A 57671-nucleotide genomic window follows, 5' to 3' on the forward strand; every position below is an offset into this window, starting at 1 on the left:
TATTATTGTGTTTTCACTATGGATAATTATGTGGATAAGATGAGTCTATCCACATTTTGTGGATAGATTGTGGATAGTTTTTTTCACAGCGCGTTAATAATGTTACCCACAGATGGTGGATTTTGTCGAAAAGCTTCTTTATTTCCTTAATATGCTTTTTCTACAAACTTATTTTTTTAAACAAACGATCATCCTCTGACTTAAGGGAGGGGCAACGGGTGGAAAATATCCATGATTTATGGGATCGCGTGCTCGCGGAGATTGAACAAAAAATCAGCAAGCCGAGCTTTGAAACTTGGCTCAAGTCAACAAAAGCCCACTCTTTACGAGGTGACACGCTCGTCATCGTAGCCCCGAACGAGTTTGCTAGAGATTGGCTTGATTCTCGCTACTCTCATTTGATTGCGGAAACGATCTACACCATCACGGGCGAAGAATTGGCCGTCAAGTTTATCATTCCGCCAAATCAGGATGATGAAGAACTAGAGTTCCAGTCATCGAAGAAAAAGCAACGGAAACCGTATGAAGAGACAAACGATTTCCCACAAAGCATGTTAAATCCGAAATACACGTTCGATACGTTTGTCATCGGATCCGGCAACCGGTTCGCCCATGCCGCTTCACTGGCGGTCGCTGAGGCTCCGGCCAAAGCATACAACCCCTTGTTTATCTATGGCGGCGTCGGACTTGGAAAAACACACTTAATGCACGCGATCGGCCATTACGTGATTGAACATAACCCATCGGCGAAAGTGGTCTATTTATCTTCAGAGAAGTTTACGAATGAGTTTATTAACGCCATCCGAGACAACCGCCCTGACGACTTTCGCAACAAGTACCGGAACGTTGACGTCCTACTGATCGATGATATTCAGTTTTTGGCCGGAAAAGAACAAACGCAAGAAGAATTTTTCCATACGTTTAATACGCTGCACGAGGAGAGCAAGCAAATCGTCATCTCAAGCGATCGACCGCCGAAAGAAATCCCAACACTCGAAGACCGCTTGCGTTCGCGCTTTGAGTGGGGGCTCATCACCGACATTACGCCGCCTGATTTGGAGACGCGGATCGCTATCCTCCGCAAAAAGGCGAAGGCGGAGGGGTTTGACATTCCAAACGAGGTAATGCTTTATATCGCCAATCAAATTGACTCGAACATCCGCGAGCTTGAGGGCGCTCTCATTCGCGTCGTCGCTTATTCGTCGCTCATCAACAAAGAGATCACCGCTGACTTGGCAGCAGAGGCATTGAAAGACATCATCCCGAGCGCAAAGCCGAAGGTAATCACGATTCAAGACATTCAGCGCGTTGTTGGACAGCATTTCAACATCAAGATGGAAGATTTTAAAGCGAAAAAGCGAACAAAATCGGTCGCGTTCCCTCGGCAAATTGCCATGTATCTCTCCCGCGAACTGACCGACTGTTCGTTGCCGAAAATCGGCGATGAATTTGGGGGACGCGATCATACAACCGTCATCCACGCCCATGAAAAAATATCAAAGCTTTTGCAAACCGATACGCAGCTGCAAAGGCATATACAAGAGATTCAAGAAAAGCTGAAGCAACTGTGAACAACTGTCTCGGTTTTATGCACAGCTTATCCACATGTGGACAGGCTGTGCTTGCTTCGCTTTTTTTGTTTATCCACATACTAACAAGCCATACGACTAGTACTACGGTTTTTGTTTTTATATTTTCATAATTTATTTCCGACGATCTAAAGAAACGGGGAGGAACAGCAACGTGAACATTTCCATTGACCGCGAAGCGTTGGCCAAGAGCGTCCAAGACGTGATGAAAGCCGTATCGACAAGAACGACGATTCCGATTTTGACCGGAATCAAACTAACAGCAACCGCCTTGGGAGTAACGCTGACCGGAAGCGATTCCGACATTTCAATTGAATCGTTTATTCCGCTTGAAAAAGAAGGCAAGTTGCTCGTTGATGTGAAAAGACCGGGGAGCATCGTACTGCAGGCGCGCTTTTTCTCTGAAATCGTGAAAAAACTGCCGCAACAAACGGTGGAAATCGAAACGGAAGACAACTTTTTGACGATCATCCGCTCGGGGCACTCAGAATTCCGCCTCAATGGGCTAAACGCCGACGAATATCCGCGCCTGCCGCAAATTGAAGAAGAAAACGTGTTTCAAATCCCGGCTGATTTATTGAAAACCGTGATTCGGCAAACGGTGTTCGCCGTTTCTACATCGGAAACGCGCCCAATCTTGACAGGTGTCAACTGGAAAGTTGAACATGGCGAGCTTGTCTGCACAGCGACCGACAGTCATCGCTTAGCCATGCGCAAAGTGAAAATTGAGTCGGAAAATGAAGTATCATACAACGTCGTCATCCCTGGAAAAAGTCTTAATGAGCTCAGCAAAATTTTGGATGACGGCAACCACCCGGTGGACATCGTCATGACAGCCAATCAAGTGCTATTTAAGGCCGAGCACCTTCTCTTCTTTTCCCGGCTGCTTGACGGCAACTATCCGGAGACGGCCCGCTTGATTCCAACAGAAAGCAAAACGACCATGATCGTCAATGCAAAAGAGTTTCTGCAGGCAATCGACCGAGCATCCTTGCTTGCTCGAGAAGGAAGGAACAACGTTGTGAAACTGACGACGCTTCCTGGAGGAATGCTCGAAATTTCTTCGATTTCTCCGGAGATCGGGAAAGTGACGGAGCAGCTGCAAACGGAGTCTCTTGAAGGGGAAGAGTTGAACATTTCGTTCAGCGCGAAATATATGATGGACGCGTTGCGGGCGCTTGATGGAACAGACATTCAAATCAGCTTCACTGGGGCCATGCGGCCGTTCCTGTTGCGCCCGCTTCATACCGATTCGATGCTTCAGCTCATTTTGCCGGTGAGAACATATTGACCCACCGCCCTCCTATTGGCGAAAACCATTCAGCTTCAAGGGCAAAAGCCGCCCGACAACGCTGCTTTTTCTCAAGTCCGATGAGAAGGCGGGCAACATCTATGCCCATCCTTCCCATCGGCTTTCTTTGCGAGTGGGCGGATTTTCCGGTAAAATAAAAGAATAGGCAGTTTGAAGGAAAGCGAGCGATGACACGGATGGAACAACGGGTGACGATTACAACGGAAACGATTACGCTGGGGCAGCTTTTGAAACTTGTGCGATTGATCGATACTGGCGGTGCGGCCAAATGGTTTTTGCAGGAACATCACGTGCTTGTCAATGGAGAACGGGAAAACCGGCGCGGGCGAAAGCTGAGAGACGGCGACCGGATCGACATTGAACCGTTTGGTACGTTCGTCGTCGTAAAAGCGGAGTAGGTGAAGGTTCGGTGTTTTTGACCAACTTAACGTTGACGAATTACCGGAATTATGAGTATGAAACGCTGAATTTCGGCGAGGGCGTGAACGTCATCTTAGGAGAAAATGCCCAAGGAAAGACGAACATGATGGAGGCCATTTATGTTTTGGCTATGGCGAAGTCGCACCGCACGTCCAACGATAAAGACCTTATCCGTTGGAATGAAGAGTATGCTAAAATAGAAGGAAGAGCGGAAAAACGAAGCGGGTCGTTAACGCTTGAGTTGCTTATTTCAAAAAAAGGAAAAAAAGCAAGATGTAACCATATTGAACAGCAACGGCTCAGCCAATACGTCGGCCATTTGAATGTCGTCATGTTCGCTCCCGAAGACTTGAATTTAGTCAAGGGAAGTCCGCAAGTGCGGCGCCGATTTGTCGATATGGAAATCGGGCAAGTGTCGCCTGTGTATATACATGATTTGAGCCAATACCAAAAGCTGCTGCAACAACGCAATCATTACTTAAAAATGATGCAGGCGCGCGAGCGGAGCGATGAGGCGGTTCTTGATGTGTTAACTGAGCAGCTTGTATTGCTGGCGGCCAAAATTACGCTGCGGCGCCGCCAGTTTTTGTCGCTGCTTGAGCAATGGGCGATGCCAATCCACTATGAAATCAGCCGCGGCGCCGAACAGCTTTGCATCCGATACGAACCGTCGGTCGACGTATCAGAAAAGGCGGAATTGTCGAGAATAGTAGAAGCATACAGTGAAACGTTCGCCGCCATGAGGGAACGGGAAGTTCTGCGGGGAACAACGTTGGTCGGCCCGCATCGCGATGACATCGCGTTTTTCGTGAATGGAAAAAACGTGCAAACTTTCGGTTCCCAGGGGCAACAACGTACAACCGCGCTAGCGGTCAAGCTGGCAGAACTTGAGCTCATCTTTTCCGAGTTAGGCGATTACCCCATTTTATTGCTGGATGATGTGTTATCAGAACTTGATGACTTTCGGCAAACCCACCTCCTTGATGCCATCCGGAAAAAAGTGCAAACTTTTGTCACAACAACAAGCATTGACGGCATTAAGCACGATATCATTCAAGAAGCGGCCATTTATCGAGTTCATTCTGGCTCGGTAACCGCTCCTTCTTGACCGCGAGACCGTTGAACGTTTGCAAAGAAAGCGTAGGTGATCAGGCATGACAATGGAACAACGGGTTGAGCAGACGTACGATGCAAGCCAAATCCAAGTGCTTGAAGGCCTTGAAGCGGTCCGCAAGCGCCCGGGGATGTACATCGGCTCGACGGGGCCGAAAGGACTGCACCATCTCGTTTGGGAAATCGTCGACAACAGCATCGACGAGGCGTTGGCGGGCTATTGCACAAACATCGATGTGACGATCGGCAAAGACAACAGCATCACCGTCGCCGACAACGGGCGTGGCATTCCGGTTGACATTCACGAGGCGACCGGGCGTCCCGCCGTCGAAGTCATTATGACCGTCCTTCATGCCGGTGGGAAATTTGGCGGAGGGGGCTATAAAGTGTCCGGCGGCTTGCACGGCGTTGGCGCTTCGGTCGTCAACGCCTTATCGGAATGGCTCGAAGTGTACGTCTATCGGGATGGAAAAATCCATTACCAGCGGTACGAGCGCGGAGAACCGTGCACCGACTTGCAAGTCATCGGCGAGACAGACCGGACCGGAACGACGACCCGTTTTAAGCCGGACCCGGAAATTTTCACTGAGACGACCGAATTTGACTATGAAACGCTGGCCACTCGGTTGCGTGAGCTCGCCTTTCTAAATCGCGGCTTAAAAATCACGCTGACGGACGAACGGGTTGACAGCCGAAAAAACGAATATGTTTACGAAGGCGGCATTCGTTCATACGTCCGTCATTTGAACCGAACACGAGAAGTGCTGCACGAAGAGCCAATTTATATCGCTGGCGAGCGTGACGGCATTGCCGTAGAAATCGCCTTGCAGTACAACGACGGCTATACGAGCAATATTTATTCGTTTGTCAACAACATTCATACGCATGAAGGCGGCACACATGAATCTGGCTTTAAAATGGCGCTGACGCGCATTATCAATGATTACGCTCGCAAGCAGCAAATTTTTAAAGAAAACGACGCGAATTTGACTGGCGAAGATGTGCGCGAAGGGCTGACGGCCATCGTGTCGATCAAGCATCCATCGCCGCAGTTTGAAGGGCAAACGAAAACGAAGCTCGGCAACAGCGATGCGCGCACGGTGACCGACGCTGTCTTTTCCGAACAATTTGAAACGTTTTTGCTTGAAAATCCGACGATTGCCCGAAAAATCGTCGAAAAAGGAATGATGGCGGCGCGGGCGCGGCTGGCGGCGAAAAAAGCGCGCGAACTGACGCGGCGCAAAAGTGCGCTTGAAATTTCCAATTTGCCGGGCAAACTGGCTGACTGTTCGTCAAGAGACCCGTCGATCAGCGAGCTGTACGTCGTCGAGGGCGATTCGGCCGGCGGCTCCGCGAAACAAGGGCGCGACCGCCATTTCCAAGCGATTTTGCCGCTGCGCGGGAAAATCCTTAACGTGGAAAAAGCGCGCTTGGACAAAATTTTGTCGAACAATGAGGTGCGGGCGATTATTACCGCCCTTGGCACGGGCATTGGCGAAGAGTTTGACATCTCAAAGGCGCGTTACCATAAGGTCATCATCATGACCGACGCCGATGTTGACGGGGCCCATATTCGTACGCTTCTTTTAACATTTTTTTACCGTTATATGCGGGAATTGATTGAACACGGCTACATTTATATCGCTCAGCCGCCGCTGTATAAAATCGAGCAGGGAAAACAGGTGCGTTATGCTTACAACGACCGCCAGCTTGAGAAAATCCTTGCTGAGCTGCCGGACCAGCCAAAACCGACGATTCAACGCTATAAAGGACTGGGCGAAATGAATCCGGAGCAACTTTGGGAAACGACGATGAATCCGGAAACGAGAACGTTGCTGCAAGTGAGCTTGCAAGACGCCATTGACGCAGATGAAACGTTTGAAATTTTAATGGGCGATAAAGTTGAGCCGCGCCGCCAGTTCATCGAAGAAAATGCCCGTTATGTGAAAAACTTGGACATTTAGGATAAAAAAAGAGGGAATCAGCCGCCCTCCTCGCTTCACCTTGCCGACGGGGACACCCGGCGCGCGAGCGAAGCGGCGCCCGCCGTCCGTCCGCGTCCGCCTGGCCGGGCGGTCCGGACTGGAGGAGGTTTCAAAGGGAGGTTTGAACGAATGGCAGAACACGAACAACCGCGCATCCGCGAAGTGAACATCAGCCAGGAAATGCGTTCTTCGTTTCTTGACTATGCGATGAGCGTCATCGTTTCGCGCGCCCTGCCGGACGTGCGCGACGGGCTGAAGCCGGTGCATCGCCGCATTTTATATGCCATGCACGACCTCGGCATGACTGCCGATAAACCGTATAAAAAGTCGGCTCGCATCGTCGGCGAAGTGATCGGGAAATATCATCCGCACGGGGATGCCGCCGTGTATGACACGATGGTGCGCATGGCGCAAGATTTCAACTACCGCTACATGCTTGTCGACGGACATGGCAACTTCGGATCGATTGACGGCGACGCGGCAGCAGCGATGCGCTACACGGAAGCGCGCATGTCGAAAATCGCCATGGAGCTTTTGCGCGATATCAACAAAGACACGATTGACTATCAAGACAACTATGACGGTTCGGAAAAAGAACCGGTCGTGCTGCCGTCCCGGTTTCCTAATTTGCTTGTCAACGGTTCATCCGGCATCGCTGTCGGAATGGCGACGAACATTCCGCCGCACCAGCTTGGCGAAGTGATTGATGCCTTGTTGGCATTAAGCCAAAATCCGGAGATGACGGTTGCCGATTTGATGGAATACATCCCAGGACCTGACTTTCCAACCGCTGGACAAATTATCGGCCGCAGCGGCATCCGCAAGGCGTACGAAACGGGTCGCGGCTCCATTACATTGCGCGCCAAGGCCGAAATCGAGCAGCAGCCAAACGGCAAGGAAACGATCATTGTGACCGAGCTCCCTTACCAAGTAAACAAGGCGAAACTGATCGAGCGGATCGCCGAACTTGTGCGCGACAAAAAAATTGACGGCATCACCGACTTGCGCGACGAGTCGGATCGGAGCGGCATGCGCATCGTTATCGAAGTGCGGCGCGATGCCAACGCGAAGGTTGTGTTGAACAATTTGTACAAACATACGGCATTGCAAACGAGTTTTGGCATCAACATGCTTGCTTTGGTAAACGGCGAGCCGAAAGTGCTGAACTTAAAAGAGTGTTTGGAGCATTATTTAAACCATCAAAAAACCGTCATCCGCCGGCGGACGGCGTTTGAGCTGAAAAAAGCCGAGGCGCGTGCTCACATTCTGGAAGGGTTGCGCATCGCCCTTGACCATTTGGATGAAGTGATCGACCTCATCCGCCGCTCACAGACAACGGAGGCGGCGCGCGAAGGGCTGATGGCGCGGTTCTCACTCAGTGAACGGCAAGCGCAGGCGATTTTGGATATGCGCCTGCAACGGTTAACCGGCCTTGAGCGGGAAAAAATCGAACAAGAATACCAAGACCTTGTCCGTCTGATCGCAGAACTGAGAGGCGTATTGGCCGACGAAGAGAAAGTATTGCAAATCATTCGCGATGAACTGAGCGAAATTAAGGAGCGGTTCAACGATGAGCGGCGCACGGAAATCGTTTCAGGAGCCGTTGAGCAGTTCGATGACGAGGATTTAATTCCACAAGAGCATGTCGTCATCACGCTTACTCATAAAGGCTACATCAAGCGCTTGCCTTTATCGACGTACCGGAGCCAAAAACGCGGCGGACGGGGCGTGCAAGGCATGCATACGGCGGAAGACGATTTTGTCGAACATTTGCTCATTACGTCGACTCATGACACCGTGCTGTTTTTCACGAATAAAGGGAAAGTATATCAGGCAAAAGGCTACGAGATTCCGGAATTCGGCCGCACAGCCAAAGGGCTGCCGATCATCAACTTGCTTGAGCTCGATAAAGATGAGTGGATCAACGCCATGATTCCGATTGAAAGCGAGTTTAGCGATGAACGCTACCTCGTGTTTGCGACAAAGCAAGGAATTGCCAAACGTTCCCCGCTTTCAGCGTTCGCCCATATTCGCAACAACGGGCTTATCGCCATCCATTTGCGCGAAGGGGATGAACTGATTTCTGTCCGGCTGACGGATGGCAAAAAGCATTTGATCATCGGTACGAAAAACGGCATGCTCATCCGTTTTCCGGAAACCGACGTGCGGGCGATGGGCCGCAGCGCGACTGGAGTCAAAGCGATCACGCTTGATGACGGGGATGAAGTAGTTGGCATGGAAATTTTAGAAGACCATCATGATGTGCTTGTCGTCACGAAAAAAGGGTTCGGCAAGCGCACTCCGGCCTCGGAATACCGCGTGCAAAGCCGCGGGGGCAAAGGATTGAAAACGTGCAACGTCACGGATAAAAACGGTCCTGTCGTTGCGGTGACAACCGTCGTCGGCAATGAAGACGTCATGGTGATCACGACCGGCGGCGTGCTCATTCGCATTGCCGTCAGCGATATTTCTCGGACGGGAAGAATCGCCCAAGGCGTTAAGCTCATTCGCCTCTCTGGCGAAGATGGGCATGAGTGCGTCGCTACGGTGGCGAAAGTGCCTGAGGAAGAAAGGGACGAGGAATAAAGAAGAAGATCATTCAGCCTAACGGAAACGGCGCTTCGCCTATAGGCGCGGGGCGTCGTTTTTCTGTTTCAAAAGCCTGCCATCGCGGCCAAAATCATGTTACGATAGAAATACAGAGAAAAAAAAAGACAAAGGGGGCACTAATCGATGGTCCGTGTGAAACGCTCCCAGCTTCGCGAAGGATGCGTGCTCGCTGAAGATGTGCTCGGCAAGACGAAACGTCCAATTATACCGAAAAACACCGTGATCACGAAACCGTTGCTACTCGTACTTGAAAAATTCCTCGTTGAGGAAGTGGACGTTGAACCATTGCTTGCTAACGGTGAACCATTTCCCAACGTCGATTCCGCATCAACGGCGGCTGCCAAACAGCCGATGGCCTTCTACTTAGAGGCGGTCCAACGATACAAAACATGGTTTCAATCGTGGCAAGCCGGTTTGCCGGTTGATATCGGCGAAATCAGAGGGGTCATCATTTCGCTTTTTGAACGAATGGCGGGCCAAAAACGGGAGTTGCTTATGTTGCATCATTACGCAACAAAGGACGAATATTTGCACCATCATGCCGTCAGCGTCGGGCTGCTCGCGGGCTTTTTGGCCATGCAGCTTGGATACAGCGAAGGGGAATGCCACCAAATCGCCCTTGCCGGTGTGCTAGCAGACTGTGGCATGGCGAAAGTAAGTAAGAGAATTTTGACAAATCCCTCAGCGCTCACTGAAGCCGAGTTCAATGAAGTAAAGCAACACCCTGTCTTCAGCTACCGCATGGTGCAAAAAATCCCTGCGCTAAACCATGGGGCAAAACTTGCCGTGTTGCAGCATCATGAACGAAATGACGGCAGCGGCTACCCGCTCGGAGTAAAAGCAGAAAGAATTCACCCTTACAGCCAGATCGTTGCCGTCGCTGATGTCTACCATGCCATGACTTCAGAACGGTTATACCGTCGCAAACAGTCGCCGTTTCGGGCCATTGAAACGATGCAAAGGGAGCAGTTCGGCAAACTGAGTACAGAAGCTGTCGCCGCGCTGGTGAACAATCTCATCGGCCTACAAACAGGAGCTGTCGTCAAACTCTCCAACGGCGAAATGGCTGAAGTGATGTTTATTCCTTCGGACGAGCCAGCCCGGCCGATCGTCAAGATCATCGAAACTGGACAGTTGCTGTCACTAAGCGTTCAGCGGGACATATATATCGAGGAAATGGTGCAAGGTTGATCAGTGTCAGTTTCAAAAAAATACTATTGTCTAAACAACATCCACATGATACAATCAACATTGCTTGTGACGGTAAAGAAATAAAAAAGTTGTTGACTTTTCGTTGTCCATGGGTTATTATTTAATAGCTGTCATCATTAAGGGACAGCGGAAAAGCTCCTTGAAAACTAAACAAAACGCAAGCGTCATAAGAAAAGCGGAGGCCGCTTGCCTATCGGCGAAACGCGCTGAGAGGCCCGCGAGGAGGCTGTCGCCGCCGCAGCGGGACACGAAGCGTCGCGAGCCGATAGCGGCCGAAGCTAGACAGCATGAAAAGCGGAGGCCGCTTTGGCCGAAGCTGGACAATCCGAAAAGCCAATCAACTTTCTTTGGAGAGTTTGATCCTGGCTCAGGACGAACGCTGGCGGCGTGCCTAATACATGCAAGTCGAGCGGACCGGATCGGAGCTTGCTCTGGTTTGGTCAGCGGCGGACGGGTGAGTAACACGTGGGCAACCTGCCCGCAAGACCGGGATAACTCCGGGAAACCGGAGCTAATACCGGATAACACCGAAGACCGCATGGTCTTTGGTTGAAAGGCGGCCTTTGGCTGTCACTTGCGGATGGGCCCGCGGCGCATTAGCTAGTTGGTGAGGTAACGGCTCACCAAGGCGACGATGCGTAGCCGGCCTGAGAGGGTGACCGGCCACACTGGGACTGAGACACGGCCCAGACTCCTACGGGAGGCAGCAGTAGGGAATCTTCCGCAATGGGCGAAAGCCTGACGGAGCGACGCCGCGTGAGCGAAGAAGGCCTTCGGGTCGTAAAGCTCTGTTGTGAGGGACGAAGGGGCGCCGTTCGAAGAGGGCGGCGCGGTGACGGTACCTCACGAGGAAGCCCCGGCTAACTACGTGCCAGCAGCCGCGGTAATACGTAGGGGGCGAGCGTTGTCCGGAATTATTGGGCGTAAAGCGCGCGCAGGCGGTCCCTTAAGTCTGATGTGAAAGCCCACGGCTCAACCGTGGAGGGTCATTGGAAACTGGGGGGCTTGAGTGCAGGAGAGGAGAGCGGAATTCCACGTGTAGCGGTGAAATGCGTAGAGATGTGGAGGAACACCAGTGGCGAAGGCGGCTCTCTGGCCTGCAACTGACGCTGAGGCGCGAAAGCGTGGGGAGCAAACAGGATTAGATACCCTGGTAGTCCACGCCGTAAACGATGAGTGCTAAGTGTTAGAGGGGTCACACCCTTTAGTGCTGCAGCTAACGCGATAAGCACTCCGCCTGGGGAGTACGGCCGCAAGGCTGAAACTCAAAGGAATTGACGGGGGCCCGCACAAGCGGTGGAGCATGTGGTTTAATTCGAAGCAACGCGAAGAACCTTACCAGGTCTTGACATCCCCTGACAACCCAAGAGATTGGGCGTTCCCCCTTCGGGGGGACAGGGTGACAGGTGGTGCATGGTTGTCGTCAGCTCGTGTCGTGAGATGTTGGGTTAAGTCCCGCAACGAGCGCAACCCTCGCCTCTAGTTGCCAGCATTCAGTTGGGCACTCTAGAGGGACTGCCGGCGACAAGTCGGAGGAAGGTGGGGATGACGTCAAATCATCATGCCCCTTATGACCTGGGCTACACACGTGCTACAATGGGCGGTACAAAGGGTTGCGAACCCGCGAGGGGGAGCGAATCCCAAAAAGCCGCTCTCAGTTCGGATTGCAGGCTGCAACTCGCCTGCATGAAGCCGGAATCGCTAGTAATCGCGGATCAGCATGCCGCGGTGAATACGTTCCCGGGCCTTGTACACACCGCCCGTCACACCACGAGAGCTTGCAACACCCGAAGTCGGTGAGGCAACCCGCAAGGGAGCCAGCCGCCGAAGGTGGGGCAAGTGATTGGGGTGAAGTCGTAACAAGGTAGCCGTACCGGAAGGTGCGGCTGGATCACCTCCTTTCTAAGGATGAAAAGCGGAGGCCGCCCGCCTATCGGCGAGGTGCGCTGGAGGGCCTGCGAGCGGGCTTAGCCCGCCGCAGCAGGACCGAAGCGTCGCGAGCCGATGGCGGCCGGAGCTAGACAATTCGAAAAGCGGAGGCGAGCGTTTCGCCGCGATGGGCAAATGTTCTTCGCCTGGAGGGATTTACAATCCCGAAGGCGAAGGTTATTTGACCCCGAGCGGCGGCGAGCCGGAGCTAGACAGAATTTCTTGACAAAACCTATCAGTTTGATTATAATGACGCTTGCTGTTTTGTTTAGTTTTGAGGGAACTTATTGTTCCTTGCAATGTGTATATGGGCCTATAGCTCAGCTGGTCAGAGCGCACGCCTGATAAGCGTGAGGTCGGTGGTTCAAGTCCACTTAGGCCCATTGGATGGGGCCTTAGCTCAGCTGGGAGAGCGCCTGCTTTGCAAGCAGGAGGTCATCGGTTCGATCCCGATAGGCTCCACCATATCAAGTTTTGCGTCTGTGCCTGTGTCTGCTAGCGGGTTCAGGGAAGCAAGATTCCTCGGCACAAGACTGCAGAGAAGTGCATTCAATGAAGTAGTCTCGTTTGCGTCTGCGTCTACAAGCGGATTCGGAGAAGCCGAATTCCTCGACGCAAACCAGCGAAGAAGCGAATTCAAAGGAGCTACTTTGCGTCTGTGCCTGCGTCTGCTAGCGGGTTCAGGGAAGCAAGATTCCTCGGCACAAGACTGCAGAGAAGTGAATTCAATGAAGTAGTCTCGTTCCTTGAAAACTAGATAACCGGAAAAGCGGAGGCGAGCGTTTCGCCGCGATGGGCAAATGTTCTTCGCCTGGAGGGATTTACAATCCCGAAGGCGAAGGTTATTTGACCCCGAGCGGCGGCGAGCCGAAGCTAGACAATTGGAAAAGCGGAGGCGCCGCGATCGGCTCTCGAAGCCAAATGTTCTTCACCCGCAGGGGTGCTTGCACCCCGAGGGGGAAGGTTATTTGGCAGAAGAGAGCCAGGCGCCGACGCTAGACATGAAGGAAGAAGCCGAGAGCGCAATAGGTTAAGCTGGAAAGGGCGCACGGTGGATGCCTTGGCACTAGGAGCCGATGAAGGACGGGGCAAACGCCGAAACGCTTCGGGGAGCTGTAAGCAAGCGTTGATCCGGAGATGTCCGAATGGGGGAACCCACTGTCCGTAATGGGGCAGTATCCATGCCTGAATCCATAGGGCATGGAGGGCACACCCGGGGAACTGAAACATCTTAGTACCCGGAGGAGAAGAAAGCAACCGCGATTCCCTGAGTAGCGGCGAGCGAAACGGGAACAGCCCAAACCAAGAGGCATGTCCTCTTGGGGTTGTAGGACCGCTCACGATGGGAGTGAGAAAGGAACGGGGTAGACGAACCGGTCTGGAACGGCCGGCCAGAGAAGGTGAGAGCCCTGTAGTCGAAACTTCGTTCCCTCCCGAGCGGATCCTGAGTACGGCGGGACACGAGGAATCCCGTCGGAAGCAGGGAGGACCATCTCCCAAGGCTAAATACTCCCTAGTGACCGATAGTGCACCAGTACCGTGAGGGAAAGGTGAAAAGCACCCCGGGAGGGGAGTGAAAGAGAACCTGAAACCGTGTGCCTACAAGTAGTCAGAGCCCGTTGATGGGTGATGGCGTGCCTTTTGTAGAATGAACCGGCGAGTGACGATGGCGTGCGAGGTTAAGCCGAAGAGGCGGAGCCGCAGCGAAAGCGAGTCTGAACAGGGCGTCAAGTACGTCGTCGTCGACCCGAAACCAGGTGATCTACCCATGTCCAGGGTGAAGGCCGGGTAACACCGGCTGGAGGCCCGAACCCACGCACGTTGAAAAGTGCGGGGATGAGGTGTGGGTAGGGGTGAAATGCCAATCGAACTTGGAGATAGCTGGTTCTCCCCGAAATAGCTTTAGGGCTAGCCTCGGGTTTAGGAGTCTTGGAGGTAGAGCACTGATTGGGCTAGGGGCCCAAAACGGGTTACCGAACCCAGTCAAACTCCGAATGCCAATGACTTATGCCCGGGAGTCAGACCGCGAGTGATAAGATCCGTGGTCGAGAGGGGAACAGCCCAGACCGCCAGCTAAGGCCCCGAAGTGCACGTTCAGTGGAAAAGGATGTGGAGTTGCCGAGACAACCAGGATGTTGGCTTAGAAGCAGCCACCATTTAAAGAGTGCGTAATAGCTCACTGGTCGAGTGACTCTGCGCCGAAAATGTACCGGGGCTAAACGTGCCGCCGAAGCTGCGGGATGACCGTTGGTCATCGGTAGGGGAGCGTTCTAAGGGCAGAGAAGCCAGACCGGAAGGACTGGTGGAGCGCTTAGAAGTGAGAATGCCGGTATGAGTAGCGAAAACAGAGGTGAGAATCCTCTGCGCCGAAAGCCTAAGGGTTCCTGAGGAAGGTTCGTCCGCTCAGGGTTAGTCGGGACCTAAGCCGAGGCCGAAAGGCGTAGGTGATGGACAACAGGTGGAGATTCCTGTACCACCTTCTTCCCGTTTGAGCGATGGGGGGACGCAGGAGGATAGGGCGAGCAGGCGGCTGGAAGAGCCTGTCCAAGCCGCAAGGCTGATCCGCAGGCAAATCCGCGGATCATAAGGCCAAGCGGTGACGGCGACGGATGGATCCGGAAGTCCCCGATTTCACACTGCCAAGAAAAGCCTCTAGCGAGGGAAGAGGTGCCCGTACCGCAAACCGACACAGGTAGGCGAGGAGAGAATCCTAAGGCGCGCGGGAGAACTCTCGTTAAGGAACTCGGCAAAATGACCCCGTAACTTCGGGAGAAGGGGTGCTCTTTGGGGTGAAGAGCCCTGAAGAGCCGCAGTGAAAAGGCCCAAGCGACTGTTTATCAAAAACACAGGTCTCTGCGAAGCCGAAAGGCGACGTATAGGGGCTGACACCTGCCCGGTGCTGGAAGGTTAAGGGGAGCGCTTAGCGGAAGCGAAGGTGCGAACCGAAGCCCCAGTAAACGGCGGCCGTAACTATAACGGTCCTAAGGTAGCGAAATTCCTTGTCGGGTAAGTTCCGACCCGCACGAAAGGTGTAACGACTTGGGCGCTGTCTCAACGAGAGACCCGGTGAAATTATACTACCTGTGAAGATGCAGGTTACCCGCGACAGGACGGAAAGACCCCGTGGAGCTTTACTGCAGCCTGATATGGAATTTTGGTATCGCTTGTACAGGATAGGTGGGAGCCTGGGAAGCCGGAGCGCCAGCTTCGGTGGAGGCGGCGGTGGGATACCACCCTGGCGGTATTGAAATTCTAACCCGCACCCCTTAGCGGGGTGGGAGACAGTGTCAGGTGGGCAGTTTGACTGGGGCGGTCGCCTCCCAAAAGGTAACGGAGGCGCCCAAAGGTTCCCTCAGAATGGTTGGAAATCATTCGGAGAGTGCAAAGGCACAAGGGAGCTTGACTGCGAGACGGACAGGTCGAGCAGGGACGAAAGTCGGGCTTAGTGATCCGGTGGTTCCGCATGGAAGGGCCATCGCTCAACGGATAAAAGCTACCCCGGGGATAACAGGCTGATCTCCCCCAAGAGTCCACATCGACGGGGAGGTTTGGCACCTCGATGTCGGCTCATCGCATCCTGGGGCTGTAGTCGGTCCCAAGGGTTGGGCTGTTCGCCCATTAAAGCGGTACGCGAGCTGGGTTCAGAACGTCGTGAGACAGTTCGGTCCCTATCCGTCGCGGGCGGAGGAAATTTGAGAGGAGCTGTCCTTAGTACGAGAGGACCGGGATGGACGCACCGCTGGTGTACCAGTTGTCCCGCCAGGGGCACCGCTGGGTAGCTATGTGCGGACGGGATAAGCGCTGAAAGCATCTAAGCGTGAAGCCCCCCTCAAGATGAGATTTCCCACCGCGTTAGGCGGGTAAGATCCCTCGAAGATGACGAGGTCGATAGGTCCGAGGTGGAAGCGTGGCGACACGTGGAGCTGACGGATACTAATCGATCGAGGGCTTGACCTAGCAAGAAAAGTGGAGGCCGCCCGCTTATCGGCGAGGTGCGCTGGAGGGCCTGCGAGGAGGCTCGAACCAAGCAAAGCTTGGTTCTGCGTGGGTGGTATCACAGGAGCGTAAGCAATGTGTCGCCGCCGCAGCAGGACCGAAGCGTCGCGAGCCGATGGCGGCCGGAACTAGACAGCGAAAAGCGCAGGCGAGCGGCTTCTTCCGACGGTTATCTAGTTTTGAAGGAATGAACATCCTGTTGACAAATCCAACAGGATGGATATAATAATTACTGTCCAAGATGATAACCATTGCCTAGTGGCTATGGCGGAGGGGAAACACCCGTTCCCATCCCGAACACGGAAGTTAAGCCCTCCAGCGCCGATGGTAGTTGGGGCCAGCGCCCCTGCAAGAGTAGGTCGCTGCTAGGCGAAAATCCCCTGCTGTATATACAGCAGGGGATTTTTGATTTGATTCAACCCAAAAATTTCCGCATTAAGTATTCATGAAGCAGCAACGGCACTTTTTCCGCCGACACGGAGAGAAACTCAAGAATAAAAGTGTATGCCTTGCTTGGGTAAGAATGGAGAAGCTCGCTCCACCATTCCGTCTCATAGCGCGAAATCATGCTCAAGTTATACAGCAACAAGTAATGGGCGTGTATTTCTGGAAGCGAGAATGTTTTCTCTTTCTTGACTGGAATTCGGAGTGTACCGTCAAGATGGAATAAAAACGGACCTTCTCCGGCCGGCGACAGCGGCGATTCTATATGAAAATACAGAAATTCTCCTTCTTCTTTGGCGAACGAAAGCCGCTTTCCTTGTCCTTCTTCACAGAGATATTGGACAAAGCGGGACAACGACATATGGTAGTGGTCCAAAATCACTTTTGGGATGGCGAGCATCGGCGGCGAAGCAGTATGTACAACAGGCAAGGATAACGGTTTTTTTCGCCCGCTTAGAAGAAAAAACGTTTCATGCAACTCGCCAATTCGTTGCAACAGCGTGCCCATGCGAAATTTTTCCCCAGCTTCTTGTTTCACATGAAACATTTTTTCAGAAAAATGTGCGAATAAACCGTTTTTTTGTATTTTCACTTCATCATCTAAAAATTCGTAGCCCTGTTTTTTTCGTTTTCTTGCTGATACACCATGGGCCAAGACCGATGTTGATTCCGGGTAGTCGGGGTCGACAGTGAGCAGGCATGCTTTTAAGAGCTGCACCATGCCGTAAAACAAGAGAACCGGCTTGATGGACAGCGGCGCCTGCTGGGCAGCGGCGTAAAAATTTTGCCCGTGTTCCAGATAATATAAAAATGGGTAACAGTTTGCATAACTGCGTTGGACGGCGTCATCCCGCTGCAGCTGTTGATAGCATTGCCGCAAAAATTGCTGCGCAGTATCGGCCGAGCGGAAAACAGAAAGGCGAAACAGTTGACCGTGATTTCCGAACATTTTTACCCCCCTTACATAGAATTGTCTCGAAATAACTGAAAAGTTGGACATTTTATTGATTCCTTGACAGTAGTTTAACCAGTTGTTAAGCTACTAATAATATTTCCGGACAAGGGGGAGAAAACATGTGGGAAGCGAAATTCGCCAAGGAAGGATTGACGTTTGATGATGTTCTTCTCATCCCAGCGAAGTCGGATGTATTGCCGCGCGATGTTGATGTAACCACGAAGTTGAGCGATACGCTGCAGTTGAACATCCCGATTCTCAGCGCCGGGATGGATACGGTCACCGAAGCGGAGATGGCAATTGCGATGGCGCGTCAGGGAGGCCTTGGCATCATTCACAAAAATATGTCGATCGAACAGCAGGCCGAGCAGGTCGACAAGGTGAAACGGTCGGAACGAGGCGTCATTACGGACCCGTTTTTCCTAACGCCGGATCATCAAGTGTATGATGCAGAACACTTAATGAGTAAATATCGGATCTCGGGGGTGCCGATCGTCAACAACCCCGAGGAGCAAAAATTGGTCGGCATTATTACGAACCGTGACTTGCGTTTCATTCAAGACTATTCGATTAAAATTTCCGAGGTAATGACGAAGGAAAACTTGATCACTGCTCCGGTGGGGACAACGTTGGAGGAAGCAGAGAAAATTTTGCAGCGACACAAGGTCGAAAAACTGCCTCTTGTTGATGAAAACGGTGTGCTGAAGGGATTAATTACGATCAAGGATATTGAAAAGGTCATTGAGTTCCCGAATTCGGCGAAAGATGCGAAAGGGAGGCTGATTGTCGGGGCAGCCGTCGGGGTGACGGCGGACACGATGATTCGCGTCAAAAAGCTTGTTGAGGCAGGGGTTGATGTCATTGTCGTTGACACGGCGCACGGCCATTCGAAAGGCGTCCTAGAGACGGTGGCCAACATCCGACGCCAATACCCGGACTTGAACATCATCGCCGGCAATGTCGCGACAGCTGAAGGGACGCGCGACTTGATTGAGGCTGGGGCGAACATTATTAAAGTCGGAATCGGTCCGGGGTCCATCTGCACGACCCGGGTTGTCGCCGGGGTTGGTGTGCCGCAAATTACGGCGATCTACGACTGTGCGACTGAGGCGCGCAAACATGGCGTCCCGATCATCGCTGACGGCGGGATCAAATATTCCGGCGACATTGTGAAGGCGATCGCGGCTGGGGCGCATGCGGTTATGCTCGGCAGCTTGCTTGCTGGTGTTTCCGAAAGCCCGGGTGAGACGGAAATTTACCAAGGCCGCCGCTTCAAGGTGTACCGGGGCATGGGATCGGTCGCAGCCATGGAGCGCGGCAGCAAAGACCGCTATTTTCAAGAAGATGCGAAAAAGTTTGTCCCGGAAGGCATCGAGGGACGCGTTCCATACAAAGGGCCGCTTGCCGACACGATTTATCAGCTTGTCGGTGGGTTGCGCGCCGGCATGGGCTATTGTGGAACCCGCAATTTGGAAGAGCTGCGCGAAAAAACGCAGTTTATCCGCATGACGAGCGCGGGGCTCCGTGAAAGCCATCCGCATGACGTGCAAATTACGAAAGAAGCGCCGAACTACTCTGCTTTTTGATCGGAGTTGCGCCGATCGGCTCAACTTTGACGGAGACATGTCCTCCGTCTATTTTTTTGGCCGACGGTATGTTACAATAACGGTTGTGTGAGGAGGGTGTCATTGTGAGGAGGAGAAAACAAAACTGGTTGTTTTGGTTGCTGTCGATTTGCCTTTGTTTAACGTTTGGTCCGTTTCAACAGACGGTGAAGGCGGAAAGCGCCCCGCTTGACATCCGGGCGGACGCTGCGATTTTAGTGGATGCACAAACGGGAAGAATTTTGTATGAAAAAAATATCGATACGGTGCTTGGGATTGCCAGCATGACGAAAATGATGACCGAGTATTTGCTTCTTGACGCCATTAAGGCGAAGCGCGTCAAATGGGATCAAATGTACACGCCAAGCGATTACGTGTACCGGCTGTCGCAAGACCGGGCGCTGTCCAATGTCCCGTTGCGAAAAGATGGCAAGTATACGGTGCGTGAGCTGTACGAGGCAATGGCCATTTATTCGGCGAACGGGGCAACGGTCGCGATTGCTGAGATCATCGCTGGATCGGAGAAAAATTTTGTGAAAATGATGAACGACAAAGCGAAAGAGCTTGGGCTGAAAGATTATAAGTTTGTCAATGCCACAGGGTTGAGCAATAAGGATTTAAAAGGATTCCATCCAGAAGGGACAAGCACAAATGAGGAAAACGTCATGTCCGCACGTGCGATGGCGATGCTTGCCTACCGGTTGCTGAAAGATCATCCCGAAGTGCTGAAAACAGCGAGCATTCCTCATAAAGTATTCCGGGAAGGAACAAAAGATGAAATCAAAATGGACAACTGGAATTGGATGCTGCCTGGGCTTGTGTACGGATACGAAGGTGTAGACGGGTTGAAAACCGGCTATACGGAATTTGCCGGCAACTGTTTCACCGGGACGGCGAAACGAAACGGCGTCCGCTTGATTTCGGTTGTCATGAACGCGAAAGATGCGAGTGGGAAAACAACAAAAGAGGCGCGCTTTAAAGAGACAGAAAAACTATTTAACTACGGATTCAACCAATACTCCCTCGAGACGCTTTATCCAAAAGGGTACCAGCTGAAAGGAAAAGAAACACTTCCGGTCGTGAAAGGGAAAGACAAAGAGGTTCGTGTCGCGACAGGAAAGAATCTGGATCTGCTTGTGAAAAACGGCGAGGAAAAACAATACAAACCTGTATATGTGTTGGACAAGAAAAAAATGACAAAAGAAGGAAAGCTAGTCGCCCCTTTGAAAAAAGGGGAAACGGTTGGATATATGACGCTCGAATATAAAGGGGACGACTCCCTTGCCTTCTTAAGCCCAGACATGCAAAAAAACATCCGTGTGCCGCTTGTCACAACAGCTGAAGTCGAAAAAGCCAATTGGTTTGTTCTTTCGATGCGCGCGGTCGGCGGACTGTTTGTTGATTTATGGACAAGCGTCGCCAAAACAGTGAAAGGCTGGCTGTAGAATCGACTCCCCTTGATGGGGAGCTTTTTTCCATTGTGATTTTTGTAAAAATTGAGGTAAAATAAAACAGTGGAATCGTCCTTTTGCATGCCTCGCAAAGCATAAGGATTAGGAATAGGGGGAATCAACGTTGGCATTGACAGGTACGGACCGCGTCAAACGCGGCATGGCGGAAATGCAAAAAGGCGGCGTCATCATGGACGTCGTGAACGCAGAACAGGCGAAAATCGCTGAAGCGGCAGGGGCTGTCGCGGTTATGGCGCTCGAGCGCGTCCCGGCGGACATTCGCGCCGCTGGCGGTGTCGCGCGCATGGCCGACCCGACGGTGATCGAAGAAGTGATGAACGCCGTTTCGATCCCAGTCATGGCGAAAGTGCGGATCGGTCACTATGTTGAGGCGCGTGTCTTAGAGGCGCTTGGTGTCGACTACATTGACGAAAGCGAAGTATTAACGCCGGCTGATGAGGAATTCCATATTGACAAACGGCAGTTTACCGTTCCATTTGTGTGCGGTTGCCGCGATTTAGGGGAAGCGGCGCGCCGCATTGCAGAAGGGGCATCGATGTTGCGAACCAAAGGAGAGCCGGGGACAGGCAACATTGTTGAGGCCGTGCGCCATATGCGCAAAGTGAACGCGCAAATTCGCAAAGTCGTCAACATGAGCGAAGATGAGCTTGTCGCTGAGGCGAAACAGCTCGGGGCTCCGGTTGAGGTGCTGCGCGAGATCAAGCGGCTTGGCCGCCTGCCGGTCGTCAACTTTGCCGCCGGCGGTGTCGCGACACCGGCTGACGCTGCCTTGATGATGCACTTGGGTGCGGACGGTGTCTTTGTTGGGTCTGGCATTTTCAAATCGGAAAATCCGGAAAAATACGCGCGCGCGATCGTAGAGGCGACGACTCATTACGAAGACTATGAATTGATCGCACACTTGTCGAAAGGATTGGGCGGCGCGATGCGTGGCATCGATATCGCGACATTGTTGCCGGAGCACCGGATGCAAGAACGCGGCTGGTAAGCTAAATAAAGGAGCAAAGCAACGATGAAAATAGGTGTACTTGGACTGCAAGGAGCTGTGCGGGAGCATGTTCGCGCCATTGAGGCGTGCGGCGCCGAGGCGGTCATCGTGAAAAAGCCGGAGCAGCTTGAAGGGTTGGACGGTCTTGTGCTGCCGGGCGGCGAAAGCACAACGATGCGGCGGCTCATCGACCGCTATGGGCTGATGGAGCCGCTCAAGCAATTTGCCGCTGCCGGCAAGCCGATGTTCGGCACGTGCGCCGGACTCATTTTGCTGGCGAAGCGAATTGTCGGCTATGACGAGCCACATTTAGGATTAATGGACATTACAGTCGAGCGGAACTCGTTCGGTCGGCAGCGGGAAAGCTTTGAGGCGGAGCTGTCGATTAAGGGTGTCGGCGACGGGTTTGTCGGCGTCTTCATCCGTGCTCCGCACATTGTCGAGGTCGGGGACGGGGTCGATGTCTTGGCGACATACAATGACCGCATTGTCGCCGCTCGACAAGGACAGTTTCTTGGCTGCTCGTTCCACCCAGAGCTGACCGACGATCATCGATTGATGCAATACTTCCTCAACATGGTCAAAGAAGCGAAAATGGCGTCAAGCCTCAAGTAAAGTGATCAAGCGAAAGCGATGAGAGGAACAAGTAGCAGGCCCCCTTCCTTTCAGAGAGCCGGTGGGTGGTGCGAACCGGCAGGGAGCTCCTGTGAATCCATCCTCGAGCAAAACGTTGAACGCCCAAAGGGCCAGTAGGCGTTTTCGGCCGCCGCCGTTATCGGCATAAGTGGAAGGCATGGTTGGCCTTCAATAAGGGTGGCACCGCGGGATGGCTCCCGTCCCTTTTTGGGACGGGGGCTTTCTTTGTATAATAAAAGGCGAAGGAGGTAGAAAACGGTGCTGGATATGAAAGTATTGCGTACTCAGTTTCAAGAAGTAAAGGAAAAATTAATGCAACGCGGCGGGGATTTGACGAACATCGACCGCTTTGAACAATTGGACAAAGACCGCCGCCGCTTGATCGCGGAAGTCGAAGAGCTGAAAAGCAAGCGCAACGATGTGTCGCAGCAAATCGCTGTCCTAAAGCGCGAGAAAAAGGACGCCGAGCCGCTGATTGCCCAAATGCGCGAAGTCGGTGACCGCATTAAACGGATGGATGAACAAATTCGCCAGCTTGAGGCGGAACTCGACGACTTGTTGTTGTCGATTCCAAACGTGCCGCACGAATCAGTGCCGATCGGCCAATCAGAAGAGGACAATGTGGAAGTGCGGAGATGGGGAGAGCCGCGTTCGTTTTCCTTTGAGCCGAAGCCGCATTGGGAAATCGCCGATCGGCTCGGTTTGCTCGACTTTGAGCGAGCCGCCAAAGTGGCGGGAAGCCGATTTGTCTTTTATAAAGGGTTAGGAGCGCGGCTTGAGCGGGCGCTCATCAACTTTATGCTTGACATCCATCTCGATGAATTCGGTTACGAAGAAGTGTTGCCGCCATATTTAGTGAACCGGGCGAGCATGATCGGAACCGGACAGTTGCCGAAATTTGCCGAGGATGCGTTCCATTTGGACAGCGAAGATTATTTCCTCATTCCGACCGCTGAGGTGCCGGTGACGAACCTGCACCGCGACGAAATTTTGGCCGCAGATGATTTGCCGATTTACTATGCGGCCTACAGCGCCTGCTTCCGCGCGGAAGCCGGGTCGGCCGGCCGCGACACGAGAGGGCTGATCCGTCAGCATCAGTTCAATAAAGTCGAGCTGGTAAAATTCGTAAAGCCGGAGGACTCGTACGATGAATTGGAAAAGCTGACGCGCCAGGCAGAGACGATTTTGCAACGGCTCGGGCTTCCGTACCGCGTTGTCGCCTTGTGCACCGGAGACCTTGGATTCTCGGCGGCGAAAACGTACGATATTGAAGTTTGGCTGCCAAGTTACGGAACGTACCGGGAAATTTCGTCGTGCAGCAACTTTGAGGCGTTTCAAGCGCGCCGTGCCAACATCCGCTTCCGTCGGGATCCAAAAGCGAAACCGGAGTACGTGCATACATTAAACGGTTCGGGGCTAGCCATTGGGCGGACGGTCGCCGCCATTTTGGAAAACTACCAGCAAGAAGACGGCTCGGTCATCGTTCCGGAAGCGCTTCGTCCTTACATGGGGAATCGGGACGTCATTCGCTGAAAAAAGGTGCTTGAGGCAAATCGTTGGTTGACTTTTCCCGACTGCCGTGTTATAGTGAATGACGTTGGCAATGAGGAACATCTTGTTCTTGGCCAAGACGATGATGAAGAGGACTGACGCGCATAAGAGGAGATTGTCATCTGAAACGGCTGACCGCCGAAAGCCGTTTCCCATCATAAAAAAACCCGCCGTTGACCGGCGGGTTTTTTATGCCTTTATTTTTTTACAACAGTAAATTGATCAGCGATCAGCAGCCAGTTTTGTGGAAAATCAATGCCAAGTTTCCAATAGCTGACCCCGCGCAAACCAAGTTCCTTCACGAGATTAAATTTTGCTTGAATGGAGCGGGCGTCCTCGAACCATACTTCATGCTCGCGTCCGTTTTCGTCGCGATAGCGAAAATGCGGTGCCTGCGCCTCCGTATCGTATTCGATGGCAACGTTATACTTTGCGGCGAGGGCGATGGCTTGCTGCGGGCTGATGGCCTGGGCGTACGGGCCGCCGGGTACATATGGCAGCGTCCAGTCGTAGCCATACAAGTTTTGCCCCATCAAAATTTTTCCGGCTGGCATTTCAGAGATGGCGTACTCGAGAACGCGGCGGACCGGACCGATCGGGGACACCGGCATCGGCGGCCCGCCGCTGTAGCCCCATTCATACGTCATGATCACGACAAAGTCGACAATTTGTCCATGGGCGCGGTAGTCGTGTGCTTCGTACCAACGTCCGCGCTGGGTCGCGCTCGTTTTTGGCGCCAAGGCGGTCGACATCATCCACCCTTCTCGTGCAAACCGCCGTTTCGCTTTGCGCAAAAACGCATTATACGCCTCACGGTCTTCCGGGCGCAAATATTCAAAATCAAAATGGATGTCGCGGAAGCCATACCGTCTAGCGGTCGCGACAATGTTGTCGAGCAGACGATTTTGCAGCGTTTCGTTTGTTAACATAAGCGCGCCGAGCTCGTCGCTGAACTGCCCGTTTTCAATGTTGGCGACAACCATAACGAGCGTGACGCGGTTGGCGCGGGCAATATCCGGAAAGTCGTCAAGCGGCGGCTCTTGCAATGTCGCGTCGCGTCGGATCGCAAAATAAAAAGGACTCAAATAAGTCAAATACGGAGCGGCTTCGCGAGCGCTCGCCTCCAGCGCTGGGCTGACAGTCGCGCCGCGCGGTTCAATATAGGCGTTAAACTCCGCTCTTCGCTTGGCGCCGGGCGGTATATAAAGCCGCTGCCCGACCTTAAGCGGAGCGTTTAAGGAGAGGCGATTCACTTCGGCAAGCCGCTGCATCGGAATCGAAAATCGGCGTGCAATCGACCATAACGTGTCGCCGCGCTGCACCCAGTAAAAACGACCGACGATCGGGATCACGAGTGCCTGGCCGACAACGAGTTTATCAGGGTTTGGAAGCTTGTTGGCCCGGACAATTTCTTCCGCCGTGGTCCCGTATGCCTCAGCAATTCCACTTAACGTTTGTCCACTCTGCACTACGTGGATTTGCATACTTGACCTCCTAGTTGCGTCTTTATTCTCCATATTCTATGATGAAAAGAAAGGAGAAATGACCGTTTGTGTGAAGGGGTATACGATGAACACCGACGAGTACTACATGCGATTGGCAATGGAAGAAGCAAAAAAAGCGGAGCAGATCGGCGAAGTGCCGATCGGCGCTGTCATCGTTCAAGACGGCCGCGTCATCGCCCGCGCTCATAATTTGCGGGAAACCGAACAACGCGCCATCGCTCATGCAGAAATTTTGGCAATCGATGAAGCATGCCGGGCAACCGGTTCATGGCGGCTTGAGCGGGCGACGTTGTACGTAACGCTTGAGCCGTGCGCCATGTGCGCAGGCGCCATTGTTCTTTCCCGCATCGAACGGGTTGTATTTGGCGCGTTTGACCCAAAGGGAGGGTGCGCTGGGACATTGATGAACTTATTGCAGGAAAGCCGATTTAACCATCAGGTTAAGGTGGTAAGCGGGGTGCTTGCTGACGAGTGCGGTTCGCTGTTGAGCCAATTTTTTCGACGATTGCGCGAACAAAAGAGAAATGTTGGCGGGAGTGCCAACGAAAATTCCGTCGATTGACATTGCATTTTTTCCGCTAACGAGCTATACTGATAGTGCCGTGCTAAGCGGGGAGGTAGCGGTGCCCTGTACTCGCAATCCGCTCTAGCGAGGCTGAATTCCTTCTCGAGGTTAGTCTGTTGCGAGGCCTGTCTCAAGCAAGTGGTGTTGACGTCTGGGTCCCGCGCAATGGGATTCCGTGAACCCTGTCAGGTCCGGAAGGAAGCAGCAGTAAGCGGATGCTCCCATGTGCCGCGGGGACGCCTGGGCTGAGCTAACTGCTTGAGCAACGCTCGGGGCAGCTAATCGACAGAAGGTGCACGGCCTTACATAGCGATAGGGAACAAAACCCACTCATGGCGAGTGGGTTTTTTGTTATTTCAAATTGCAATAGGAAGTTATATAATAGATAGGACGAGAGAAAGAGGAGGGCCGTTTTCCGTGGCATACCAAGCGTTATATCGCGTGTTTCGGCCGCAGCGCTTTGCGGACATGGTCGGCCAAGAACACGTGACCAAGACGTTGCAAAGCGCCCTGCTTCAACATAAAATATCGCACGCTTACTTATTTTCCGGCCCGCGCGGTACAGGAAAAACGAGCGCAGCGAAAATTTTCGCCAAGGCGGTCAACTGTGAACAGGCGCCAGCGGCGGAGCCATGCAATGAGTGTCCAGCTTGCCTCGGCATTACGAATGGAACGGTTCCCGATGTGCTGGAAATTGACGCTGCTTCCAACAACCGCGTCGATGAAATTCGTGATATCCGTGAGAAGGTGAAATTTGCGCCGACGTCGGCCCGCTACAAAGTGTATATCATCGACGAGGTGCATATGCTGTCGATCGGTGCGTTTAACGCGCTGTTGAAAACGTTGGAGGAGCCGCCGAAACACGTCATTTTCATTTTGGCCACGACCGAGCCGCACAAAATTCCGGCGACGATCATTTCCCGCTGCCAACGGTTCGATTTTCGCCGCATCCCGCTTCCGGCGATCGTTTCACGGCTAAAGTATGTCGCAAGCGCCCAAGGTGTCGAGGCGTCCGATGAGGCATTGTCCGCCATCGCCCGTGCTGCAGACGGGGGGATGCGCGATGCGCTCAGCTTGCTTGATCAAGCCATTTCGTTCAGCGACGGGAAACTTCGGCTCGACGACGTGCTGGCGATGACCGGGGCTGCATCATTTGCCGCCTTATCGAGCTTCATCGAAGCCATCCACCGCAAAGATACAGCGGCGGTTCTTCAGCAGTTGGAAACGATGATGGCGCAAGGGAAAGATCCGCATCGTTTGGTTGAAGACTTGATTTTGTACTATCGCGATTTATTGCTGTACAAAACCGCTCCCTATGTGGAGGGAGCGATTCAAATTGCTGTCGTTGACGAAGCGTTCACTTCACTGTCGGAAATGATTCCGGTTTCCAATTTATACGAGGCCATCGAGTTGCTGAACAAAAGCCAGCAAGAGATGAAGTGGACAAACCACCCGCGCCTTCTGTTGGAAGTGGCGCTTGTGAAACTTTGCCATCCATCAGCCGCCGCCCCGTCGCTGTCGGCTTCCGAGTTGGAACCGTTGATAAAGCGGATTGAAACGCTGGAGGCGGAATTGCGGCGCCTGAAGGAACAACCGCCTGCCCCTCCGTCGACCGCCGCGCCGGTGAAAAAACTGTCCAAACCGATGAAAACGGGGGGATATAAAGCCCCGGTTGGCCGCATTTACGAGCTGTTGAAACAGGCGACGCATGAAGATTTAGCTTTGGTGAAAGGATGCTGGGCGGATGTGCTCGACACGTTGAAACGGCAGCATAAAGTGTCGCACGCTGCCTTGCTGCAAGAGAGCGAGCCGGTTGCAGCGAGCGCCTCAGCGTTTGTATTAAAATTCAAATACGAAATCCACTGCAAAATGGCGACCGATCCCACAAGTTCGGTCAAAGAAAACGTCGAAGCGATTTTGTTTGAGCTGACAAACCGCCGCTTTGAAATGGTAGCCATTCCGGAGGGAGAATGGGGAAAAATAAGAGAAGAGTTCATCCGCAATAAGGACGCCATGGTGGAAAAAAGCGAAGAAGATCCGTTAATCGCCGAAGCGAAGCGGCTGTTTGGCGAAGAGCTGATCGAAATTAAAGAATAAACCGTTTAAAGGAGGATGCCAAGATGATGCGTGGCGGAATGGGCAATATGCAAAAAATGTTAAAACAAATGCAAAAAATGCAAAAAGAAATGCAAAAAGCGCAGGAAGAGTTGGCGGAAAAAACGGTGGAAGGCACGGCGGGCGGAGGCATGGTGACCGTTGTCGCTAACGGTCATAAACAAATTTTGGAAGTAAAAATTAAAGAGGAAGTCGTCGACCCAGACGATATTGAAATGCTGCAAGATTTGATTTTGGCAGCGACAAACGATGCGTTGAAAAAAGCGGATGAGTTGGCTAATGAAATGATGGGGCAGTTTACGAAAGGACTTAACATTCCAGGGTTGTTCTAGGGAGGGCGTATGCATTATCCAGAACCGCTATCGAAGTTGATTGACAGTTTTATGAAACTGCCCGGCATCGGCCCGAAAACGGCTGCCCGCCTTGCATTTCATGTGCTGGCGATGAAAGAAGACACCGTGCTTGAGTTTGCCAAAGCGCTCGTTGATGTCAAGCGGCATATTCATTATTGCACGATTTGCGGACATATTACAGATACAGACCCTTGCTACATCTGCAAAGACGAGCGGCGCGACCGGACGACGATTTGCGTTGTTCAGGATCCGAAAGATGTCATCGCCATGGAGAGGATGAAAGAATACAATGGCCTGTACCACGTGTTGCACGGGGCCATCTCGCCGATGGAAGGCATCGGACCGGAAGATATTAAAATCGCCGAGCTGCTCACGCGATTGCAGGATGAGACGGTCCAAGAGGTGATTTTAGCGACAGACCCGAACATCGAGGGAGAGGCAACGGCGATGTACATCTCCCGCCTGTTGAAGCCGACAGGAATCAAAGTCACCCGCATCGCCCATGGCTTGCCGGTCGGCGGCGACTTGGAGTATGCGGACGAAGTGACGTTATCAAAGGCGTTGGAAGGGCGCCGTGAGCTATAGAGAAAAAGAAGGTGGGGATCGGTTTGTTATGGCGGCGAAAGGGGAAACTAAAGAGACAATTTGATGAGAAGTTAATGGCTGAACTACAAAAGGCTAGAACTGAATGGCTTGAGCAGAAACAACTCATCGAAAAAAGCGTCGATCCGTCTCCGGAGGTGCTGAGCGCATTGCAACTCGCTGAGGCCAAATATTTTTTCCTCCTCCGCGAAGCGAAGCACCGCCGCATCACACTTAAGGAAGTGCGTTAACTTCCTTATTTTTTTGTTCTTTTTTCCCCTGTTTCTCATACGTTGGTAGTACAAGCGTGCAAAAAGGGGGTTCAAACGTTGGAGCCGAAAGTCGTCATTACCGTGTTGCTAGCGCTTATCGCCGTTTTGCTTATCGTCGGCGCCCGTCTCAAAGCGCTTCGCCTGATCGGCTACGCTGCTATCCGCCTGATCGTCGGGGCGCTCGCGCTGTTTGTCATCAACGCCATCGGCGGGCATTTTAACATCCATATTCCGATTAACCTCGTCACCTCAATCGTTTGCGGATTTCTTGGCCTCCCTGGAGCGGCAGCGTTAATCGTGATTGACCGATATATTTTGTAGGCATCATTATTCAAGATGCCTTTAATTTTTTTGTTTAAAAGTTATTGACTTTTATATGACAATGCATTATATTAATTAATGTCGCTGTTCATGAAAGATATGTTGACAGCAAATTAAATGATATGTATAATAATAAAAGTGTGCAAGATAAACAAGTTCCTTGAAAACTAAACAAAACGCAAGCGTCATAAGAAAAGCGGAGGCGCCGTAATTTCGCCTAAAGGCAGCCTGCGTCCTGCGGGCAACGGCGAAATATCGCCATCCTGGCGATCTCGAAGCCAAATGTTCTTCACCTCGAGGGGTGCTTGCACCTCGAGGTAGAAGGTGATTTGGCAGAAGAGAGCGAGGCGCCGAAGCTGGACAATGCGAAAAGCGGAGGCCGCTTGCCTATCGGCGAAACGCGCTGAGAGGCCCGCGAGCGGGCTTAGCCCGCCGCAGCGGGACACGAAGCGTCGCGAGCCGATAGCGGCCGAAGCTAGACAGCATGAAAAGCGGAGGCCGCTTTGGCCGAAGCTGGACAATACGAAAAGCCAATCAACTTTCTTTTGGAGAGTTTGATCCTGGCTCAGGACGAACGCTGGCGGCGTGCCTAATACATGCAAGTCGAGCGGATCAAATCGGAGCTTGCTCTGGTTTGGTCAGCGGCGGACGGGTGAGTAACACGTGGGCAACCTGCCCGCAAGACCGGGATAACTCCGGGAAACCGGAGCTAATACCGGATAACACCGAAGACCGCATGGTCTTTGGTTGAAAGGCGGCCTTTGGCTGTCACTTGCGGATGGGCCCGCGGCGCATTAGCTAGTTGGTGAGGTAACGGCTCACCAAGGCGACGATGCGTAGCCGGCCTGAGAGGGTGACCGGCCACACTGGGACTGAGACACGGCCCAGACTCCTACGGGAGGCAGCAGTAGGGAATCTTCCGCAATGGGCGAAAGCCTGACGGAGCGACGCCGCGTGAGCGAAGAAGGCCTTCGGGTCGTAAAGCTCTGTTGTGAGGGACGAAGGGGCGCCGTTCGAAGAGGGCGGCGCGGTGACGGTACCTCACGAGGAAGCCCCGGCTAACTACGTGCCAGCAGCCGCGGTAATACGTAGGGGGCGAGCGTTGTCCGGAATTATTGGGCGTAAAGCGCGCGCAGGCGGTCCCTTAAGTCTGATGTGAAAGCCCACGGCTCAACCGTGGAGGGTCATTGGAAACTGGGGGACTTGAGTGCAGGAGAGGAGAGCGGAATTCCACGTGTAGCGGTGAAATGCGTAGAGATGTGGAGGAACACCAGTGGCGAAGGCGGCTCTCTGGCCTGCAACTGACGCTGAGGCGCGAAAGCGTGGGGAGCAAACAGGATTAGATACCCTGGTAGTCCACGCCGTAAACGATGAGTGCTAAGTGTTAGAGGGGTCACACCCTTTAGTGCTGCAGCTAACGCGATAAGCACTCCGCCTGGGGAGTACGGCCGCAAGGCTGAAACTCAAAGGAATTGACGGGGGCCCGCACAAGCGGTGGAGCATGTGGTTTAATTCGAAGCAACGCGAAGAACCTTACCAGGTCTTGACATCCCCTGACAACCCAAGAGATTGGGCGTTCCCCCTTCGGGGGGACAGGGTGACAGGTGGTGCATGGTTGTCGTCAGCTCGTGTCGTGAGATGTTGGGTTAAGTCCCGCAACGAGCGCAACCCTCGCCTCTAGTTGCCAGCATTCAGTTGGGCACTCTAGAGGGACTGCCGGCGACAAGTCGGAGGAAGGTGGGGATGACGTCAAATCATCATGCCCCTTATGACCTGGGCTACACACGTGCTACAATGGGCGGTACAAAGGGTTGCGAACCCGCGAGGGGGAGCGAATCCCAAAAAGCCGCTCTCAGTTCGGATTGCAGGCTGCAACTCGCCTGCATGAAGCCGGAATCGCTAGTAATCGCGGATCAGCATGCCGCGGTGAATACGTTCCCGGGCCTTGTACACACCGCCCGTCACACCACGAGAGCTTGCAACACCCGAAGTCGGTGAGGCAACCCGCAAGGGAGCCAGCCGCCGAAGGTGGGGCAAGTGATTGGGGTGAAGTCGTAACAAGGTAGCCGTACCGGAAGGTGCGGCTGGATCACCTCCTTTCTAAGGGGAAAAGCGGAGGCCGCCCGCCTATCGGCGAGGTGCGCTGGAGGGCCTGCGAGCGGGCTTAGCCCGCCGCAGCAGGACCGAAGCGTCGCGAGCCGATGGCGGCCGGAGCTAGACAATTCGAAAAGCGGAGGCGAGCGTTTCGCCGCGATGGGCAAATGTTCTTCGCCTGGAGGGATTTACAATCCCGAAGGCGAAGGTTATTTGACCCCGAGCGGCGGCGAGCCGGAGCTAGACAGAATTTCTTGACAAAACCTATCAGTTTGATTATAATGACGCTTGCTGTTTTGTTTAGTTTTGAGGGAACTTATTGTTCCTTGCAATGTGTATATGGGCCTATAGCTCAGCTGGTCAGAGCGCACGCCTGATAAGCGTGAGGTCGGTGGTTCAAGTCCACTTAGGCCCATTGGATGGGGCCTTAGCTCAGCTGGGAGAGCGCCTGCTTTGCAAGCAGGAGGTCATCGGTTCGATCCCGATAGGCTCCACCATATCAAGTTTTGCGTCTGTGCCTGTGTCTGCTAGCGGGTTCAGGGAAGCAAGATTCCTCGGCACAAGACTGCAGAGAAGTGAATTCAATGAAGTAGTCTCGTTTGCGTCTGCGTCTACAAGCGGATTCGGAGAAGCCGAATTCCTCGACGCAAACCAGCGAAGAAGCGAATTCAAAGGAGCTACTTTGCGTCTGTGCCTGCGTCTGCTAGCGGGTTCAGGGAAGCAAGATTCCTCGGCACAAGACTGCAGAGAAGTGAATTCAATGAAGTAGTCTCGTTCCTTGAAAACTAGATAACCGGAAAAGCGGAGGCGAGCGTTTCGCCGCGATGGGCAAATGTTCTTCGCCTGGAGGGATTTACAATCCCGAAGGCGAAGGTTATTTGACCCCGAGCGGCGGCGAGCCGAAGCTAGACAATTGGAAAAGCGGAGGCGCCGCGATCGGCTCTCGAAGCCAAATGTTCTTCACCCGCAGGGGTGCTTGCACCCCGAGGGGGAAGGTTATTTGGCAGAAGAGAGCCAGGCGCCGACGCTAGACATGAAGGAAGAAGCCGAGAGCGCAATAGGTTAAGCTGGAAAGGGCGCACGGTGGATGCCTTGGCACTAGGAGCCGATGAAGGACGGGGCAAACGCCGAAACGCTTCGGGGAGCTGTAAGCAAGCGTTGATCCGGAGATGTCCGAATGGGGGAACCCACTGTCCGTAATGGGGCAGTATCCATGCCTGAATCCATAGGGCATGGAGGGCACACCCGGGGAACTGAAACATCTTAGTACCCGGAGGAGAAGAAAGCAACCGCGATTCCCTGAGTAGCGGCGAGCGAAACGGGAACAGCCCAAACCAAGAGGCATGTCCTCTTGGGGTTGTAGGACCGCTCACGATGGGAGTGAGAAAGGAACGGGGTAGACGAACCGGTCTGGAACGGCCGGCCAGAGAAGGTGAGAGCCCTGTAGTCGAAACTTCGTTCCCTCCCGAGCGGATCCTGAGTACGGCGGGACACGAGGAATCCCGTCGGAAGCAGGGAGGACCATCTCCCAAGGCTAAATACTCCCTAGTGACCGATAGTGCACCAGTACCGTGAGGGAAAGGTGAAAAGCACCCCGGGAGGGGAGTGAAAGAGAACCTGAAACCGTGTGCCTACAAGTAGTCAGAGCCCGTTGATGGGTGATGGCGTGCCTTTTGTAGAATGAACCGGCGAGTGACGATGGCGTGCGAGGTTAAGCCGAAGAGGCGGAGCCGCAGCGAAAGCGAGTCTGAACAGGGCGTCAAGTACGTCGTCGTCGACCCGAAACCAGGTGATCTACCCATGTCCAGGGTGAAGGCCGGGTAACACCGGCTGGAGGCCCGAACCCACGCACGTTGAAAAGTGCGGGGATGAGGTGTGGGTAGGGGTGAAATGCCAATCGAACTTGGAGATAGCTGGTTCTCCCCGAAATAGCTTTAGGGCTAGCCTCGGGTTTAGGAGTCTTGGAGGTAGAGCACTGATTGGGCTAGGGGCCCAAAACGGGTTACCGAACCCAGTCAAACTCCGAATGCCAATGACTTATGCCCGGGAGTCAGACCGCGAGTGATAAGATCCGTGGTCGAGAGGGGAACAGCCCAGACCGCCAGCTAAGGCCCCGAAGTGCACGTTCAGTGGAAAAGGATGTGGAGTTGCCGAGACAACCAGGATGTTGGCTTAGAAGCAGCCACCATTTAAAGAGTGCGTAATAGCTCACTGGTCGAGTGACTCTGCGCCGAAAATGTACCGGGGCTAAACGTGCCGCCGAAGCTGCGGGATGACCGTTGGTCATCGGTAGGGGAGCGTTCTAAGGGCAGAGAAGCCAGACCGGAAGGACTGGTGGAGCGCTTAGAAGTGAGAATGCCGGTATGAGTAGCGAAAACAGAGGTGAGAATCCTCTGCGCCGAAAGCCTAAGGGTTCCTGAGGAAGGTTCGTCCGCTCAGGGTTAGTCGGGACCTAAGCCGAGGCCGAAAGGCGTAGGTGATGGACAACAGGTGGAGATTCCTGTACCACCTTCTTCCCGTTTGAGCGATGGGGGGACGCAGGAGGATAGGGCGAGCAGGCGGCTGGAAGAGCCTGTCCAAGCCGCAAGGCTGATCCGCAGGCAAATCCGCGGATCATAAGGCCAAGCGGTGACGGCGACGGATGGATCCGGAAGTCCCCGATTTCACACTGCCAAGAAAAGCCTCTAGCGAGGGAAGAGGTGCCCGTACCGCAAACCGACACAGGTAGGCGAGGAGAGAATCCTAAGGCGCGCGGGAGAACTCTCGTTAAGGAACTCGGCAAAATGACCCCGTAACTTCGGGAGAAGGGGTGCTCTTTGGGGTGAAGAGCCCTGAAGAGCCGCAGTGAAAAGGCCCAAGCGACTGTTTATCAAAAACACAGGTCTCTGCGAAGCCGAAAGGCGACGTATAGGGGCTGACACCTGCCCGGTGCTGGAAGGTTAAGGGGAGCGCTTAGCGGAAGCGAAGGTGCGAACCGAAGCCCCAGTAAACGGCGGCCGTAACTATAACGGTCCTAAGGTAGCGAAATTCCTTGTCGGGTAAGTTCCGACCCGCACGAAAGGTGTAACGACTTGGGCGCTGTCTCAACGAGAGACCCGGTGAAATTATACTACCTGTGAAGATGCAGGTTACCCGCGACAGGACGGAAAGACCCCGTGGAGCTTTACTGCAGCCTGATATGGAATTTTGGTATCGCTTGTACAGGATAGGTGGGAGCCTGGGAAGCCGGAGCGCCAGCTTCGGTGGAGGCGGCGGTGGGATACCACCCTGGCGGTATTGAAATTCTAACCCGCACCCCTTAGCGGGGTGGGAGACAGTGTCAGGTGGGCAGTTTGACTGGGGCGGTCGCCTCCCAAAAGGTAACGGAGGCGCCCAAAGGTTCCCTCAGAATGGTTGGAAATCATTCGGAGAGTGCAAAGGCACAAGGGAGCTTGACTGCGAGACGGACAGGTCGAGCAGGGACGAAAGTCGGGCTTAGTGATCCGGTGGTTCCGCATGGAAGGGCCATCGCTCAACGGATAAAAGCTACCCCGGGGATAACAGGCTGATCTCCCCCAAGAGTCCACATCGACGGGGAGGTTTGGCACCTCGATGTCGGCTCATCGCATCCTGGGGCTGTAGTCGGTCCCAAGGGTTGGGCTGTTCGCCCATTAAAGCGGTACGCGAGCTGGGTTCAGAACGTCGTGAGACAGTTCGGTCCCTATCCGTCGCGGGCGTAGGAAATTTGAGAGGAGCTGTCCTTAGTACGAGAGGACCGGGATGGACGCACCGCTGGTGTACCAGTTGTCCCGCCAGGGGCACCGCTGGGTAGCTATGTGCGGACGGGATAAGCGCTGAAAGCATCTAAGCGTGAAGCCCCCCTCAAGATGAGATTTCCCACCGCGTTAGGCGGGTAAGATCCCTCGAAGATGACGAGGTCGATAGGTCCGAGGTGGAAGCGTGGCGACACGTGGAGCTGACGGATACTAATCGATCGAGGGCTTGACCTAGTGAGAAAAGTGAAAGCGCCGCGATTAGCTCTCGAAGCCAAATGTTCTTCACCCGCTGGGGTGCTTGCACCCCGAGGGGGAAGGTTATTTGGCAGAAGAGAGCTAGGCGCTGGAACTGGACAGCAAGAAAAGTGGAGGCCGCCCGCTTATCGGCGAGGTGCGCTGGAGGGCCTGCGAGCGGGCTTAGCCCGCCGCAGCAGGACCGAAGCGTCGCGAGCCGATGGCGGCCGGAACTAGACAGCGAAAAGCGCAGGCGAGCGGCTTCTTCCGACGGTTATCTAGTTTTGAAGGAATGAATTTCCTTCTTGACATTGTTTATTTTTCAAGTATAATAAATGATGTCAAAATCAAACCGCTTGCCTAGTGGCTATGGCGGAGGGGAAACACCCGTTCCCATCCCGAACACGGAAGTTAAGCCCTCCAGCGCCGATGGTAGTTGGGGCCAGCGCCCCTGCAAGAGTAGGTCGCTGCTAGGCAATAAACGAGCAGCCAGTTGCATTGGTGCAATTGGCTGCTTTCGTTTTTTGAGGAAAAAACGATAAGGACCCGCTCAATGTCTCTCTTCCTTTCATCTACTAGTATAGAATGTTAGCAATGTGGGAAACATAGAGGATGGGAGGTGGAGAGCGTGAGGACATCAATAGCAGACCGGAATCAACGCGAACATGTATGCATCGTTTGTGAACAGGAAAAAAAGGAAGGGATTTTCCTTTTTGGCCATTTTCTTTGTTTGGACTGCAACCGGGCGATTGTGCAAACGAATACGGACGACCCGAACTACTCGTTTTATGTGCGGCAGCTGCGCAAAATGTTTACATCGAAAATTCACTCGTAATCAGGGCCTGCATTTGGGCCTGTTTTTATTTGCGATTGACGCGACTCGTGCGTTTTTTCGGACGTTTGTGATACTATATGTTTGATGTTTCTCCTGCATATCCCATGCATTTCGGCAGTCTGCCCGGATGACGGCCGTTCTGGGACAGACAGCAAGGAAAGAGGATGATGATGGATCAAACGAAAACTCCTTTATATGACGCTCTCGTGCACCATTGGGCGCGCCGCCCGGTTTCGTTTCACGTGCCGGGACATAAATACGGCGCTTTGTTTTCGAAACGAGGGCGAGATATGTTTGCGCCGCTGTTGGCGTTGGATGCGACGGAAATTTCCGGCTTGGATGACTTGCATCATCCTGAGTCGGTGATTGCCGAGGCGCAGGCGCTGGCGGCGGAGCTGTATGGCGTTAGGGAGACGTTTTTCCTTGTGAACGGTTCGACGGCAGGGAATTTGGCAATGATCGCCGCCGTGTGTGATGGAAAGAGGAAGAAAGTGATTGTACAACGCAATTGCCATAAATCGGTGATGCATGCATTGCAACTCATGGAAGCCACTCCTGTTCTACTTGCTCCCGAGTTTGATCGTGATGTGTGTGTCGCTTCGCACATTCGTCCTGAAGCGGTCAAAGAGGCGTTGGCGCTTTATGATGATGTTGCTGCGGTTGTATTGACGAACCCAAATTATTATGGAATGGCCGCCGATTTGACAGAAATCGTCCGTCTAGTTCATGAACATGGCATTCCGGTGCTGATTGATGAGGCGCATGGCGCCCATTTCGTTGTCGGCCCCCCTTTTCCGACATCGGCGCTTCGCTATGGCGCTGATGTCGTCGTGCAGTCGGCGCATAAAACGTTGCCGGCGATGACGATGGGAGCGTTTTTGCATGTAAACAGCGAGCGGGTTGATCTTGAGCGGTTGAAATATTTTTTGCAGTTGTTTCAGTCAAGCAGCCCGTCTTACCCGATTATGGCGTCGCTCGATTTGGCGCGGAGTTATGTCGCCCAGCTTTCAAAAAGCGATGCGGCGGCGATCGTGGCAGAAATTGAGAAGTTTAAAGCAGCCTTGGCCGATATTGATGGGGTGGCAGTCGTTTGTTCCCGCCATTTTGGCGTACAGACCGACCCGCTGAAAGTAACGGTGCAGACGCGCTGTTCCTTGACCGGGTATGAACTGCAACGTTGGCTTGAGCGCGAAGGGGTGTTTGTCGAGCTTGCTGATCGAATGAACGTGCTTTTCGTTTGCCCGCTGGCGGTAACCGGGCGGCTTCAGGAAGCAGCGGAGAAAATCAAACGAGCGTGGCGCGATTTGCCAGATGGCGAGGCGCCGGTGTGTAACGCTTCGCCTTTTCTCGGACCGCCGCTATCGGTTTTAGTCCCGTATAATGAGCTGCGCCATTTGCGGACAAAAGCTGTGGCGCTCGAGGAAGCTGAAGGACATATAGCAGCGGAAACGGTCATTCCATATCCGCCTGGGGTGCCGCTCGTGTGGGTCGGAGAACGGATCGGCCGCGGCCATATTGAACAGATCCGCCAGCTTCTTTGTCAGCGAGCGCACATACAAGGCGGAAGCCGGCTGAAAGATGGTCAGCTGGTTGTATACGAATAGGAAGGATGGAAAGGATGCCGCGAGTGATGAACGGATGCTTTTTTTCGTTTGAAGGGCCGGAAGGAGCCGGCAAAACGACGATGATCAGCAAATTGGAGTCGTTGTTGCGTGAGCGGGGGATTGACGTCGTGGCGACGAGGGAACCGGGCGGGGTGCGCATTGCCGAGGCGATTCGCTCAATCATTTTAAACCGTGATTATACGGAAATGGACGGGCGGACGGAGGCGCTTTTGTATGCGGCGGCGCGCCGGCAGCATTTGCTTGAGAAAATCGTGCCGGCGCTTGAGGCTGGGTGCGTCGTCCTTTGCGACCGGTTTGTTGACAGTTCCCTCGCCTACCAGGGATTTGCCCGCGGGCTTGGCATTGAGGAAGTATGGAAAATTAATGAGTTCGCTATTGATGGGTATATGCCGTCGCTGACGATTTATTTTGATATCGATCCGCAAATTGGGCTTGAACGAATCCGACGAAACCGCGGCCGGGAAGTGAATCGGCTTGACCTTGAAACGTTGTCTTTTCATGAGAAGGTGCGAGAAGGGTATCGGGAACTCGCTAGACGGTTTGCCGACCGCATTGTCGTCATCGACGCGAACCGCCCGCTTGATGATGTATTCGCCGAAACAACAGCCGCGGTGCTTTCCCGTTTGAAAGGAAGATGACAGCGCCATTTCCATGAATCCGACCGTGATGATTCCTAGCGGACATGATAGAATAGAAATAAGAAATCAAGGAAGAGTGATGGCGATGCGATGGGAACAGCTAGCGAAACGCCAGCCGGTGGTGGCGAAAATGCTGCAAAGCGGCTTGGAAAAAGGGCGGATTTCTCATGCGTACTTGTTTGAGGGGCAGCGGGGGACGGGCAAAAAAGCGGCCAGTTTGTTGTTGGCGAAACGTTTGTTTTGTCTGTCCCCAATCGGAGTTTCCCCGTGTCTAGAGTGCCGCAACTGCCGGCGCATCGACTCCGGCAACCACCCTGACCTCCGGGTGATCGGCCCAGATGGAGGATCAATCAAAAAGGAACAAATCGAATGGCTGCAGCAAGAGTTCTCGAAAACAGCGGTCGAGTCGGATAAAAAAATGTACATCGTTGAGCACGCCGATCAAATGACGACAAGCGCTGCCAACAGCCTTCTGAAATTTTTGGAAGAGCCGCATCCGGGGACGGTGGCGGTATTGCTGACTGAGCAATACCACCGCCTGCTAGGGACGATCGTTTCCCGCTGTCAAGTGCTTTCGTTCCGGCCGTTGCCGCCGGCAGAGCTCGCCCAGGGACTTGTCGAGGAGCACGTGCCGTTGCCGTTGGCGCTGTTGGCTGCCCATTTGACAAACAGCTTCGAGGAAGCACTGGCGCTTGCCAAAGATAGTTGGTTTGCCGAGGCGCGAACATTAGTGCTACAATGGTATGAGATGCTGGGCAAGCCGGAGCTGCAGCTTTTGTTTTTCATCCACGACCGCTTGTTTCCGCATTTTTTGGAAAGCCATCAGCTTGACCTTGGACTTGATTTGCTTTTATATTTATACCGCGATTTGTTGCATATTCAAACCGGGCAGATGGACGGCGTGTTATACCGCGATCAGCTGGACCGCCTGCAACGATGGGCGCTTGCTTGCCCGCAGCGGCGGATTGTGGCTGGCATGGAAGCGATTTTACAAGCGAAAACGCGTTTAAATACAACGAATATGAGCACGGCGTTGCTTGTTGAGCAGCTCGTTCTTCAATTAAAGCGGTAAAGGAGGGAGAGCCGTTGTATACGGTAGTCGGCGTCCGTTTTAAAAAAGCAGGGAAAATTTATTATTTTGACCCTGGCGATGCCGTTATTCCCGTCGGCGAATTCGTCATTGTCGAGACGGTCCGAGGCATTGAGTACGGAAAAGTCGTCATCGCCAATAAACAAGTCGACGAAAACGACATCGTGCTGCCGCTCAAAAAAGTGATCCGCGTGGCGAATGAGAAAGATAAATGGATTGTAGAAGAAAACAAAAAGGCGGCGCGCGAGGCGTATGACATTTGCTTGCGCAAAGTGGAGGAGCACGGGCTCGAAATGAAGCTCGTCGATGTGGAATATACGTTTGACCGCAATAAAGTGATCTTTTATTTCACTGCCGATGGGCGCGTCGATTTCCGCGAGCTTGTGAAAGACTTAGCGTCGATTTTCCGCACGCGCATTGAGCTGCGGCAAATCGGGGTGCGCGATGAGGCGAAAATGCTTGGCGGCATCGGGCCGTGCGGCCGCATGCTTTGTTGTTCGACGTTTTTAGGCGATTTTGAACCGGTGTCGATCAAAATGGCGAAAGATCAAAACTTGTCGCTCAATCCAACGAAAATTTCCGGGTTGTGCGGCCGGCTGATGTGTTGCCTGAAATATGAAAACGAAGAGTATGAGACGGCGAAAGAACAACTCCCGGATTTAGGGGAATATGTCGAAACACCGCACGGCTTCGGCAAAGTCGTCGGCTTGAACATTTTAGAGCGGGTGCTGCAAATCGAGCTTCCAGAATTCGGACGGGTCGTCGAATATACACTCGATGAGCTGATGAAAAACGGGACGTTGTCCATTCGCGTCGCAGATTAATTTGGGGTGGGGCCAGTGGAAAAAGTAGATAAAAAAGAAGTGTTTCGATCAGTGGCCAATATGGAAGAGCAACTTAGTTATTTTTACCGAGAGCTGGTACAGCTGAAACAGCGCGTAACGGAGCTGTTAGAAGAGAATCACCAGCTGCAAATCGAAAATGCTCATTTGCGCCGTCGGCTTGAACAATTGTCAGAAGCATGGGAAGAAGGCAAACGAAAAGGGGACAAACATGGCAAAAAACTCATCGACATTGGCGAAGGGTATGACAATTTAGCCCGCCTTTACCAAGAAGGGTTTCATATTTGTCACATCCATTACGGAAGCATTCGCACCGAGGGCGATTGTTTGTTTTGCTTGTCGTTTTTGAACAAAAACTAAAGGCAGCGCCACCCTTTCCGTTTCGGAAAGGTTATTTTTTTCAATGGAGGGTCGTGCGTCATGGTGGAATTGTACGAGGATGAACGGCTCGATTATTTGTTTAACGAAGAGCTCCGCATCATTCAAAGTCCATCTGTATTTTCGTTTTCCCTTGATGCCGTGCTCCTTGCTCATTTTGCCTATATGCCGATTCAAAAGGGGCAGATTGTTGATTTGTGCACGGGCAACGGGGTGATTCCCCTCTTGTTGAGCCGGCGAACAAAAGGGACGATCATCGGCATCGAAATTCAAGAACGGCTTTGCGACATGGCGAGGCGAAGCGTGCAATACAACGGGCTTGAAGGACAAATCGAGATCATACACGGCGACATTAAAGAAGCGCCGCAACGGATCGGTTACAGCCGGTACGATGTCGTCACGTGCAACCCCCCGTATTTTCCGGCAGTCGGCAAAGACGAACTGAGCAAAAATGAACATATCGCCATCGCCCGCCATGAAATTTATTGCACCCTAGAGGATGTGATTCGAGTCAGCAGCCAGCTGTTGAAGCAAGGAGGGAAGGCGGCGTTCGTCCACCGGCCCGGGCGGCTGCTTGACCTTGTGACGCTCATGCGCCAATACCGTCTTGAGCCGAAACGGCTCCGCTTTGTGTACCCGAAAGAGGGCAAAGAGGCGAACATGATTTTAATTGAAGGGACAAAAGATGCAAGCCCGGACTTAAAAGTGTTGCCTCCGCTTGTCGTGTATGATGAGAATAACGAATATACCGAGGAGACGAAGCGGATCTTATATGGCATTATTTCATCTTAAAGGGGCGGAACAAGGATGCTTTGGCAGCAAAAAAGTTTTACCGAACAAACAGAGCAAGGGACGCTGTACATCGTGCCGACGCCGATCGGCAATTTGGAGGATATGACGTTTCGTGCGGTTAGGACGCTTCAGGAAGCTGATGTCATCGCCGCCGAGGACACAAGGCAGACGAAAAAGCTGCTCGCTCATTTCGGCATTCATACGCCGCTCGTCAGCTACCATGAGCATAATAAATACGCGAGCGGCCGGCAGCTTGTCGAATGGCTGAAGGAAGGAAAAACGGTGGCATTGGTGAGCGACGCCGGGATGCCCGGCATTTCCGATCCGGGCTATGAGCTTATTGCTGCGGCGCTTGCCGAGCGTTGCCGCGTCGTCCCTCTTCCTGGAGCGAACGCGGCATTGACAGCGCTTGTCGCCTCCGGGCTGCCCACGGACCGCTTTTTGTTTGTCGGCTTTTTGAAACGGGCGAAAAAAGAGAAAAAAGAGCAGCTGCTGTCATTAAAAACAGCGGCGGAGACGTTAATTTTTTATGAGGCGCCCCACCGCTTGAAAGAAACGCTCGCTCTTATGTATGATATATTCGGCAATCGGCGCATCGCTCTTGGCCGCGAGTTGACGAAACGGTTTGAGGAGTTCATCCGCGGCGATTTAAGCGATGCGGTCGCCTGGGCGGAAGAACATGACATCCGCGGCGAATTTTGCCTCATTGTCGAAGGGGCGCGAGACGGGAATAAACAAGAGCAAGAGGGAGAGGAATGGTGGCAGCCGCTTTCGCTTGTCGAACATGTCGATTATTATATTCGCGAGCACAGCCTTTCCGTCAAGGAGGCGGTGAAACAGGCGGCCAGTGATCGAAATATGTCGAAACGCGACGTTTATCGGCAGTATCATCAACAGCAAGAAGAAGAAAAAAAAGAGTTTCTCTGAAGCCAGAGAAACTTTTTTATTCTTTTTCTTTGTCTGTTGCTGCTTCTAGATGCTGTTGGATCTCCTGCAGCAAAATTTCCGCGCCTTCGCGGCTTAAAATGATTTTGCCGCCGGCCAGTTTGAAGTTGTCGTCCGACACTTCGCCGGTGACGACACACGTCATGTTCGGCTTATACTTTTTCAAAATGATGCGGTCATCGTCAACATAAATTTCCAACGCATCTTTTTCGTTAATATCCAAAGTACGTCGCAGCTCAATTGGAATGACGACGCGGCCTAACTCATCGACTTTACGCACGATCCCTGTCGATTTCATCGTCGATTCTCCTCTCCGCAAAAAAGTTTTTTGTCGTTTATTCGTCAATATTCGACAAATTTCCTACAACCTAATCATATCAGTGTTTCCATTAAGCGTCAATCCTTTAATATGTAAAATTTAAAAAAAATGTATATTGTTATTTCAAAAAAAAGTTTGTTTAGAAAGAAAGGAGAAAACGAATGAATTTGCCCATCTAAACTCTATCCTTATATAACAAATTCGCAGCGATGATTGAAAACGCGGCCGTATTTTTGCCGGTTTGGGTATATTTTTTCAGCCCACGAGAAATAGATGTTTTTGTAGAATGAAAAAATTATGTAAAATAGAAGTAACGCCGCTCTCGTCGCCGGACGGGGGCTTTTGTGCTCAACAGTACGAGGGAGGGCCTAACCGATGGAGAAAAAAACGTTTTATTTGACGACGCCGATTTATTACCCGAGCGACCGCCTGCATATCGGTCATGCTTACACAACGGTGGCGGGGGACGCCATGGCTCGCTATAAACGGATGCGCGGCTACGATGTCATGTATTTGACCGGCACCGATGAGCATGGGCAAAAAATTCAGCGCAAGGCGGAAGAAAAAGGAGTAACGCCGCAGCAATACGTCGATGAGATCGTCGCTGGCATTCAGGAGCTATGGAAGAAGCTCGACATTTCCTACGACGATTTTATTCGCACAACGCAGGAGCGGCATAAAAAAGTCGTCGAACAAATTTTCACCCGTCTTGTCGAACAAGGCGATATTTATTTGGGCGAATATGAAGGCTGGTATTGTACGCCGTGCGAATCGTTTTACACTGAGCGGCAGCTTGTGGACGGCAACTGTCCGGACTGCGGCCGGCCTGTTGAGAAAGTGAAAGAAGAGTCCTATTTCTTCCGGATGAGCAAATATGTCGACCGCTTGTTGCAATATTACGAAGAAAATCCCGATTTTATCCAACCGGAATCGCGGAAAAATGAGATGATCAACAACTTCATTAAGCCGGGGCTTGAGGATTTGGCTGTGTCCCGGACGACGTTCGATTGGGGCATTAAAGTGCCAGGCAATCCGAAGCATGTCATCTATGTCTGGATCGACGCGCTTGCCAACTATATCACAGCGCTCGGCTACGGCACGGACAACGATGAAAAGTTCCGCAAATATTGGCCGGCGGACGTCCATTTGGTCGGCAAAGAAATCGTCCGTTTCCATACGATTTATTGGCCGATTATGTTGATGGCGCTCGGCTTGCCGTTGCCGAAAAAAGTATTCGGCCATGGCTGGTTGCTGATGAAGGATGGAAAAATGTCCAAATCGAAAGGCAATGTCGTCGACCCAGTGACGCTCATCGACCGGTATGGGCTTGATGCGCTCCGCTATTATTTGCTGCGGGAAGTGCCGTTCGGCGCTGATGGCGTGTTTACGCCGGAAGGATTTATTGAGCGCATCAACTATGACTTGGCCAACGACTTAGGCAACTTGTTGCACCGTACTGTGGCGATGATCGAGAAATATTTCGACGGCGTTATTCCGCCATACCGCGGGCCGAAAACACCGTTTGACCAAGAGTTGGCGCAAACGGCGCGCGAAGTGGTGCGTCAATATGAAGAAGCGATGGAGGGAATGGAGTTTTCCGTCGCGCTTGCCGCTGTTTGGCAGTTGATTAGCCGGACGAACAAATACATCGATGAAACGCAGCCATGGGTATTGGCGAAAGACGAACAGAAACGGGATGAGCTTGCCGCCGTCATGACCCACTTGGCTGAATCGCTCCGCCATATGGCGGTGCTGCTCCAGCCGTTTTTGACGCGCACGCCGGAGCGCATGTTCGCTCAGCTCGGCATCACTGATCATTCATTAAAAGAATGGGACAGCTTGTACGATTTCGGCCTCATTCCGGAAGGGACAAAAGTGCAAAAGGGAGAACCGCTCTTCCCGCGCCTCGACATCGAAGCGGAAGTGGAGTACATTAAGGCGCATATGCAAGGGGGCAAACCGGCCGCCGAACCGGTAAAAGAGGAAAAAAAAGCAGCGGAGGCGGCGGAAATTTCGATTGACGAGTTCGCCAAAGTCGATTTGCGCGTCGCTGAAGTCATCCATGCCGAACGGATGAAAAACGCCGATAAGCTGTTGAAGCTTCAGCTTGACCTTGGCGGCGAGAAGCGGCAAGTGATCTCCGGCATTGCTGAGTTTTACAAACCAGAAGAACTCGTCGGCAAAAAAGTCATTTGCGTCGCCAATTTAAAACCAGCCAAGCTTCGCGGCGAATGGTCGGAAGGCATGATTCTAGCCGGAGGCAGCGGCGGGGAATTTTCGCTGGCGACGGTTGATCAACACGTGCCGAATGGAACGAAAATCAAATAACGGTTTGCTTGGCAGGGGGGTGTTGCGCTTGACACCTCCTTGTCGCTATTTTGTAATGGAAATGTTAACGAAATGTGACGTATGTAACCAATTTCTATGCTACACTTAACATCAAGGTGGAAAAGAGGGCATTAGTATGCTGTTTGATACGCACGCACATTTGAATGCAGTCCAATACGAAGAAGATTTGGAACAAGTCATTGAACGCGCCCGCGATGAAGGGGTTTCACACATTGTCGTCGTCGGGTTTGACCGTCCGACGATCGATCGGGCGATCGAGCTGGCCGAGCGGTATCCGTTTATTTATGCGGCGGTTGGCTGGCATCCGGTTGATGCGATCGAGATGACGGACGATGATTTGCAGATGATTGAACAGCTCGCCGCCCACCCGAAAGTCGTGGCGCTCGGCGAGATGGGGCTTGACTACCATTGGGATAAATCGCCGAAAGACGTGCAACAAGAGGTGTTCCGGCAGCAAATCCGGCTGGCTAAAAAGGTGAAGTTGCCGATCATTATTCATAACCGTGAGGCGACGGCGGATATTTTAAAAATTTTGCAAGAGGAAAACGCCGCCGAAGTCGGCGGGATTATGCATTGTTTCAGCGGCAGCGTCGAGGTGGCCAAACAGTGCATGGACATGAATTTTCTCATTTCCCTTGGCGGACCGGTCACGTTTAAAAATGCGAAAAAACCGAAGGAAGTGGCGAAGGAGATTCCACTCAGCCATTTATTGATCGAAACCGATTGTCCATATTTAACGCCTCACCCTTTCCGCGGCAAACGAAACGAGCCGAGCTATGTCAAATACGTTGCCGAAGCGATCGCACAGATCAAAAACATTTCTTTTGCCGAAGTAGCGGAAACAACGGCGGAAAATGCCAAAAAATTGTTCGCCATCGACCGCTAAAATTAGGCGTCGAACAGCGGGGAAGCTTGTCGAAGGTGCGGCGAAGACGATAAAATTCTACAAATTCAGCCGATATGAGCCAACCGCGTGTCGACAAGTCTTCCTTCCTTTTTCACTGAATTTTCTGCATAATAGAGTATGCTCGTGCGTACATGTTAAAGGGAGAGGGGAATTCCGTAGAAAAAGGAGGCGTTCATCTGATGTTGCCGAATGGGAGGAAATGGCTGGACTTATGGAGGAAAAACGTGACCGTCACAGCGGGCGGGTTTCTCGCCATCTCCGCGACGACAGGGGTTGCTGGATATGAGATGGCCAAAGACGATGTGACGCTGATCAAAAACGGAAACAAACAAGAAATCCGCACTCATGCGAAAACGGTGAAAGAGCTGCTTGCGGAGCAAAACATTCAGCCGCGCAAAGAAGATTATGTTTATCCGTCCTTGCATTCGCCGATCACCGACGATCTCCATATTGTTTGGGAAGCAAGCAAAGAAGTGACGCTGACAGTCAATGGAAAAAAGAAAAAGATATGGACGACAGCCGATACGGTCGCGGAGCTGCTCCGTTCGCAGCACGTGGCGGTCGGGGCGTATGACAAAGTGGCGCCGGCGCTTTCGGCGAAAATTCAAAAAGGCATGGACATCGGCGTTGAAAAGGCGTTTCCAGTCCACGTCAATGTCGGCGGTAAACAACAGCAGGTATGGACAACTTCGACTACGGTCGCTGACTTTTTGAAGCAGCAAGGGATTCAGCTAGGTCAATTCGATCGGATAGAGCCCTCCTTGCATGAAACGGTCAAAGAACAGATGACCATTCGCGTGATCCGAGTAAAAAAAGTCACCGATGTAGTGGAAGAACCCGTCGACTTTGCCGTGGTGACAAAACGGGATGACTCATTGCCGAAAGGAGAGCGGCGCGTCATTCAGCCTGGAGAAAAAGGGACGGTTCAAAAAACGTATGAGGTGACATTGGAAAACGGCAAAGAAACGGCGCGCAAACTAATCGCTGCGAAAACGCTAAAAGAAAGCAAGGCGCGCATTGTCGCCATCGGCACGAAAACGGTGCGCTCAGCTGCCGCGCCCGACCGCCCGTCCTCGCGCGGCTCGGACCATGCCGCGAAGGAATTTTACGTCACCGCCACCGCCTACACTGCCTATTGTGCAGGCTGTTCAGGCATAACAAGCACGGGCATCAACTTGCGCAAAAATCCTTCCGCTAAAGTGATTGCGGTCGACCCGTCCATCATCCCCCTTGGGTCGAAAGTGTATGTGGAAGGATACGGATATGCCATTGCCGCTGACACCGGTTCAGGCATCCGCGGATATAAAATTGATGTGTTTTTCCCGGAACGGTCGGATGCGTTTCGTTGGGGCAGAAAGCGCGTGAAAATACGGGTATTGCCATAGAGATGCGATGGGAGAACGAAGCGGAGGGTTTTTTCCCTCTGCTTTTTTTCGCTATAATGGCATTGTGCCGCGACAATGCGCGCCGCTTCTGCTAAATTAGACGATGCAAACGGAAAAAAAGTTTCAGCGAAATTCAAAAAATAATAAGGGAATGAAGCGGCTTTCGGCGATGATTCGCCTTACTTTTGATTTTACCGGAAAGGAGGCATTGCAGAAATAGGAAAAAGAGACGATTCCGTTGTTTCTGCAATGGGAGGATGAAGATCAAAGAAGTGATCGTTGTGGAAGGAAAAGATGATACGGCGGCGATCCGGCGCGCCGTCGATGCCGATACAATCGAGACAAACGGAGCAGCAGTGGGCGCGGATGTCATTGAGCGGATCAAGCTGGCGAAAGAGCGCCGCGGCGTGATCATTTTTACCGATCCCGATTTTCCCGGCGAAAAAATTCGCCGCACGATTGCCGAACAGGTGCCGGGGTGCAAGCATGCCTTTTTGCCGCGCGAGGCGGCCAAAGCGAAAAACGGCAAGGGCATCGGGGTTGAGCACGCGTCCCCTGACGAAATCCGTCGGGCGCTCGCCAACGTGTATGAAGAGGCGTCGGATTGGAAGGAAGAAATTACGTTTGCTGAACTGATCGAGGCTGGGTTGATCGGCGGCGCGATGGCGCGCCGGCGGCGGCAGCGTCTTGGCGAGGAGCTGAAAATCGGCTATGCGAACGGTCGGCAGTTTCATAAGCGGCTGCAAGTGTTCCGCATTTCCCGTGATGCTTTTTATGCCGCGTTAGCGCACGTGATGCAGGAGGAGGCGGACGATGTATAAAGATATTGCAACACCGGGGCGGACGAAAGAAATTTTGGAGCGATATGGCTTTTCGTTTAAAAAGAGCCTTGGGCAAAACTTTTTGATCGATGCGAACATTTTGCGGAAAATCGTGGATGTTGCCGACATCTCCCCTGATACAGGAGCGATTGAAATCGGACCGGGCATCGGAGCGTTGACGGAACAATTGGCGCGGCGGGCGAAAAAAGTCGTCGCTTTCGAAATCGACGGCCGACTGTTGCCCATTTTGGCCGACACGCTGTCTCCTTATGACAATGTGCGCATCTTTCACCAAGATGTATTAAAGGCCGACTTGCATGCCGTCATCGCCGAGGAATTGGCTGATGTAAGCGACCGGATGGTCGTCGCCAACTTACCTTATTATGTGACGACACCGATCATTATGAAGCTGCTTACCGAGCGGTTGCCGATCCGCGGCATGGTCGTCATGCTGCAAAAAGAAGTCGCCGACCGTCTTGCCGCTAAGCCAGGGACGAAAGATTACGGCTCGCTGACGATCGCTGTGCAGTATTATACCGAAGCGGAAGTCATCATGACGGTGCCGCGCACCGTCTTTATGCCGCAGCCGAACGTTGATTCTGCTGTCATCCGGCTCGTAAAGCGGCAGCATCCGCCTGTTGTTGTCGACGATGAGGGCGTGTTTTTCCAAGTGGTGCGGGCAAGCTTCGCCCAGCGCCGCAAAACGCTGTTCAACAACTTAACAAACAATTTGCCGGGAGGAAAAGAGAACAAAGAGCAAATTGAACGAGTGCTCGTTGCTTTGGGCATTGACCCGCGCCGACGTGGAGAGACGCTTGACATCGCTGAGTTTGCTTCATTAAGCAACGCGTTGGCACCGCTTTTCGGCAAATGAAGGAGTCGTAAAGAAAGCGCTCCTCTGGGGGGGCAGCGGTCTTTTCGTCAACCAAAGCCGTCCAAACAGGCGTCTATCACCTATTGTCCGCACGTGCATATCGTATGGATGACAACGATTATGCAATGGAGTGAGCGGTGATGGACGTCATTAAAATCGGCGATATTGTCGCCCGCAAGTCTTACCAATGTGATTTATTGTTCCGAGTGATTGATATTAAAGAAAAAAACGGCGAGTGGGAAGCGATTTTGTATGGTGAAGATGTGCGCCTCGTCGCGGACGCTCCGTGCAGCGATTTAGTCGTCATCGATGAGCAGGAGCAACAGGAACGGAAAAAGCGGGAAATCGAGCTGATCGAACAATCGTATCGGCTTTTTCGCCAAGATTATCAGGCGATCAAGCAAAAAGTCGAATATCGGGCGACCGGCGGATACCGGGTGGAGAAAGATTTTTTTCAAATTCCGGGGCGCGTCCTCCATTTGGATGGCGACCCGTTATATTTGCGCAAATGTATGGATTTGTATGAGCGGATCGGCGTGCCGGTGCACGGCATTTACTGCGAGGAAAGCGAAATGCCGGAAAAAGTTGGCTACTGGATCGAGCAGTTTCGCCCTGATATTTTAGTCATCACCGGGCATGATTCGTATTCGAAGTCAAAAGGAAAGGTGCATGAGTTAAAAGCGTACCGCCATTCGCGCCATTTTGTGCAAACGGTGAAAGAGGCGCGCAAAAAAGTGCCCCATTTGGACCAACTGATCATTTTCGCCGGCGCCTGCCAGTCGCACTTTGAGTCGCTCATCCGCGCTGGGGCGAATTTTGCCAGTTCACCAGCGCGGGTGAACATTCATGCTCTGGACCCCGTCTATATCGTTTCGCGCCTCAGCTTCACCCCGTTCACCGAAACGGTCGACGTATGGGATGTGTTGCGCAACACGTTAACCGGGGAAAAGGGGCTTGGTGGGGTGGAAACGAAAGGCGTGCTCCGCACCGGGATGCCGTTTCGCCTCATTGAGGATCGAGAGGAAAACCGCCGCAGTTGATGGGCGGTTTTTTCTATACGTCCGTCGCATTTTTTTACAAAAAAGTTCCACATCACACATAAAAAGAAGGATATTGTAGAAAAGTGTGAGTAAAATATTTGTGGGTGACATTCCGAAATGATCCCCGACGAGGGTTGCGAACTTTTGTTCGCGACGCTCGTCGGGGCCACCAAGCGAAGCGCGGTAGAAAAAGCAAATGTCGTGAAAAAAGGACTCTCTCCCTGCTATGATGGTGATTGGCAAACCAACCGAAAACAGGAGGGAGAGAGTCCATGAAACATCTTACCACAGAATGGCTTTTATTAAAAGAGCTGGAGGAGCAATTCGTCAGAACTCTTCAAAAGGTGTTCGCTGTCTTGTTGGCGGCCCTTTTGGAGGAGATCGATCCACAACTGGCGGAAGCGCGGGACAAGCGCCGGCATCAGCTGAAAGACAAACGGCCGACTACGATCCAAACGCTGTTTGGGGAAGTGACATTCCGACGGAACGACTACTATGATCGGCAAACGGGGGCGTATACGTTCTTGCTGGATGCCGAACTGGGCTTTGATGGAGCCCAATCGATCAGCCCTTGCCTCGAGGAAACGGCGGTCGAGTTGGCCGTAGAGTGCTCTTCCTACCGCAAAGCGGCTCGCACGCTGGAGTCGATCGTGGGGTATACGGTCATGAGTCACGAGGCGATTCGCCGGTTGGTGCTCGAGGCCCCTGTCTCGCTGCACCACCCTGTTTCCAAACGGCACGGCCGAGTGCTGTTTGTGGAGGCGGATGGGCTGTTCATTTCCCGCCAGGGGAAAGGGAAACGGGCGAAAGAAGAGAAAATCCTGGCGATTCACGAGGGATGGAAACGAAACGGTTCGCAGCTTGAGCTGGTAAACCGGCGCCACTACCTCCATGAAGGGGCGGGAGACGTGTGGGAACGGTTTGAAGAGTGGCTGATGAACGAATATGCCTATGATCCGTGCCGGGACCTTTTGATCATCAACGGCGACGCGGCGTCGTGGATCACGGCCTGCCGGGAGTATTTTGGGAAGCGGGCGTGCTTTCAGCTGGATCGATTTCATGTGGCGCGGGAGCTGCGTCAGTGTCTGTCCGGCCATCCGCGTTGGCGGGAGGTGCGGAAGAAGCTGGCGAAACAAGACGAAGAGGGGCTTCTGGTGGAGCTGAACAGCGCGGTCGGTACGTTGGAGGACGAAGCGAAAGAGAAGCAGATGGCTGCCATGATCCGCCGGATCGAGTCGATGCCGGGATGCATCCGGGACTATCGGGAGTGGCTGTCGGAGCAAGGGTGGAGACGACCGGCATGCGTCCGATGGGCCACGCCGAGAGCGTGATGAGCCGGTTTGCGCATCGGGTGAAATCCCGCCGCAGCTGGAAAGACCAAGGGCTTCGGGCGTTTCTGAGGGCGATGGCGGCCCGAATCGACGGGATCGGGTGGAGAAAGGGACGGTGGGAGGAGCAAGAGCCCCAGTCGGCCGTCTCGGCCTCAACAAAGTCCAAGCGGATCGAACAGGCCAAACGGAAGGCCGGACGGTTATGGGCAGATGTGGTGCGTCAGAATCTACCGTGTCTGCAGCGGTCATCCGGGACGCCGATCCATCAAGCGTTGTCGGCGCTCCGGGATGGTGGTTGGGTGTAAAAAAATGGAATATCGTATCATCGCCTCAAGATGAGGGATGAGAGTCCGAAAGCGCTTACGATATTAATTCCTGAAAATGGTTCGCTAACTAGTGATTGACAACGCCCGTAGTGAACCGAAAAAATGTTCTCCACAAAGTCTTGACTGACTCTGTAGAAAAATATACATTGACAGAAATAAAAACGCCCTGATATAATTTTTATTTTTTGACTTTAGACATCATCTTTGTTATAATTACAAATAGTGAGGTGGATGATGAATGCCAAAGACTTTATCCGATATTAAAAAAACGCTGGATTCCAATATCGGGAAACGGTTGACGCTGCGGGCCAACGGCGGACGCAGAAAAATGATTGAGCGTTGTGGTATTTTGGCGGAAACATATCCATCCGTATTTGTCATTGAGCTGGATCAAAAAGAGAATTCGTTTGAACGCGTATCGTTCAGCTATGCCGACGTATTGACAGAGACGGTAAAGTTGACGTTTTGGGATGATGAGCAAGCAGGGGGGCAGTAGACAGATTTGTTTGCTGCTTTTTTGCTTTTTGTTTTTTGTTTTTTGTTTTTTGTTTTGTCATAAATAGGTGACGTGAACTACTCCCACTTCGCTTTGCTTGAAGCGGGAGTTTTCTTTCGGAACTATGATAAAACCGCCCCCTTTATTTCATACTAAAACTGCCGCAGCCGCCTTTTGCCCGGCCAAATGCAAAGCCGGCTTGTTGATGCGCCGGCGGGTTGCCAAACGTTTCATGCCATAGCGCCAATGAACATGGAAAGGGGGTGCTGACATTGGGTCGACGCCGCGGGATTATGTCGCAACGCTTGAAAGAAGAGCTGGCGAAAGAGTTGGGCTTTTACGATGTCGTGCAACGTGAGGGGTGGGGCGCCATCCGCGCGAAAGACGCAGGAAACATGGTCAGATTGGCGATTGAACGGGCGGAGCGGCAGCTGGCCGGAACAACGGAATAGCGCCGGCAGCGGGGCGTGTTGCGGCGAGGGTGTCCCGCGAACGGGGCGCCCTTTTTTTTGCATACATATATTGTTTGGCGTCGTCGCCAGAACATGGTAATATGATAAAATGGGTTGACGAAAGAAAGGCGGATGAGACGGGGCAAAGACGGCGGAGACGGAAAGCAGCCGATGGATGCCGATCCGCTTATTCATGATTGCGCGTGGAAGTAGGTGAGGATGAGTGAGGTTGTCGATAAAAGCGCCGGCGAAAATCAATTTGTCACTCGACGTTCTTTATAAGCGCCCGGATGGTTACCATGAAGTGAAAATGGTGATGACGACGATCGATTTGGCCGATCGCATTGAGCTTGTCGCGTTGCCGGAGGAAGATGCGATCCGCATCGTTTCGCAAAACCGCTTTGTGCCCGATGATTGCCGCAACTTGGCGTATCAGGCGGCGAAGCTTCTTAAAGAGACGTTTTCGATCCGCCAAGGGGTGGCCATTTCGATTACGAAGCATATTCCGGTGGCCGCTGGATTGGCGGGAGGAAGTAGCGATGCGGCGGCGACGCTGCGCGGGTTGAACAAGCTTTGGCAGCTCGGATTAACGATGGATGAACTGGCAGAGCTCGGGGCGAAAATCGGCTCGGATGTCGCTTTTTGCGTCTACGGCGGAACCGCCTTGGCGACGGGGCGCGGGGAAATCATCACTCCGATCGCTTCACCGCCGCCGTGCTGGGTTGTGCTGGCCAAGCCCCCGATCGGTGTATCGACGGCGGAAGTGTACCGAAACTTGGAACTTGAGCGTGTCAGCCATCCGGATGTCGATGCGATGGTGAGAGCGATCGAGCGGCAAGATTATGCGGCGATCTGCCGGTTGGTCGGCAACGTTCTTGAGGAAGTGACGTTGAAAAAATATCCGGAAGTCGCGCATATTAAAGAACAAATGAAGCGGTTTGGCGCTGATGCGGTGCTGATGAGCGGCAGCGGGCCGACCGTGTTTGGACTGATCGAGCACGATTCCAGAATGCAGCGGGTATACAATGGGTTGCGCGGCTTTTGTGACCAAGTGTTTGCGGTGAGAATGTTAGGAGAACGACATTCTCTTGATTAAACACGTACATTTTTGTTAAAATATATTTATAATATTCGGTTTCAGGAGGTCGGCTATGAAGCTAAGGCGAAGCGGCCGTTTAGTTGATATGACGCATTATCTTCTTGAACGGCCACATCAGCTCATTCCGCTTACATTTTTTGCCGAGCGGTACGAATCGGCCAAATCGTCGATCAGCGAAGATTTGGCCATCATTAAGCAGACGTTCGAGCAGCAAGGAATCGGAACCGTTCGGACGCTGCCCGGCGCTGCCGGCGGCGTGCAATACATTCCAAAAATGGATGCTGAGGAAGCGGAAGAAGTGGTTGCGTATTTGTGTGAACAACTGTCGCGTCCGGATCGGCTTCTTCCCGGTGGATATTTGTATATGACCGACATTCTTGGCGATCCCCGTATTATGAACAAAATCGGCCGCCTTTATGCGTCGATGTTTGCCGACCGTCCGGTGGATGTCGTCATGACGATCGCCACCAATGGGATTCCGTTCGCGTATGCCATCGCCAACTTTTTGTATGTGCCCGTTGTCATCGTCCGCCATGACAATAAAGTGACGGAAGGACCGATGGTGAGCATCAATTACGTATCCGGCTCGTCCAAACGCATCCAAACGATGGTCCTATCGAAGCGCAGCTTAGCGGAAGGAGCCAATGTGCTCATCGTCGACGATTTTATGAAGGCGGGGGGTACAATCAACGGCATGATCAGTTTGCTTCAGGAGTTTAACGGCAATGTCTCCGGCATTGGCGTGCTCGTGGAGTCGGAAGAGGCAAAAGAGCGATTGGTCGATGAATACATTTCGCTCGTCAAACTGTCCGAGGTGGATGCAAAAGAAAAGAGGATCTCTGTTAAGGAAGGCAATTACAAAGCGTTTTTGTAGCAGCTTGCTGCTTGACATAAAAATCAAGAAAGGAGACTGGCTCATGAGAAAAGTAGAGACAACGAAGGCGCCGCAAGCGATCGGCCCGTATTCGCAAGGCATCATCGTCAACAACATGTTTTACAGCTCGGGGCAAATCCCGCTCACCCCAGAAGGGGAACTGGTGAAAGGCGACATTCAGGCGCAGACGCATCAAGTGTTCCAAAACTTGAAAGCCGTATTGGAAGCGGCCGGAGCTTCGCTCGATACAGTGGTGAAAACGACCGTATTTTTAAAAAATATGGATGATTTCGCGGCGATGAATGAAGTGTACAGCCAATACTTCCCGAACCATAAGCCGGCGCGCTCATGCGTGGAAGTAGCCCGGCTGCCGAAAGATGTCCTTGTCGAAATTGAAGTCGTTGCCCTCGTTCCGTAATGATTAGCCCCACTTTTTCCCTACATAAAAATTTATAAAAAATTTTTCGAAAAAAAAGAAGGAAATGACTCGAACACGTGGAATTAATTACATCGAGTCTCATATAGGGGAAAAGGTGGTGAGCAAAATGGAAGTGACAGACGTAAGATTACGCCGCGTCAATACCGAAGGACGGATGAAAGCGATCGCCTCCATTACGTTGGACAACGAGTTCGTCGTCCATGACATCCGCGTCATCGACGGAAACAATGGGCTGTTTGTCGCGATGCCGAGCAAGCGCACACCAGATGGGGAGTTCCGTGATATCGCTCATCCGATCAATTCCGCCACGCGCGGGAAAATCCAGGAGGCGATCCTCGCTGAATATCACCGCCTCGGGAAGTTGGAAGAAGAACTTGAAGAAGCTGGCGCTTCGTAAACATATGAAAGGGAGCTTAGGTGAAATTCACCAAGCTCTCTATTTTTTTGGCAACCGCATTGTTTCCTTGAAAAGTGCCACTGATTCATATATATTCAATTATGGATAAAAGGGTAATTGGAGGCCTTTCACATGAAGCGATATGCGGTCATTTTGGCGGCCGGACAAGGGACGAGGATGAAATCAAAGTGGTATAAAGTGCTTCATCCCGTTTGCGGCAAGCCAATGGTTCAGCACGTCATCGACCAAGTGTCGAAGCTCGGGGTGGAAAAAACGATTGCGGTAGTGGGATTTGGGGCGGAACAAGTGAAAGAACAGCTCGGCTCCCAGTGTGAATATGCCCTGCAGGAGGAGCAACTCGGGACGGCGCATGCAGTCATGCAGGCGGCTCCGCATTTGCGCGGCCTTGAAGGAGTGACGATTGTCGTCTGTGGGGATACGCCGCTCATCACCGCTGAGACGATGGAGACGCTCGTCGAGCATCATATGGCCGCCAAGGCGAAGGCGACCGTATTGACGGCCATCGCTGATGATCCGTCCGGATATGGCCGCATTGTCCGCAACCAGGCTGGCCATGTCGAGAAAATTGTCGAACATAAGGATGCGAGCGAGCAAGAGCGGAACATTCGCGAGATTAACACGGGAATCTATTGCTTTGACAACCAGACATTGTTTCAAGCGCTTACAAAAGTGACCAACCACAACGCTCAAGGTGAATATTATTTAACGGATGTGATTGAAATTATCAAAGCGGACGGCGGCGTTGTATCCGCCTATCAGGCGCCGTCGTTTGAGGAAACGATCGGCGTAAACGACCGCATCGCCCTCGCCGAAGCGGAGCGGATCATGCGTGCTCGAATTTGCCGTCAGCATATGAAAAACGGGGTCACGATCATCGATCCGGCTTCCACTTATATTTCCGCCGAGGCGATGATCGGACGCGACACGGTCATTTACCCCGGCACGGTGATTGAAGGCGAGACGGTGATCGGTGAAGACTGCGTCATTGGACCGAATTCGGAAATTAAAAATTGCTATATCGGCCATCGCACATCGATTCGCCATTCGGTCGCCCATGACAGTGAGATTGGTTCGGATGTGACGATCGGCCCGTTCGCCCATATTCGTCCGCTGTCAAAAATCGACGATGAGGTGCGGATCGGCAATTTCGTCGAGGTGAAAAAATCGACGTTTGGCAAAGGAAGCAAGGCGCCGCATTTGAGTTATATCGGCGATGCTGAAGTCGGCGCCGATGTCAATCTTGGCTGCGGGTCGATTACGGTCAACTACGACGGCGTGAATAAGCATATGACCAAAATCGAAGACGGGGCGTTTATCGGTTGCAATGTCAATTTGATTGCACCGGTTACGGTAGGACAAGGCGCTTACGTCGCCGCCGGATCGACGATCACGAATGACGTCCCCGGTCGCGCGCTCGCCATTGCCCGCGCCCGGCAAGTCAATAAAGAAAATTATGTCGATCGCCTGCCAGGCAAGAAAAAATCTTAGCGGAGGTCTATCATGTCTGACTGTCAGCATCAATTAAAATTGTTCGCTCTGAACTCGAACATGAAGTTGGCGAAGGAAATTGCAGAAGTCATGGGAATCGAGCTCGGCAAATGTTCCGTTTCCCGTTTCAGCGACGGGGAAATTCAAATCAACATTGAAGAAAGCATCCGCGGCGACGATGTGTTCGTCATTCAATCGACGAGCGTGCCGGTCAATGAGCATTTGATGGAGTTGCTTATCATGATCGACGCGCTAAAGCGCGCCTCGGCCCGCACGATCAATATCGTGATGCCGTA

43 protein-coding genes, 4 tRNA genes, 6 rRNA genes, 1 other RNA gene, 1 pseudogene and 1 other annotated feature (1 of these 56 running past the window's edge) are annotated in these 57671 nt (G+C 52.7%); of the genes and pseudogenes, 52 read left to right on the forward strand and 3 right to left on the reverse strand.

From position 1 onward, the window contains the following. Window positions 1-218 precede the first annotated feature (218 nt). The 12 genes from dnaA to rrf (GC56T3_RS00060) all read left to right on the forward strand — a co-directional run bounded on the left by dnaA (window position 219) and on the right by rrf (GC56T3_RS00060) (window position 16537). Complete coding sequence (dnaA, locus tag GC56T3_RS00005) at window positions 219-1571, forward strand: chromosomal replication initiator protein DnaA (RefSeq protein WP_011229517.1); 1353 nt, start codon at window positions 219-221, stop codon at window positions 1569-1571. 172 nt (window positions 1572-1743) lie between these two features. Next, window positions 1744-2880 carry a DNA polymerase III subunit beta gene (gene dnaN, locus GC56T3_RS00010; RefSeq protein WP_013143950.1) on the forward strand — a complete coding sequence of 379 codons (1137 nt, stop codon included), beginning with the start codon at window positions 1744-1746 and terminating at the stop codon, window positions 2878-2880. A gap of 188 nt (window positions 2881-3068) precedes the next feature. After that, window positions 3069-3299, forward strand: a complete 231-nt coding sequence (gene yaaA, locus GC56T3_RS00015; protein WP_012820418.1) for a S4 domain-containing protein YaaA — start codon at window positions 3069-3071, stop codon at window positions 3297-3299. 11 nt (window positions 3300-3310) lie between these two features. Beyond that, the gene (gene recF, locus GC56T3_RS00020) at window positions 3311-4429 is read left to right on the forward strand and encodes a DNA replication/repair protein RecF (RefSeq protein ID WP_012820419.1); all 1119 of its coding nucleotides are present in this window, start codon (window positions 3311-3313) and stop codon (window positions 4427-4429) included. Window positions 4430-4475: 46 nt separating this feature from the next. Continuing rightward, complete coding sequence (gyrB, locus tag GC56T3_RS00025; RefSeq protein ID WP_012820420.1) at window positions 4476-6398, forward strand: DNA topoisomerase (ATP-hydrolyzing) subunit B; 1923 nt, start codon at window positions 4476-4478, stop codon at window positions 6396-6398. A gap of 150 nt (window positions 6399-6548) precedes the next feature. Continuing rightward, the gene (gyrA, locus tag GC56T3_RS00030; protein ID WP_011229522.1) at window positions 6549-9005 is read left to right on the forward strand and encodes a DNA gyrase subunit A; all 2457 of its coding nucleotides are present in this window, start codon (window positions 6549-6551) and stop codon (window positions 9003-9005) included. Between the two features lie 147 nt (window positions 9006-9152). Beyond that, a complete protein-coding gene (locus GC56T3_RS00035; protein ID WP_012820421.1) occupies window positions 9153-10220 on the forward strand; it encodes an HD-GYP domain-containing protein in 1068 nt (355 codons plus the stop codon). A 365-nt stretch (window positions 10221-10585) separates the two neighbouring features. Further along, window positions 10586-12143: ribosomal RNA gene (locus GC56T3_RS00040) — 16S ribosomal RNA — on the forward strand. Window positions 12144-12479: 336 nt separating this feature from the next. Continuing rightward, window positions 12480-12553 (forward strand) — tRNA-Ile (locus tag GC56T3_RS00045). A 6-nt stretch (window positions 12554-12559) separates the two neighbouring features. Then, window positions 12560-12635 (forward strand) — tRNA-Ala (locus tag GC56T3_RS00050). A 563-nt stretch (window positions 12636-13198) separates the two neighbouring features. Then, window positions 13199-16127 (forward strand): 23S ribosomal RNA (locus GC56T3_RS00055). A 293-nt stretch (window positions 16128-16420) separates the two neighbouring features. Then, a 5S ribosomal RNA gene (rrf, locus tag GC56T3_RS00060) occupies window positions 16421-16537 on the forward strand. Together the 16S, 23S and 5S rRNA genes with 2 tRNA genes alongside form the textbook arrangement of a ribosomal RNA operon. A 44-nt stretch (window positions 16538-16581) precedes the next feature. Here rrf (GC56T3_RS00060) and GC56T3_RS00065 read toward each other — a convergent pair. Beyond that, window positions 16582-17559, reverse strand: coding sequence for a YaaC family protein (locus tag GC56T3_RS00065; RefSeq protein ID WP_012820422.1), 978 nt, complete (start codon window positions 17557-17559; stop codon window positions 16582-16584). A 125-nt stretch (window positions 17560-17684) separates the two neighbouring features. On the opposite strand from GC56T3_RS00065, the gene guaB reads away from it, so the two are divergent. The 5 genes from guaB to serS all read left to right on the forward strand — a co-directional run bounded on the left by guaB (window position 17685) and on the right by serS (window position 23798). Further along, the gene (gene guaB, locus GC56T3_RS00070) at window positions 17685-19151 is read left to right on the forward strand and encodes an IMP dehydrogenase (RefSeq protein ID WP_011229525.1); all 1467 of its coding nucleotides are present in this window, start codon (window positions 17685-17687) and stop codon (window positions 19149-19151) included. 104 nt (window positions 19152-19255) lie between these two features. Beyond that, entirely contained in the window at window positions 19256-20614 is a 1359-nt protein-coding gene (locus GC56T3_RS00075) for a serine hydrolase (protein WP_013143952.1), read from the forward strand. Between the two features lie 130 nt (window positions 20615-20744). Further along, window positions 20745-21629 carry a pyridoxal 5'-phosphate synthase lyase subunit PdxS gene (gene pdxS, locus GC56T3_RS00080; protein WP_011229527.1) on the forward strand — a complete coding sequence of 295 codons (885 nt, stop codon included), beginning with the start codon at window positions 20745-20747 and terminating at the stop codon, window positions 21627-21629. Window positions 21630-21653: 24 nt separating this feature from the next. Next, window positions 21654-22244, forward strand: a complete 591-nt coding sequence (gene pdxT / locus GC56T3_RS00085) for a pyridoxal 5'-phosphate synthase glutaminase subunit PdxT (protein ID WP_013143953.1) — start codon at window positions 21654-21656, stop codon at window positions 22242-22244. Window positions 22245-22253: 9 nt separating this feature from the next. Further along, window positions 22254-22473, forward strand: a binding site (T-box leader). 50 nt (window positions 22474-22523) lie between these two features. Next, window positions 22524-23798, forward strand: coding sequence for a serine--tRNA ligase (gene serS, locus GC56T3_RS00090; RefSeq protein WP_013143954.1), 1275 nt, complete (start codon window positions 22524-22526; stop codon window positions 23796-23798). Between the two features lie 215 nt (window positions 23799-24013). On the opposite strand, the gene GC56T3_RS00095 is transcribed toward serS, so the two are convergent. Then, complete coding sequence (locus GC56T3_RS00095; RefSeq protein ID WP_013143955.1) at window positions 24014-25300, reverse strand: LysM peptidoglycan-binding domain-containing protein; 1287 nt, start codon at window positions 25298-25300, stop codon at window positions 24014-24016. 85 nt (window positions 25301-25385) lie between these two features. Between GC56T3_RS00095 and tadA the strand changes: the two genes are divergently transcribed. The 20 genes from tadA (at window position 25386) to rsmI (ending at window position 42739) form a co-directional block, all read left to right on the forward strand. Further along, window positions 25386-25883 carry a tRNA adenosine(34) deaminase TadA gene (tadA, locus tag GC56T3_RS00100; protein WP_011229532.1) on the forward strand — a complete coding sequence of 166 codons (498 nt, stop codon included), beginning with the start codon at window positions 25386-25388 and terminating at the stop codon, window positions 25881-25883. 38 nt (window positions 25884-25921) lie between these two features. Continuing rightward, window positions 25922-26186: signal recognition particle sRNA large type (ffs, locus tag GC56T3_RS18175), an RNA gene on the forward strand. A 117-nt stretch (window positions 26187-26303) separates the two neighbouring features. Continuing rightward, window positions 26304-27983, forward strand: coding sequence for a DNA polymerase III subunit gamma/tau (gene dnaX / locus GC56T3_RS00105; protein ID WP_012820425.1), 1680 nt, complete (start codon window positions 26304-26306; stop codon window positions 27981-27983). 23 nt (window positions 27984-28006) lie between these two features. After that, window positions 28007-28333, forward strand: a complete 327-nt coding sequence (locus GC56T3_RS00110; RefSeq protein ID WP_011229534.1) for a YbaB/EbfC family nucleoid-associated protein — start codon at window positions 28007-28009, stop codon at window positions 28331-28333. Between the two features lie 9 nt (window positions 28334-28342). Next, window positions 28343-28939, forward strand: coding sequence for a recombination mediator RecR (recR, locus tag GC56T3_RS00115; protein ID WP_011229535.1), 597 nt, complete (start codon window positions 28343-28345; stop codon window positions 28937-28939). 23 nt (window positions 28940-28962) lie between these two features. Then, window positions 28963-29187: a YaaL family protein gene (locus GC56T3_RS00120; protein ID WP_012820427.1), complete on the forward strand. Its 225-nt coding sequence runs from the start codon at window positions 28963-28965 to the stop codon at window positions 29185-29187. A 78-nt stretch (window positions 29188-29265) separates the two neighbouring features. After that, entirely contained in the window at window positions 29266-29529 is a 264-nt protein-coding gene (locus tag GC56T3_RS00125) for a pro-sigmaK processing inhibitor BofA family protein (RefSeq protein ID WP_011229537.1), read from the forward strand. Between the two features lie 542 nt (window positions 29530-30071). Continuing rightward, a 16S ribosomal RNA gene (locus tag GC56T3_RS00130) occupies window positions 30072-31629 on the forward strand. A 335-nt stretch (window positions 31630-31964) separates the two neighbouring features. Next, window positions 31965-32038, forward strand: a tRNA-Ile gene (locus GC56T3_RS00135). A 6-nt stretch (window positions 32039-32044) separates the two neighbouring features. Then, window positions 32045-32120, forward strand: a tRNA-Ala gene (locus GC56T3_RS00140). A gap of 563 nt (window positions 32121-32683) precedes the next feature. Continuing rightward, window positions 32684-35612, forward strand: a 23S ribosomal RNA gene (locus tag GC56T3_RS00145). Between the two features lie 359 nt (window positions 35613-35971). Continuing rightward, window positions 35972-36088 (forward strand): 5S ribosomal RNA (gene rrf, locus GC56T3_RS00150). 152 nt (window positions 36089-36240) lie between these two features. After that, the gene (locus GC56T3_RS00155) at window positions 36241-36447 is read left to right on the forward strand and encodes a sigma factor G inhibitor Gin (RefSeq protein ID WP_011229538.1); all 207 of its coding nucleotides are present in this window, start codon (window positions 36241-36243) and stop codon (window positions 36445-36447) included. A gap of 170 nt (window positions 36448-36617) precedes the next feature. Then, the gene (locus tag GC56T3_RS00160; RefSeq protein WP_013143956.1) at window positions 36618-38051 is read left to right on the forward strand and encodes an aminotransferase class I/II-fold pyridoxal phosphate-dependent enzyme; all 1434 of its coding nucleotides are present in this window, start codon (window positions 36618-36620) and stop codon (window positions 38049-38051) included. 26 nt (window positions 38052-38077) lie between these two features. Beyond that, window positions 38078-38710, forward strand: coding sequence for a dTMP kinase (tmk, locus tag GC56T3_RS00165; protein WP_041467722.1), 633 nt, complete (start codon window positions 38078-38080; stop codon window positions 38708-38710). Window positions 38711-38789: 79 nt separating this feature from the next. Then, window positions 38790-39782 (forward strand): DNA polymerase III subunit delta', encoded by a 993-nt coding sequence (gene holB / locus GC56T3_RS00170; RefSeq protein WP_013143957.1) that lies wholly within the window; start codon window positions 38790-38792, stop codon window positions 39780-39782. 14 nt (window positions 39783-39796) lie between these two features. After that, complete coding sequence (locus GC56T3_RS00175; protein ID WP_012820432.1) at window positions 39797-40624, forward strand: stage 0 sporulation family protein; 828 nt, start codon at window positions 39797-39799, stop codon at window positions 40622-40624. Between the two features lie 15 nt (window positions 40625-40639). After that, window positions 40640-41002, forward strand: a complete 363-nt coding sequence (gene yabA, locus GC56T3_RS00180) for a DNA replication initiation control protein YabA (RefSeq protein WP_011229543.1) — start codon at window positions 40640-40642, stop codon at window positions 41000-41002. Window positions 41003-41062: 60 nt separating this feature from the next. Then, complete coding sequence (locus GC56T3_RS00185) at window positions 41063-41812, forward strand: tRNA1(Val) (adenine(37)-N6)-methyltransferase (protein WP_012820433.1); 750 nt, start codon at window positions 41063-41065, stop codon at window positions 41810-41812. Between the two features lie 15 nt (window positions 41813-41827). Further along, window positions 41828-42739 carry a 16S rRNA (cytidine(1402)-2'-O)-methyltransferase gene (rsmI, locus tag GC56T3_RS00190; protein WP_012820434.1) on the forward strand — a complete coding sequence of 304 codons (912 nt, stop codon included), beginning with the start codon at window positions 41828-41830 and terminating at the stop codon, window positions 42737-42739. 16 nt (window positions 42740-42755) lie between these two features. On the opposite strand, the gene GC56T3_RS00195 is transcribed toward rsmI, so the two are convergent. Beyond that, the gene (locus GC56T3_RS00195) at window positions 42756-43055 is read right to left on the reverse strand and encodes an AbrB/MazE/SpoVT family DNA-binding domain-containing protein (protein ID WP_011229546.1); all 300 of its coding nucleotides are present in this window, start codon (window positions 43053-43055) and stop codon (window positions 42756-42758) included. Window positions 43056-43451: 396 nt separating this feature from the next. On the opposite strand from GC56T3_RS00195, the gene metG reads away from it, so the two are divergent. The 15 genes and pseudogenes from metG to GC56T3_RS00275 form a co-directional block, all read left to right on the forward strand. After that, on the forward strand, window positions 43452-45404 hold the full coding sequence (metG, locus tag GC56T3_RS00200) for a methionine--tRNA ligase (protein ID WP_013143958.1): 1953 nt from the start codon (window positions 43452-43454) through the stop codon (window positions 45402-45404). A gap of 136 nt (window positions 45405-45540) precedes the next feature. Then, window positions 45541-46311: a TatD family hydrolase gene (locus GC56T3_RS00205; RefSeq protein ID WP_013143959.1), complete on the forward strand. Its 771-nt coding sequence runs from the start codon at window positions 45541-45543 to the stop codon at window positions 46309-46311. Window positions 46312-46511: 200 nt separating this feature from the next. Continuing rightward, the gene (locus GC56T3_RS00210) at window positions 46512-47717 is read left to right on the forward strand and encodes a G5 and 3D domain-containing protein (protein ID WP_013143960.1); all 1206 of its coding nucleotides are present in this window, start codon (window positions 46512-46514) and stop codon (window positions 47715-47717) included. 257 nt (window positions 47718-47974) lie between these two features. Continuing rightward, window positions 47975-48538: a ribonuclease M5 gene (gene rnmV / locus GC56T3_RS00215; RefSeq protein WP_014194568.1), complete on the forward strand. Its 564-nt coding sequence runs from the start codon at window positions 47975-47977 to the stop codon at window positions 48536-48538. Further along, a complete protein-coding gene (rsmA, locus tag GC56T3_RS00220; protein WP_011229551.1) occupies window positions 48531-49412 on the forward strand; it encodes a 16S rRNA (adenine(1518)-N(6)/adenine(1519)-N(6))-dimethyltransferase RsmA in 882 nt (293 codons plus the stop codon). The genes rnmV and rsmA overlap by 8 nt, the downstream gene beginning before the upstream one ends. 140 nt (window positions 49413-49552) lie before the next feature. Further along, on the forward strand, window positions 49553-50452 hold the full coding sequence (yabG, locus tag GC56T3_RS00225) for a sporulation peptidase YabG (protein WP_012820440.1): 900 nt from the start codon (window positions 49553-49555) through the stop codon (window positions 50450-50452). A 272-nt stretch (window positions 50453-50724) separates the two neighbouring features. Further along, window positions 50725-52088: pseudogene (locus tag GC56T3_RS00230) on the forward strand (ISLre2 family transposase). Window positions 52089-52347: 259 nt separating this feature from the next. After that, window positions 52348-52605 carry a biofilm formation stimulator Veg gene (gene veg / locus GC56T3_RS00235; protein ID WP_011229553.1) on the forward strand — a complete coding sequence of 86 codons (258 nt, stop codon included), beginning with the start codon at window positions 52348-52350 and terminating at the stop codon, window positions 52603-52605. A 272-nt stretch (window positions 52606-52877) separates the two neighbouring features. Next, a complete protein-coding gene (locus tag GC56T3_RS00240; protein ID WP_013143961.1) occupies window positions 52878-53057 on the forward strand; it encodes a small, acid-soluble spore protein, alpha/beta type in 180 nt (59 codons plus the stop codon). 223 nt (window positions 53058-53280) lie between these two features. Beyond that, window positions 53281-54153 carry a 4-(cytidine 5'-diphospho)-2-C-methyl-D-erythritol kinase gene (ispE, locus tag GC56T3_RS00250; RefSeq protein ID WP_013143962.1) on the forward strand — a complete coding sequence of 291 codons (873 nt, stop codon included), beginning with the start codon at window positions 53281-53283 and terminating at the stop codon, window positions 54151-54153. 55 nt (window positions 54154-54208) lie between these two features. After that, a complete protein-coding gene (purR, locus tag GC56T3_RS00255) occupies window positions 54209-55030 on the forward strand; it encodes a pur operon repressor (RefSeq protein ID WP_013143963.1) in 822 nt (273 codons plus the stop codon). A 43-nt stretch (window positions 55031-55073) separates the two neighbouring features. Beyond that, window positions 55074-55448, forward strand: coding sequence for a RidA family protein (locus GC56T3_RS00260; protein ID WP_011229557.1), 375 nt, complete (start codon window positions 55074-55076; stop codon window positions 55446-55448). Between the two features lie 127 nt (window positions 55449-55575). Continuing rightward, window positions 55576-55866: a septation regulator SpoVG gene (spoVG, locus tag GC56T3_RS00265; protein WP_003247437.1), complete on the forward strand. Its 291-nt coding sequence runs from the start codon at window positions 55576-55578 to the stop codon at window positions 55864-55866. A 132-nt stretch (window positions 55867-55998) separates the two neighbouring features. Then, window positions 55999-57375 (forward strand): bifunctional UDP-N-acetylglucosamine diphosphorylase/glucosamine-1-phosphate N-acetyltransferase GlmU, encoded by a 1377-nt coding sequence (glmU, locus tag GC56T3_RS00270; protein ID WP_012820444.1) that lies wholly within the window; start codon window positions 55999-56001, stop codon window positions 57373-57375. A 12-nt stretch (window positions 57376-57387) separates the two neighbouring features. Further along, window positions 57388-57671: the start of a ribose-phosphate diphosphokinase gene (locus GC56T3_RS00275; protein WP_012820445.1), read on the forward strand. It continues 664 nt past the right edge of the window; only the first 284 of its 948 coding nucleotides appear in the window; the start codon lies at window positions 57388-57390; the stop codon falls past the right edge of the window.

This window comes from Geobacillus sp. C56-T3 (assembly GCF_000092445.1).
GTDB classification, from domain to species: domain Bacteria; phylum Bacillota; class Bacilli; order Bacillales; family Anoxybacillaceae; genus Geobacillus; species Geobacillus thermoleovorans.

Excerpts from the sequence above, each read along its gene's own strand:
- yaaA (WP_012820418.1), top strand. The coding sequence starts at position 3,069 with ATGACACGGATGGAACAACGGGTGACGATTACAACGGAAACGATTACG.
- gyrB (WP_012820420.1), top strand. The coding sequence starts at position 4,476 with ATGACAATGGAACAACGGGTTGAGCAGACGTACGATGCAAGCCAAATC.
- gyrA (WP_011229522.1), top strand. The coding sequence starts at position 6,549 with ATGGCAGAACACGAACAACCGCGCATCCGCGAAGTGAACATCAGCCAG.
- GC56T3_RS00035 (WP_012820421.1), top strand. The coding sequence starts at position 9,153 with ATGGTCCGTGTGAAACGCTCCCAGCTTCGCGAAGGATGCGTGCTCGCT.
- GC56T3_RS00065 (WP_012820422.1), bottom strand. The coding sequence starts at position 17,559 with ATGTTCGGAAATCACGGTCAACTGTTTCGCCTTTCTGTTTTCCGCTCG.
- guaB (WP_011229525.1), top strand. The coding sequence starts at position 17,685 with ATGTGGGAAGCGAAATTCGCCAAGGAAGGATTGACGTTTGATGATGTT.
- pdxT (WP_013143953.1), top strand. The coding sequence starts at position 21,654 with ATGAAAATAGGTGTACTTGGACTGCAAGGAGCTGTGCGGGAGCATGTT.
- GC56T3_RS00095 (WP_013143955.1), bottom strand. The coding sequence starts at position 25,300 with ATGCAAATCCACGTAGTGCAGAGTGGACAAACGTTAAGTGGAATTGCT.
- tadA (WP_011229532.1), top strand. The coding sequence starts at position 25,386 with ATGAACACCGACGAGTACTACATGCGATTGGCAATGGAAGAAGCAAAA.
- GC56T3_RS00110 (WP_011229534.1), top strand. The coding sequence starts at position 28,007 with ATGATGCGTGGCGGAATGGGCAATATGCAAAAAATGTTAAAACAAATG.
- recR (WP_011229535.1), top strand. The coding sequence starts at position 28,343 with ATGCATTATCCAGAACCGCTATCGAAGTTGATTGACAGTTTTATGAAA.
- GC56T3_RS00160 (WP_013143956.1), top strand. The coding sequence starts at position 36,618 with ATGGATCAAACGAAAACTCCTTTATATGACGCTCTCGTGCACCATTGG.
- tmk (WP_041467722.1), top strand. The coding sequence starts at position 38,078 with ATGAACGGATGCTTTTTTTCGTTTGAAGGGCCGGAAGGAGCCGGCAAA.
- holB (WP_013143957.1), top strand. The coding sequence starts at position 38,790 with ATGGCGATGCGATGGGAACAGCTAGCGAAACGCCAGCCGGTGGTGGCG.
- GC56T3_RS00185 (WP_012820433.1), top strand. The coding sequence starts at position 41,063 with ATGGTGGAATTGTACGAGGATGAACGGCTCGATTATTTGTTTAACGAA.
- rsmI (WP_012820434.1), top strand. The coding sequence starts at position 41,828 with ATGCTTTGGCAGCAAAAAAGTTTTACCGAACAAACAGAGCAAGGGACG.
- GC56T3_RS00195 (WP_011229546.1), bottom strand. The coding sequence starts at position 43,055 with ATGAAATCGACAGGGATCGTGCGTAAAGTCGATGAGTTAGGCCGCGTC.
- metG (WP_013143958.1), top strand. The coding sequence starts at position 43,452 with ATGGAGAAAAAAACGTTTTATTTGACGACGCCGATTTATTACCCGAGC.
- GC56T3_RS00205 (WP_013143959.1), top strand. The coding sequence starts at position 45,541 with ATGCTGTTTGATACGCACGCACATTTGAATGCAGTCCAATACGAAGAA.
- GC56T3_RS00210 (WP_013143960.1), top strand. The coding sequence starts at position 46,512 with ATGTTGCCGAATGGGAGGAAATGGCTGGACTTATGGAGGAAAAACGTG.
- rnmV (WP_014194568.1), top strand. The coding sequence starts at position 47,975 with ATGAAGATCAAAGAAGTGATCGTTGTGGAAGGAAAAGATGATACGGCG.
- rsmA (WP_011229551.1), top strand. The coding sequence starts at position 48,531 with ATGTATAAAGATATTGCAACACCGGGGCGGACGAAAGAAATTTTGGAG.
- yabG (WP_012820440.1), top strand. The coding sequence starts at position 49,553 with ATGGACGTCATTAAAATCGGCGATATTGTCGCCCGCAAGTCTTACCAA.
- veg (WP_011229553.1), top strand. The coding sequence starts at position 52,348 with ATGCCAAAGACTTTATCCGATATTAAAAAAACGCTGGATTCCAATATC.
- purR (WP_013143963.1), top strand. The coding sequence starts at position 54,209 with ATGAAGCTAAGGCGAAGCGGCCGTTTAGTTGATATGACGCATTATCTT.
- GC56T3_RS00260 (WP_011229557.1), top strand. The coding sequence starts at position 55,074 with ATGAGAAAAGTAGAGACAACGAAGGCGCCGCAAGCGATCGGCCCGTAT.
- spoVG (WP_003247437.1), top strand. The coding sequence starts at position 55,576 with ATGGAAGTGACAGACGTAAGATTACGCCGCGTCAATACCGAAGGACGG.
- glmU (WP_012820444.1), top strand. The coding sequence starts at position 55,999 with ATGAAGCGATATGCGGTCATTTTGGCGGCCGGACAAGGGACGAGGATG.